At 29.2% G+C, this 57,671-nt stretch carries 35 protein-coding genes and 1 riboswitch (1 of these 36 running past the window's edge); of the genes, 19 read left to right on the top strand and 16 right to left on the bottom strand.

Annotated features, from left to right (window positions below; genetic code table 4):
- From MOSC01_RS0102130 to mip, 16 genes are all read left to right on the top strand, one after another.
- Positions 1–1,760, top strand: partial view of an OppA family ABC transporter substrate-binding lipoprotein gene (locus tag MOSC01_RS0102130; RefSeq protein ID WP_010321167.1) — the 3' portion only. Its footprint begins 1,054 nt before the window's first position; only the last 1,760 of its 2,814 coding nucleotides appear in the window; its start codon lies beyond the left edge, outside the window; the stop codon is at positions 1,758–1,760.
- 2 nt (positions 1,761–1,762) lie between these two features.
- Positions 1,763–2,809, top strand: a complete 1,047-nt coding sequence (locus MOSC01_RS0102125; RefSeq protein WP_010321166.1) for an ABC transporter permease — start codon at positions 1,763–1,765, stop codon at positions 2,807–2,809.
- Positions 2,796–3,953: an ABC transporter permease gene (locus MOSC01_RS0102120; protein ID WP_010321165.1), complete on the top strand. Its 1,158-nt coding sequence runs from the start codon at positions 2,796–2,798 to the stop codon at positions 3,951–3,953. The genes MOSC01_RS0102125 and MOSC01_RS0102120 overlap by 14 nt, the downstream gene beginning before the upstream one ends.
- On the top strand, positions 3,953–4,993 hold the full coding sequence (locus MOSC01_RS0102115; RefSeq protein ID WP_010321164.1) for an ABC transporter ATP-binding protein: 1,041 nt from the start codon (positions 3,953–3,955) through the stop codon (positions 4,991–4,993). The genes MOSC01_RS0102120 and MOSC01_RS0102115 overlap by 1 nt, the downstream gene beginning before the upstream one ends.
- Positions 4,993–7,329, top strand: a complete 2,337-nt coding sequence (locus MOSC01_RS04965) for an ATP-binding cassette domain-containing protein (RefSeq protein WP_010321163.1) — start codon at positions 4,993–4,995, stop codon at positions 7,327–7,329. The genes MOSC01_RS0102115 and MOSC01_RS04965 overlap by 1 nt, the downstream gene beginning before the upstream one ends.
- A gap of 868 nt (positions 7,330–8,197) precedes the next feature.
- Positions 8,198–9,127 carry a 2-oxo acid dehydrogenase subunit E2 gene (locus tag MOSC01_RS0102105; RefSeq protein WP_010321162.1) on the top strand — a complete coding sequence of 310 codons (930 nt, stop codon included), beginning with the start codon at positions 8,198–8,200 and terminating at the stop codon, positions 9,125–9,127.
- Positions 9,127–10,962: a dihydrolipoyl dehydrogenase gene (gene lpdA, locus MOSC01_RS0102100; RefSeq protein WP_010321161.1), complete on the top strand. Its 1,836-nt coding sequence runs from the start codon at positions 9,127–9,129 to the stop codon at positions 10,960–10,962. The genes MOSC01_RS0102105 and lpdA overlap by 1 nt, the downstream gene beginning before the upstream one ends.
- Positions 10,963–11,469: 507 nt before the next feature.
- Positions 11,470–17,430: an SGNH/GDSL hydrolase family protein gene (locus MOSC01_RS0102090; protein ID WP_010321160.1), complete on the top strand. Its 5,961-nt coding sequence runs from the start codon at positions 11,470–11,472 to the stop codon at positions 17,428–17,430.
- A gap of 322 nt (positions 17,431–17,752) precedes the next feature.
- Positions 17,753–18,673, top strand: coding sequence for a Cof-type HAD-IIB family hydrolase (locus MOSC01_RS0102085; protein WP_010321159.1), 921 nt, complete (start codon positions 17,753–17,755; stop codon positions 18,671–18,673).
- A gap of 2 nt (positions 18,674–18,675) precedes the next feature.
- Positions 18,676–19,761, top strand: coding sequence for a nicotinate-nucleotide adenylyltransferase (locus tag MOSC01_RS0102080; protein WP_010321158.1), 1,086 nt, complete (start codon positions 18,676–18,678; stop codon positions 19,759–19,761).
- Positions 19,742–20,401, top strand: coding sequence for a 5'-methylthioadenosine/S-adenosylhomocysteine nucleosidase (locus tag MOSC01_RS0102075; RefSeq protein WP_010321157.1), 660 nt, complete (start codon positions 19,742–19,744; stop codon positions 20,399–20,401). Before MOSC01_RS0102080 ends, MOSC01_RS0102075 begins: the two co-directional genes overlap by 20 nt.
- Before the next feature lie 484 nt (positions 20,402–20,885).
- Positions 20,886–23,267, top strand: a complete 2,382-nt coding sequence (locus MOSC01_RS0102070; protein ID WP_157997852.1) for a S8 family serine peptidase — start codon at positions 20,886–20,888, stop codon at positions 23,265–23,267.
- Positions 23,248–24,630: a hypothetical protein gene (locus tag MOSC01_RS04435; RefSeq protein WP_010321155.1), complete on the top strand. Its 1,383-nt coding sequence runs from the start codon at positions 23,248–23,250 to the stop codon at positions 24,628–24,630. Before MOSC01_RS0102070 ends, MOSC01_RS04435 begins: the two co-directional genes overlap by 20 nt.
- 2 nt (positions 24,631–24,632) lie before the next feature.
- Positions 24,633–26,093, top strand: coding sequence for a hypothetical protein (locus tag MOSC01_RS0102060; protein ID WP_010321154.1), 1,461 nt, complete (start codon positions 24,633–24,635; stop codon positions 26,091–26,093).
- Positions 26,094–27,170: 1,077 nt separating this feature from the next.
- Entirely contained in the window at positions 27,171–29,273 is a 2,103-nt protein-coding gene (locus MOSC01_RS04175) for a putative immunoglobulin-blocking virulence protein (protein WP_010321153.1), read from the top strand.
- Between the two features lies 1 nt (position 29,274).
- Positions 29,275–31,668 carry an Ig-specific serine endopeptidase MIP gene (gene mip / locus MOSC01_RS0102050; protein WP_010321152.1) on the top strand — a complete coding sequence of 798 codons (2,394 nt, stop codon included), beginning with the start codon at positions 29,275–29,277 and terminating at the stop codon, positions 31,666–31,668.
- Positions 31,669–32,602: 934 nt separating this feature from the next.
- Here the strand turns inward: mip and MOSC01_RS04755 are convergent.
- From MOSC01_RS04755 to MOSC01_RS04750, 16 genes are all read right to left on the bottom strand, one after another.
- The gene (locus tag MOSC01_RS04755; RefSeq protein WP_010321151.1) at positions 32,603–32,770 is read right to left on the bottom strand and encodes a hypothetical protein; all 168 of its coding nucleotides are present in this window, start codon (positions 32,768–32,770) and stop codon (positions 32,603–32,605) included.
- A 3-nt stretch (positions 32,771–32,773) separates the two neighbouring features.
- Positions 32,774–33,739: a carbohydrate ABC transporter permease gene (locus tag MOSC01_RS0102040; RefSeq protein ID WP_010321150.1), complete on the bottom strand. Its 966-nt coding sequence runs from the start codon at positions 33,737–33,739 to the stop codon at positions 32,774–32,776.
- On the bottom strand, positions 33,702–34,712 hold the full coding sequence (locus tag MOSC01_RS0102035) for a carbohydrate ABC transporter permease (RefSeq protein ID WP_010321149.1): 1,011 nt from the start codon (positions 34,710–34,712) through the stop codon (positions 33,702–33,704). The genes MOSC01_RS0102040 and MOSC01_RS0102035 overlap by 38 nt, the downstream gene beginning before the upstream one ends.
- A complete protein-coding gene (locus MOSC01_RS04960; protein WP_010321148.1) occupies positions 34,703–36,889 on the bottom strand; it encodes an ATP-binding cassette domain-containing protein in 2,187 nt (728 codons plus the stop codon). The genes MOSC01_RS0102035 and MOSC01_RS04960 overlap by 10 nt, the downstream gene beginning before the upstream one ends.
- Position 36,890: 1 nt before the next feature.
- A complete protein-coding gene (locus MOSC01_RS0102025; protein WP_010321147.1) occupies positions 36,891–37,838 on the bottom strand; it encodes a thermonuclease family protein in 948 nt (315 codons plus the stop codon).
- A 17-nt stretch (positions 37,839–37,855) separates the two neighbouring features.
- A complete protein-coding gene (locus MOSC01_RS0102020) occupies positions 37,856–39,976 on the bottom strand; it encodes a P68 family surface lipoprotein (RefSeq protein ID WP_010321146.1) in 2,121 nt (706 codons plus the stop codon).
- 18 nt (positions 39,977–39,994) lie between these two features.
- Entirely contained in the window at positions 39,995–42,187 is a 2,193-nt protein-coding gene (locus MOSC01_RS0102015; RefSeq protein WP_010321145.1) for a P68 family surface lipoprotein, read from the bottom strand.
- Between the two features lie 348 nt (positions 42,188–42,535).
- Positions 42,536–44,686, bottom strand: a complete 2,151-nt coding sequence (locus MOSC01_RS0102010) for a P68 family surface lipoprotein (protein ID WP_010321144.1) — start codon at positions 44,684–44,686, stop codon at positions 42,536–42,538.
- A 253-nt stretch (positions 44,687–44,939) separates the two neighbouring features.
- Positions 44,940–45,872 carry a DNA polymerase III subunit delta gene (gene holA / locus MOSC01_RS0102005; RefSeq protein ID WP_010321143.1) on the bottom strand — a complete coding sequence of 311 codons (933 nt, stop codon included), beginning with the start codon at positions 45,870–45,872 and terminating at the stop codon, positions 44,940–44,942.
- Positions 45,791–46,927, bottom strand: coding sequence for a ComEC/Rec2 family competence protein (locus MOSC01_RS0102000; protein WP_237700256.1), 1,137 nt, complete (start codon positions 46,925–46,927; stop codon positions 45,791–45,793). The genes holA and MOSC01_RS0102000 overlap by 82 nt, the downstream gene beginning before the upstream one ends.
- A 167-nt stretch (positions 46,928–47,094) precedes the next feature.
- Positions 47,095–47,571, bottom strand: a complete 477-nt coding sequence (locus tag MOSC01_RS0101995) for an MAG0490 family ComEA-like DNA-binding protein (protein WP_010321141.1) — start codon at positions 47,569–47,571, stop codon at positions 47,095–47,097.
- Between the two features lie 119 nt (positions 47,572–47,690).
- Positions 47,691–49,400 carry an ABC transporter permease subunit gene (locus MOSC01_RS0101990; protein WP_044881135.1) on the bottom strand — a complete coding sequence of 570 codons (1,710 nt, stop codon included), beginning with the start codon at positions 49,398–49,400 and terminating at the stop codon, positions 47,691–47,693.
- A complete protein-coding gene (locus tag MOSC01_RS0101985; protein ID WP_010321139.1) occupies positions 49,381–50,166 on the bottom strand; it encodes an ATP-binding cassette domain-containing protein in 786 nt (261 codons plus the stop codon). Before MOSC01_RS0101985 ends, MOSC01_RS0101990 begins: the two co-directional genes overlap by 20 nt.
- On the bottom strand, positions 50,144–51,412 hold the full coding sequence (gene cypl / locus MOSC01_RS0101980; RefSeq protein WP_010321138.1) for an ABC transporter thiamine pyrophosphate-binding lipoprotein p37/Cypl: 1,269 nt from the start codon (positions 51,410–51,412) through the stop codon (positions 50,144–50,146). Before cypl ends, MOSC01_RS0101985 begins: the two co-directional genes overlap by 23 nt.
- Positions 51,413–51,479: 67 nt before the next feature.
- Positions 51,480–51,571, bottom strand: a riboswitch (TPP riboswitch).
- Positions 51,572–51,695: 124 nt separating this feature from the next.
- Positions 51,696–52,082 carry a restriction endonuclease subunit S gene (locus MOSC01_RS04170; RefSeq protein WP_237700258.1) on the bottom strand — a complete coding sequence of 129 codons (387 nt, stop codon included), beginning with the start codon at positions 52,080–52,082 and terminating at the stop codon, positions 51,696–51,698.
- Positions 52,006–52,860, bottom strand: a complete 855-nt coding sequence (locus MOSC01_RS04750; RefSeq protein ID WP_010321136.1) for a restriction endonuclease subunit S — start codon at positions 52,858–52,860, stop codon at positions 52,006–52,008. Before MOSC01_RS04750 ends, MOSC01_RS04170 begins: the two co-directional genes overlap by 77 nt.
- Before the next feature lie 315 nt (positions 52,861–53,175).
- Here MOSC01_RS04750 and glpK point away from each other — a divergent pair, with 315 nt between their 5' ends.
- The 3 genes from glpK (at position 53,176) to MOSC01_RS0101955 (ending at position 57,571) form a co-directional block, all read left to right on the top strand.
- Positions 53,176–54,708, top strand: a complete 1,533-nt coding sequence (gene glpK / locus MOSC01_RS0101965) for a glycerol kinase GlpK (protein WP_010321135.1) — start codon at positions 53,176–53,178, stop codon at positions 54,706–54,708.
- Between the two features lie 13 nt (positions 54,709–54,721).
- Positions 54,722–55,459: an MIP/aquaporin family protein gene (locus MOSC01_RS0101960; RefSeq protein ID WP_010321134.1), complete on the top strand. Its 738-nt coding sequence runs from the start codon at positions 54,722–54,724 to the stop codon at positions 55,457–55,459.
- A gap of 93 nt (positions 55,460–55,552) precedes the next feature.
- Positions 55,553–57,571: a leucine-rich repeat protein gene (locus tag MOSC01_RS0101955; RefSeq protein WP_080562784.1), complete on the top strand. Its 2,019-nt coding sequence runs from the start codon at positions 55,553–55,555 to the stop codon at positions 57,569–57,571.
- The last annotated feature ends 100 nt before the right edge of the window (positions 57,572–57,671 follow it).

Raw genomic sequence — 57,671 nt, 5'->3', positions numbered from 1 at the left:
GGTATGGCGAAGATTTTAAAAAAGATCAACTTTTTGTCTCACCATATACCCAACTTAGTCAGGAAACTAATCGTGAAACTTGAAAAATTAATAAATATTACCCACGAACTGGCTGAAAAGATCAATTACCTTATGTTTTTAACAAAATTACTACTCTTTATTCTCAATATGCTAGTGCTTCTGCTTTTGAAAATGCCAAATTCAATTCTTATCGTGAACAGACAATATTGGCTATCGGTTTTGATTCGCTAAATGATTCAATTAAAAATTTAGTCTCAAGTGATCAAGAAAGATACGGTTGAAGACTCAAAAAAGCCGAGGATAAAGACCAATTACACAAATGGTATTACTCTGCACTTGTCCCAGGTTCGCTAAAACAAAATTTTAGGGCCGAAGTTGGGGTGACTTTTGATGAAAAATACTATGGATTTAACGATAATTTTGCAAAATTAAATTTTGGCGCTTCGCTTGCTGATATTGCAAAAGGAAATGCCAAAGTTGTCGAAAATCTTGTCTCAGGTCCAAGTCTTGAATTTCGACTAATAATTGCAAATGCCTGAAATTTATACACAACAGCCCAATCAATTTCTAACTCAAGTTTACCTTGATACAATTTTGTTGCTCCTGATAACAAAATCACTTCAAAACCTGATTCAAAAACACCGCGCGATTTTTACCAAGAAGCAAACACAATTAAACTTGTTGACCAAACCGGCGAAATCTATTACACCAAAAACCCTGAAGATGAAAAGAAAAAAAATTTTGAAAATGTCAGTGATGCAACTAAACAATTCCAGGCGCCTCAATTTGAGATGTTAAAAGCGCGAATGAAAGCTCTACTTGATGATTTTTATGCCAAAAATAACATTCCTGCTGACCAAAAAGTTGAATGAACAAACCACAGTTTTTTTGTAAATGCTGGAAACAAAGAAATTGCCGCAATTACTAACGGTGCAAAAGCGATAATGGATCTTGATCCACGACTAAAAATTAACGTAATTTGGCCAATAACAGACAGAACTCGCCGGGCAAATTATTTACTAACTCGAACTGGTGGGGTTGATTTTGGTGGTTGAGGCTATGATTATGACGGAATTGGATCGGTTTTAGATGGTAAAATTCAGCGAAATGGGGTGGGTTATGCAATGCTTTCAGCTATTTATGCCCTAGGCCCTGAGTCAAAAATAGCAAAATCTTATCCGCACGTGTATCGTTATGCTCTTGGAGTTAAAGATTTTTTTGATAAATTTGCCAAAAAAGGTTATATAAGAGAGTTCAAAGATTGAAAAGATGGCACAAATTCACCTGATTTTGGCGCCCATGACCAACACTTGGCTCCAGATCTTACTCATTTTTTTACAGGTGAAGTCAAAGAAGTTCCTGATCCAAATGATGCAACTAAAAAAATTATGGCATACAAAACTTTTGTCGATACAATTAATGAAAACCAAAAAAGTGACCAAGAAAAGGCGTCTTTTGACTTTCACGCCCAGTCAGCAATTTTCAATTTAACTTATCAAGAAGAACATACTGATGAAGAACTAATTAAATTAAGTGCCGAACTAAGTTCACTTTTAGGTTTTGGACTTAATGATCTTTTGAATGTGCCATCTTCAACTCCTTATGCATTTTTAGAAAATACAAATATTTCAATTCCATATGCAAACAACACTTATTCAGGTTATGTTCCGCCTGACATGATTTCGATTATTCCACTAAAAGAAAAACACCAAAACTTGACTAAAAAAGGAACAAATTAGCAATGATTTTAAAATATACTCTTAAACGTCTAGCGCTTGCGCTTTTAACTTTTGTGGCAATTTATATTTTAGTTTTTGTTTTACTTGCTAATTTTTCGCCTGATCCTTTTGGCGATGTTATCGACAGAGGGGGACAAGGATCAGACCAGGCCAAAAAAATCGCTGATTTACACGCAAAATATTATTTTGACCAGCCAACTTTGACAAGACTAGCTTATTATACAGCCGATATTTTTCAAGGAAATTTTGGCGCACGGTTCAAAACCGGTGAAGATGGTAAAATTCCTGAATTATTTTTCATGCCTTTGCGCTATACAATTTTAGTTTCTTTGCCTTCTTTTTTGATAAGTAGCACTTTAGGATTAGTTCTTGGAACAATTGCTGCTTATCGGCGTGATCGACTTGAAGATGCAGCAATTTCGGGGATTTCAACTTTTTTTGTTGCAATTCCATCGTTTGTCCTAGCGCCTTTTGTTGTTTTAATTGCAATTCAAATTGGACTTCCTTTTGAGTTTAAAGATGCCGAAACTTACGGTAGTCTAACTTCTTTTGCCTCACTTTTACCACCAATTTTTGTCTTTAGTATTACTTCGGTAGCTGGTTATGTTTTTTTAGTTCGAAACCAAGTTATTAGTGTTTTGTCGTCTGAATACATTTTGATCGCAAAAGCAAAAGGGCTTTCAAAGTTAGATATTTTTGTCAAATATGTCTTAAAAAACGCCGCAATTCCGCTTGTAAGATCCTTGATTTTTTCTTATATTATTCTCCTTTCAGGTTCAATTGTGCTTGAGCAATTTTTCAGAATTCCCGGTTCTTCAACCGTTTTAGTTAATGCTGCCTTTGATGGTGAAATTAATATTTCAATGTTTTCAATTATTTTCTTTACTTCACTGTCATTAGTTGTTGATATTATCGGTGATTTAAGTTATGTTTTTATGGATCCGCGAATTTCTTTTGGTCAAGACTCACCAATAAGTTACTGAGCGCGAATTAAAAATTGAAAAGCACGTAATTATCGCGCTACGGAGGGAAAAAATGCTCGATCCTAAAGAATTTAACCAAAAATATAATCTCAAAGAAAACCAAACAAAACTGTTAAAATTAGCTAGTTTTTCCGAAAAAAACTACCAAGTAACGGGAAAAATTGTTGAACTCTGAAAAGATACAGTCCAAAAATTTTTCAAGTCAAAAATCTCACTTATTTCCACGCTTTTATTTCTTAGTGTTTTAATTATTGCGATTTTTACAATAATTTTTAGTCCATATAGTGTCGATAAACCAATTTCAAACGCTGATCCTTCGCTTGTCTATGAACAGCTTCCGAGCACTTTAGGGACAATAAAAACAACAATTTCAACCGATATTCTTGAAAAAATCCGGGCAATTGAGGTTGAAAAAAACATTAGCCTAATTCAAGGTTCAACAAAAGAATTATTCCCAAACCGTTGAGAAATTAACGTCAATCCTTATCAAGTCATGAGTGCACTTGAAAATGGTAAGAATTTTATTTCGCTAGTTGGAACTGACCAATTTGGCCGTGATATTTGACTCAGAACTTGACAAGGGACTCTAAATGCACTTGGAATTTCTGTGCTTATTGCTTTAATTCAATTTTTAATTGGAATTACGCTCGGAACTTATCTTGGTTATCATATTGGAAGCTGAATTGACAATATTGTTCTTAGAATTATTGACATTTTTGGTTCAATTCCTTGAATTATAATCTTTATTATTTTTATTGCAATTTGAGGACCTCATACAATCACAATTATTATTCTTTTATCTCTTACAGGCTGAACAGTGCCAACTTATCAAGCCCGATCTTATACTGTTATTGTCAAAGATGAAGAATATATTTATGCAGCAAAAGTAATTGGGGCTTCAAAATTCAGACAAATTTATTCACACATTTTGCCAAATATTCTCGGAAAATTACTCTCAACTTTTATTGCAAGTATTTTTTCATCAATTTCAACAATAGCCTCACTCGCTTTTCTTGGATTTTTAAAAGAAGGTCCTGATTCAGCAGCAAATTTAGGGCTAATTATTAATTCATCAGTTCCTTTGGCAGACAAAAATCCAATTGCGCTACTTTTACCTTCAATGATTTTAGTTGCCTTAGCTGTTACAAGTCGATTTATTGCCAACGGAATTCATGATGCGCTTGATCCTCGTGTTGGAGGCAGAAAATAATGGAAAAAAAACGAATTTTAGACGTAAAAAATCTTCGTGTTAGTTTCAAAACCGGCAAAAAAGAATATCTTGAAGTTATAAGAGGCATTGATCTTAGTGTTTATTCTGGCCAAATTGTTGCTTTTGTTGGCGAGTCAGGTTCGGGAAAATCTGTCTGTTCAAGATCACTTTTAGGAATCAATAATTTTGCAAAAACAAGTTCAACAAAAATGGAAATTGACGGCATTGATGTCTCAAATTTCAAAAAAGACTATCAGTGACGACAAATCCGTGGTCAAAAAATTGGCTATATTCCTCAAGACCCTTTGGTTGCCCTAAATCCAACCCGGACAATTGGCAAACAATTGCTCGATGGTCTCAAAAACGATAAACGCTTTAAGTCAAAACAAGAAAAAATTGACTTTTTAGTCAAGTTGCTTGAGTCTTTTGGACTTGAAAATGCCAAAAATCGCTTTTATTCTTATCCACATACTTTATCTGGCGGAATGAAACAACGGGTAGTAATTGCAATGGTAGTAGCCGCTCAACCTTCAATTATTATTGCCGATGAGCCAACCACGGCACTTGATCCGACAGTTCAGTCTTCTGTTTTGGCACTTTTAGATAAAATTCGCCATCAATATAAAGTTTCAATTATTTTTATTTCCCATAATATTTCAATAGTTGCTAAATTTTGTGACTATATTTATGTAATGTATGCTGGGCGGGTTGTTGAAAAAGGAACTCGCCAAGATATTTTTACAAACCCAAAACACCCTTATACTTGAGCGCTAATTTCGGCAATTCCGGAGGGTTCAAAAAAAGAAGAACTCTATACAATTAGTGGTTCTCCGCCTGATTTAAGAAATCTAACAGCTGGCGATCCTTTTGCCCCAAGAAATGAATATGCTCTTGAACTTGATTTTGAAAAAGAGCCGCCACTTATTAAAATTTCGGAGACTCACTATGCTGCAACTTGACTTTTGCATCCTTCTGCGCCAAAAGTTGAACTAAATCCTGAATTAAAAATGAGAATAAAATTATTTAAAGAAGTATTATAATGGAAATTGCATTACAGACAAAAAAATTAGAAAAATATTTTATAAACAAATTTGCAACCGTCAAAGCTGTTGATGGGATTAATTTATTGCTAAAAAAAGGCCAGATTTTAGGCATTATTGGTGAGTCAGGTTCTGGAAAAACCACAATTGGTCGCTGTCTTGTTCGTCTTTATGAAAACTTTGGTGGTCAAGTTCAACTTTTGGGTCAAATTATTTCAGGTAAAAAACTCTCACGCAAGCAAAACCTATTTTTACGAAAAAACATGCAAATGATTTTTCAAGATCCTTTTTCTTCACTTAATCAGCAAAAAAATATTTACTCAATTTTAAAAGAAACACTCGTAATTAACGGCGTAATTAAAGCCAAAATCAAAGATATTTTTCTTGACTGAAATGATTTAATTTTTCATTTTAAACGCACTCTTGAAAAAAAATACCTTGAAATTGAACTTTTAATGCTTCAAGGTCAAAATCACGAACTTGAGCAATTTTTTGGCTACTGACAAGAGCAAATCAAAATAATTGAAGATGAACTTGAAAAATTTAGTCCACAAACTGGCGATCAAAATTTAAATAACGAATTTTTTGGTCAGTATTTACTTTATTTTGAGCGTAAACAAAAACTTTTTGGCAGTATTTATAATTTAGCTTATGAAAATGTGGCAAAATTACACGATTATTTTTACGAAATTCAAAAAATTTACCGTAAAAAAGAGCAGGCAAAAGTTGAGGCCGAATATCGCCAGGCACTAAAAGATGTTGAAGATCTAAGATCGCTAATTAAAGCACAAAAATCATTTTTCAAAAAAACACTCAATGAATCAGGGATTAATTTAAAAAAACAAGCAAGTCAAGAACTGTCTAAATTCACAAATCAAAACAATTTAGTTTCATCTTATATTGCTGAATTTTTTTACGAGTACAAAATTGCAAATAATAATGCTCTAACTTCAACTGATCTTGAAAAATATTCCTTTTTTAAAAAACAGGCAATAATAAATTGCCAAATTAGTAAATTTTTGCGCTATCACAGTCGAAAAATCTGAGAAAAAAATCTATTTTCCTTTTTGGAAATTAGTCAAATTGAACAAATCATCGAAACTTTAAATAATTTCAAAAAAACAATGTCAGAAAATTATAAAGACGTAATTTTTGACAAAACTAATGCCAAAAATTACCTCAGCACAAAGGATTTTCGTGCTAAAATTTCTAGTCATCTTTTGAAAATTGAATTAAATACTTATCTTGAGACTGCAAAGAAAAATAAGCAAATTTTTGCTCAAAAAGTCAACTTTAAAACAAAATATCTCCAATTTAAACATATTTATACTATTAATAAAGAAAGAGGAAATTCCAACGCTGACAATATTAAAAAACTTGCGAAATTAGAAGAAATTTTGGCAAAAAAACAAGCTGAATATGATATAATTAAAAACGAATTTATTCAAAATTACAACAATTGACATAGCGAGCAAATGAAAGAAATTAGTTTTCAAAGACAAGCCCAAACTGATTTTTTCAACAAAATTTCGCTCTTAGAGAAAAAAGTTCATGCAATTCACCAAAAATTTATTGCAAAAATTAAATCTGTCGGCCAATTTAGCGACCAAATTGGCAATATAAACACCCGTTTTAGTGAAAAAATCGCAATAATTAAGACGCTTAATGTTGAAAAAGTCAACATTAAAAATGTTTATAAAAACATTCAACTTTTTTATGGAATCAAAAAAGCGCCTTCATTTTTCTTACTAAAACGTTCAATTAAGAAATTTATTCTCAGCGAACTAATTTACGAAGCACTTGAAAATGTTGGACTTTTGCGCTCATTTGCCTACCGTTATCCTCACGAGTTTTCTGGTGGTCAGCGTCAACGGATTGCTATTGCCCGAGCTTTAATCGTTGAGCCAAAAGTTATAATTGCTGATGAGCCAATTGCTTCGCTTGATATTTCAATTCAGGCACAAATTATTAACTTGTTAAAAAAATTAGTTAAAGAAAAAAATCTTTCCTTAATTTTTATAGCCCACGATCTTTCTGTTGTTGAATATCTTGCTGATGAAGTTTTAATTATGCATGCTGGCAAAATTGTCGAAAAAGGTAAAACTGACGAAATTTTCCAAAATCCAACTCATCCTTATACAATTAATTTATTAAATTCAATCCCGAAAATTTCAAATGCTCACATTCCTTTTAGTCCAATTTTATTTAATAATGTTTATCTTGAAGAGCAAAAATTTCCTAATGTTATTGAAGAATTAAAATTAACCCAAAACCATTTTGTCTATGGTACTAAAAAACAACTTGATAGCTGAACTTTAAATAAAAGTCAAAACTAACAAAAATAGATAATTTTTAGTCTAAAAATTTGAAATACTAAACTTTTTTGTTGATAAAAAACTTTTATGCAGGAAAATTTAAGAAAATTCCCCTTTTTTGAGATTTAATTCAAACCTGAGTTTGTCAGTTTGACGGCAAAATTGACTTTTTAGGGAATATAAATATGAAAAAATACCCGTAAATCCGGGTTTTTTTACGCTAAAATCTTAATTTTTATTATTTTAAAATTAACCGTTTGCAAAAAAAAAAAAAAAAAAATGCTTGGCCTAAAATAAAATTCTGTTATAATAAAGTCACTAAGAATAAATTAATAAATTTTGATATTGAATTAGGGAGGAATCAATTATGTTTTTTTGTCTAAAAAAATCAGAAAATGCGAATTTTCCGTTATATTTTTAAATATGATGGAATGCCATAAATTTGACCGTTTAGAAATCTACAAATTTATGGCTTTTAGTTATTGTTCTTTCAAAACTTCATATATTTTTTTTAGGCTCAATTTAAATAAAAACGAGTTTTCTATTTACATTGAGTTTAAATAGTAGTTGTATTTTTTTATGATTTTTGTTATTTTATCCATAAATTGATTTTTGCCAGTGTTTTAAACTAAGAAAGTTGTTTAAATATTTTATAATTTTGCTTTTTAAGTTAAAACTAACCAAAAGTAAATAATTTTTAGTCTAAAAATTTGAAATACTAAACTTTTTTGTTGATAAAAAACCTTTATGCAGGAAAAATTTAGAAAATTCTTTTTTTTGACGATTTTTAATGTATAATTAGTTGTTGTATTTTTAATTAAGTATCTTTATTTTTTTATCTAAACAACCCGAAAATCTTTATATTTTAAATTATTAGTTTGGAAATTATATGTCAAAAATTTTAGCAACCCCAAAAGCAAGAGCGATGGCTAAGCAAGCAAATATCGATCTTGCTGATCTTAAAATTGAAGGACGAAAAATTGAGTCATCCGATGTTGAGAAATATCTAAATTCTCTAAAATCTTCGCCTGCTCCTGCAGTCGAAGCTCCAAAAGTTGAGGCTCCTACTCCAAAAACCCAACCAGCCTCAACAACCACAGTAAGTCCAACATCAAAACTAGATGGAAGACGTGAAAAAATTGCTCCAATCCGAAAAGCGATTGCAAGAGCAATGACAAATTCATGAAATTCTGTGGCTTACGTTAATTTAGTAAACCAAATTGACGTAACAGATCTTTGAAAACTTCGTAAATCTGTTTTAGAATCAGTGCAAAAAACAACTGGAATAAAACTAACATTTTTAGCTTTTATTGCAAAAGCAATTTTAATTGCACTTAGTGAATTCCCAATTATCGCTGCAAAATACGACGAAGCTGCAAATGAAATTGTCTATCCTGAGACTATAAACTTAGGTTTGGCTGTTGATACTGAAGCTGGTCTTATGGTTCCAGTAATAAAAAATGCCCAAACTCTTTCAATCGTTGAAATTGCTAGTGAAATTGTTCGACTAGCCAAAGCAGCTCGTGAGCGTAAAATCAAACCAAGTGAAATGCAAGGTGGATCATTCACTATTACTAATTATGGATCTGTTGGTTCTCTTTATGGTGTTCCGGTAATTAATTATCCAGAACTAGCAATTGCTGGTGTTGGTGCAATTATTGATTCAGCCGAAGTTAAAGACGGACAAATTGTTGCAGCCAAAATTATGCATCTAACAGTTGCAGCCGATCACCGTTGAATTGACGGAGCTACAATTGGTCGTTTTGCCGCAAGAGTTAAAGAATTATTAGAAAAACCAGAAATTTTAGGAATTTTATAATGTATAAATTTAAATTTGCTGACATTGGTGAAGGGCTCCATGAAGGAGTTGTCGCCCAAATTTACAAAAAAGAAGGCGACCAAGTTAATGAAGGTGATTCGTTATTTTCAGTTGAAACTGACAAAATTACCGCTGACATACCTTCGCCAAAATCCGGAAAAATTGTTAAAGTTTTAATGTCTGAAGGTGATACAATTCACGTTGGTCAAGAAATTTATTATATTGATGATGGATCAGGTGATAGCGATGTTGCCGAAGTTAAAACTGAAGAGAAAAAGGAAGAAGAAGCAAGTGGAGCAAGTGTTGTTGGTGAAGTAAAAGTAAGCAATGATCTTTTAAGTTTTGATTTTGGTCCAAAAAAATCAATAGCAAAACCAGCCAAAACTCCTGCGCCAAAAGCTGAAAAAGCACCTGAAAAACTTACCTCTTCTGTAAATACCGGTAAAGTTTACCAAGGTAAAATTGACCAAGAATTTGATGTAATTGTTATTGGTTCAGGACCTGGTGGTTACCTCGCAGCTGCTGAGGCTGGTAAAAATGGTTTATCAACCTTAATTGTTGAAAAAGAATATTGAGGTGGTGTTTGTTTAAATGTTGGCTGCATTCCAACAAAAGCAATGTTAAAAACTGCCGAAGTTCTTGATTATGTAACTCACTTTAGTGACTATGGTCTTGAAGGAAAAATTGATGTAAAAATTTCCTGAGAAAAAATGCACCAACGAAAAACTGAAGTTGTTAACAAATTAGTTGGTGGAGTTAAGGCGATTGTAAAATCAGCAAGAGCTACAAGCATTTTTGGTGAGGCCAAATTCCTTGGAGCACACGAAATTTCAGTTGAAGATAAAGTTTATCGTGGAAAAAACATTATTCTTGCAACTGGATCACGTGACCGTAAATTGAATTTACCTGGTTTTGAACAAGGTTACCAATCTGGAAAAATTTTAACTTCAAAAGAAGCAATTAATCTTGAAGAAAAAGTTAGTTCAATTGTAATAATTGGTGGCGGTGTTATTGGTGTTGAATTTGCCCAAATTTTTGTCGCTGCTGGTGTTAAGGTAACAATTTTACAAAATCTTCCAAGACTTTTGGCAAATCTTGATAGCGAAATTTCACAAATTATTACAAAAAATTTAACTGACCGTGGTGTTAATGTTGTCCTAAATTCTAATATTATTAGCTATGAAAACGATAATATTATTTACGAACTTGACGGAAAAAGACAACAAATTAGCGCTGATAAAATTTTAGTAAGCATCGGTCGTGAGCCAAATTCTGAAGGTCTTAGCGAAGTTGGAGTTGAACTTGACGCCCGCAAAAGTGTTATCGTTGATGATCAATGCAGAACAAATGTAAACGGAGTTTATGCAATTGGTGATCTTTGTGCAAAAGCAATGTTAGCCCATGTTGCCTACCGTCATGCTGTTGTTGCAGTAAGTACAATAACCGGAAAAGGTGAAAAATATAACGATAAAACTGTTCCAGCTTGCGTTTATACTCACCCTGAAATTGCTTCAGTTGGTCTAACTGAAGAACAAGCAAAAGAACAAGGTTATGATTTTGTTGTTGGAAAAGCTAGTTTTGCTCACATTGGTAAAGCAATTGCTGCTGGAGATGCACACGGATTTGCTAAATTAATTGTTGATAAAAAATATGGCGAAATTCTTGGTGCTCACTTTATTGGCCCGGTAGCTACTGATATGATTTCAGAAATTGTCGTTTCAATGGATGCAGAAGTAACAATTCATGAACTTGCAGCGGCAATTCACCCACATCCTACTTATAGCGAAGTAATTTGAGAAGCGGCTCGTGCTGCACAAGCAAAACTAAAAAGATAAAATCAAAAAATTAACTAAGTTAATTGATTTTTTCAAAGCATCAAAAAAAAGGGAATTATTTATTTAATTTCCTTTTTTTAATTTAATGCAAAAAAACCACAGATAAATTTACTTACCAACATTCAAATTTACTACCAGAAAAATTAGTTCAAAATCAAACCCAAAAAAACTAAAAAAATAACCCAAAAAAGACACCTAAATTCAAAATTAGGATGTAAAAAGCAAAAAAATAAGGAACGTTGACACTTAATTGGCACGATTTCAGCCTAGTTTTTGATTAGGTTTTGGAATTTATACTGCCAAAGTTAGCCAAATAAACAAAACAAAAGCTTTTATTTCTAAGTATCAAAATAAATAATCAGAAAAAAATAATTATCTGAGTTTTTTAAACTTATTTAGTGTATAATTTAAATTTTATTTTCTAGTTTGCTCCTTAACTAATTGGAACAATCTAATCGATTTTTATCAAAAAAAATCTGGAATAACAAAAAGAAGCGGGGTAAAATAATGAAAAAAAATATCTCAAAACCTGATTTTTCTAAAGCATTCAAAATATTTTTAGGTTTTAGCACCTTATCTTTAACAATTTCTGGAATTACTTTGATTGGTATAAAAAATCGTGATGAAAGAGATCAAATTAACATACCAATTACCCACTCGGTCCAAGAAACTGAAGAGCTTTTGGATAAAATTAATTATTTATCATTAGGTGATTCGATTTCTGCTGGTTTTAACTGGGATTATTCTTTTGATGTTAGAGGTATGCTTGATGAAAATAATCAAGTAAAAGGACTTTCGTATCCTGCCTTTTTTGCTAATTTTATTCAGAAAGTTAATCCAAATGCCCTTAAATCGTTCGATAATTTGGCCCTTTCCTGAACAACAATCACAGATTGACTATATTTACTTAATCCCGAAAATGAAAAATACAAAAATTTAGACAAAACACATTTTCGTTTCAATTATCATCTAGACAAAAAATTAAATTCGCCATATGGACAACAAATTCGTGATGTTTTTGATGACTTTTCGGCAACAAGTTTTCCTAAACTCCACAAAAAAATTCAAGAATCAAATTTAATAACACTTTCATTAGGGGCAAATGATTTAATTGAATCTATTGATTTTCGTGTAATTGCAAAACCATTGCAAAAACTTGCTACAAAAGCTGAAGCAAGTTTTGAATTTATGCAAAATATTGAACTAACCTACCAAAAAATTTATCGAAATTTGCTAACTTTAGTTGAAAGTTTGCGCAAAATCAATCCTAATGTTCGAATTGTTTTAGTCGGATATAATTCTTTGACATCAAATATTGTTAAATTTTTTGAAAAATTACTAACAAATGAAATAGGTTTGCCCGAAAACTACGCTAATTTAGCAATAAAACGTTTAAATACAACGATTAGAGAAGTTGCCAGAATTCAAAAAGTTCAGTATGTTGACTTGTATAATGAAAAAATTTGACAAGAAAATCCAAGCGAATTTGCAACAAAAGAATTAGATATTCACCCTTCAACAAAAGGTTATAAAAAAATGGCCCAAGACCTCTTGTTCAAACTTGCTTTTGAACAAGACATTCCATTTAGAAATGAAGCAGACCAAAAATTAGGTTGAGATAAAGATTATATCGAAAAAGATTTAAATAATTATCGTCGTATTTTAAATATAGCACCAAATTCACAAATTCTTGTGGCCTTAAGTCTTGAAGGCTCAACTGATAAGTTTATTTCTGAGACCTCTCAAATCGAAACAAGAACGACTGCAGATATTCAAAAAACTGAAAAATCACCGCTTGAAAATTTTGTGAATGTTATATTAAATAATAATTTTGGTGATTTTTTAAGCCGTTTTGTCCAGTTAGGGCTCCAAAATAATCCAGGTGTGCAAAAAACTTTAACTGATTTTTGAAAGGAAAACCAAAAAGCTGGTGCTTCTTTTGCTCAAATTTTGCAAAAAATTTTCTCAAGTGGCTTTTTTAGTCAAATAATTGCGCGTTTTCAGACTTATGTTCAAAATATTATTAACACTCAAAACTGAGAAAAGGCGACAATTTCTGATTTAGTTAATCAAATTTTTGCTGACTTTGATGAAAAACAGATAATTGATGTTTTAAATACTGTTGTAACTTCTGAATTTGCCAGTGAAAATCCTGAAAAAACTAAAGAACTAATTTTTGCTTCTATTTTTGGTCAAAGTTTAGTTCAGGATCTTATAATTAACAATATTATCCAAGTTGATGTTGCATATAAAGATAATTTGAAGGTAGTTTTTACTTTTGATTCTATTAGAAAACTATTTACAAAAATAATTACTGATTTTCAGCTTCGCACAAAAGACTATGAAAATTCTGCAACTTTTCAGCAAATAATCCAAACTTACCTTGAAAATCCAGAAAATGACGCTGATAATGTTAGTTTTATCCGCAATTTTATTTCTGAAACGCTAAAGCATCATGACTCTGTTCAGGTTCTAGTTGGAATTATTAACGATAATTTTAATTTTAATTTGCCAAAAGATGATCAAGATTCGCTCACTGATCTTTTAGTTTCGCTCGCTGATGTTATTGTGCGAACAAATGTTTGGACCAAATTGAATAATCTTGCCGCTAAAAACTTTTTAAATGTTATTAAGCAGAGCGATTATAAAGATGTTACTGAGAACATTTCATCAATTTTTTCTGACCAAATTTATACAAATTACACAACTTTCTTTAAAGATTCCAAAAATTTAATTGATTTATTTCATGAACTTTTAAGTTTTGACTTAAGTAATAATCAAATTGAATCACTTAAAAAATTACTTAATAAATTTTACCCAATTTTAACAAAATTTGATCTAAGCAACTTTATTGATAGTTCTTCACCAAATTTTGCTAGTTTTTCCTTCCTTTTTGATTCGGTTAAAGATTTTTTAGTTTCAAATTCATTCAAACCTTTATCAGATATCGTAAATTCTGCAATTAATGATTTTTTAGTAAATAAAAGCACATATCAGCGAATTGATGATTTAAACCGTTTTGGTTTTCAGTTTTTAGCTAATAATTTACCAAAACTTGAAGAAAATATTTACGCTTTTATTGCAAAAAATGTTCAAGACCAAAAGTTCTTAACTAGCCTAATTAACTTAATTAGCAATTCACTGACTGACCAAGGTCTAACACCTAAGTCAATCGAAACTTTTTCGCAAATTATTAGACTAATTTTTGAAGACTTTTACACTAAATATCAAATTTGAAAAAATGATAAAACAAGTCCAACTAACAATTTAATTTTTGATTTTGTTAAAGGCGCAATAAATACTTTCGAAACTTTTACAAAATTAAATTTTGCCGAGTATGATTCTCTCAAAAATAACCTTGAAGCAGCCAAAAAAGCAAATAATCAACCAGAAATTCAAGAATATTCAGCAAAAATCACGCTTTTGGATCAACAACTTTCATTTCAAAATTTTTCTAGTTATTTTCTAAATAATTTTTTTAGCCAAGAACAAATTTATGCACTTTTAAAAAGTCTTGCTAGTCTTGATTTTCAAAGCAAAATTTCCAATCAAGATTTGGTTTTATTTTTCAAAAACCTTTTTGATCAATCTTTTTTACATAAGCAATTAATCGAAAAATTAGACAAAAATAGTTTTTTTAACAATCCAAAAATTCAAGAACCGCTTTTAAATATTTTATCTAACTTTTTTGAATCTTCAGAAGTTGAAAAATTACTTTCAAAACTTATTGAATATTTTTTTGACAATAAAAAGTTTGAACAGCACCCTGATTTCAATTCGTTAATTGAGAATTTCCTTAAAGAAAATTCTCAATTAATTGAAGAAGTTTTTACACTTTTTTTAGGCAACACAACAACTTGAGACTCAATTTCGCAATTTTTACAGGCAATTTTGGATGCATATAAGCTTAATTTATCACAAGATTCTGTTAATACAATTTTAGAACTTGTTCGTGATATTTTGACAAAACTAAGGGATTCAATTCTAAGTATTCAAAGTGAGACAACAATTCAACCGCCTTTAATAATAAAATCATTAATTACCATTATTTTTGATGCAATTTCTAATAATCCAACCCCTAAAAAGTCGGTTATTGAGACTTTATTTGATAGTTTTAGTGTTGATATTGCAAATAATTACTATTCTTCAGCGGCAACAAGTACCCAAGATCCAAGTAAAATTACTCCAGATAAAATTTCTTCATTAATTGCAGAAGTAATGAAAACTGAGCCTATTTCTGAGCAAATTCGATCAAGCTTATCAAGTATTCCAGAAGAATATCGTGAAGATATTGTTCCAATTTTTGATTCATTTTTAAAATCTGATGGACTTAAAGATTTATTTAATTCCTATTTTAAAATAGTTGCAAAAGCAAATATTAATAACCCGTTGGATAATTTTTCATTAATTAAGTCTTTATTTGAAAAGCAACATTTTAATAAAATTATTGGTGAATTTATTGTTAAATTAGACGAAAAAGAGAAAAATCTAACAGGCAATTTTGCAAAACTATCACAAAAAATTTTTAATACTCAATTTGAAGAAGCAGAATTTGAATCTTTTTTCAAACTAATTAAGAAAATAATTAAGAATAATATTGATAGTTATTACACCGATGAGCCAGAGTCAATAAATATTTTTTCAGACCAACCTGAACAAATAAATGTGAGTCAAGATATTGCTGATTTTCAAATTAAAGCCCAACCATTTAGCGATTCTAGTTCTGAAGAACAATCTCCAAGTTCATCTTCAACAGAAACACAAAATCAAATTTTGAACAAAAAGGTCCCAAATTATTCAAAAGAAAACGCTTTTTTAACAAAAATTATTACTGTTTTGACTAAATTAACTAGCGGTCAGTTTTCTACTTCAAATTTGAACTCATTATTAGAAACCGAGATCGGAAATGAAGAGTTTATCGTTGAACTAATCAAACAAATTGGAACAGTTTATAATCAAATTGATCAATCAGAAAAAGATAATATTTGAAATATATTGACAAAAATTTTTAAATCTGATTTTTTCAAAGAAAAAATTAACCTATTAAGCGTTGGAAATATTGCTAGTTTTTCAATCTTTAGCGGCCTGTCAGAAGAAACCAAGAAAAAAATTGAGCCAACATTTAAAAGTTTGTTGTTAGAATTTTTGCCAAATTCTGCAAACAAACTTTTTATTTTTCGAATTTTAGATCATATAAATAAAAATCAAGAATCATTTAAAGATGTAAAAACATTTTCATCAATTTTAACTAATTTTTTAACTAATGATAATACTAATAAAACTACCGATCAAAGCCAGAGTTCGCAAACCCAAACTAATAGCCAATTTTTGAAGGCCTATTTGTGACATGTGCTTGATTTTTTAGTAAAACATAATGGATTTTTAGATATAGCCGTTGATATAGCTGCCTCATATTTAAAATTAAATTTAGACAACAACCCAACTCTGACTAAATTTAATGTTCAAAATCCAAGAGAGATTCCTAAAACTTTTTTAAAAGAATTTGTCGGTCTAGGGTTTGATAATCCTTTAATTTCTGACATTTTAGATCAAATGTTAAAAGCAATTAAAACTTTAGATTCTAGCAAAGAAGCATCTAGTTTTTTCAGCGCCATTTTTAGTAAGTTAGATTTTGCAAAATTAATTAATCTTGATTTAGTTGTTAAAATTGAACCAAAAATTAGTGAAAATGACTCAACAAGTCAAACACCAAGCAGACAACAAGGTCTAATTGATGAACAAAATTTAACATTAAATACACCAACTGGACAAAAAATATCACCTAAATCACTTGCTGATTTCTTTGATTTATTATTTTTAGCTTCGCCAAACTGAGATAATAAAAAGGAAAATGAAGGTTCGCCAATTTTAAAAGAATTAAATCATATAACTTATACTGGAATTTCACTAGATACAATTTTTAAATCAAAACAAAAAGACCCTCAGCTTGAAGCTATTTCAAAATTATTTCATAGAATTTGACACTCAGAGAATGCAGGTTCTAGCAAAATATCAATCGATAATTTCAAAAAAACATCAAAAGGAAGACTCCTTTATAGATTAACGCTAATCCTTCTTTTTTATACTTATGAATCAAGAATTTCTAAGCTTTTAGAAGTAGCTCGAAAATGGGCATTTTACGGTGGTATTTTTTCTTCTTCAACTGCATCTGAAATAATCCGTGCATCATTACACAGTGGTGAACAATCAAATAAAAGTAAAAAAACTGATCCTAATTATAAAACCTTTATTAACAAAATAATTGGTAATCCTGTAAAAAAAGAAGGCTGGTTTTCAAACACTTATTATACACCTTCTGACGTAATGCTAAACGACATGATTACAATGATTTATTATAATTCTGACAAAAATCGGTTTTTCAATGTCACAAAGCAACCTAAATTAAGAGACCAAATTTTGCAGCAAATCCATGACGGAACTTATCCTGAAAATTATAAAAAACCCTAAAAATTAATATACTACTTGAGTAAAACTCTTTTTAACGAAGTTTTTCTATCAAAAGTTTAGCGCATATTTTTATATCTTCAAGTCATTTTTCACTATAATCATGAGGAAATTTACTGCTTGAATTTTTTTACCAAAATCTTGCCAAAATTAGAAGAATCCTTCCAAAATTGATTGCTTTACTCACTAAGTTTATAATTTTTGGAAAAAATTTAGTTTTGAAATCAAAATATTTAATATTCCCAAAAAAATCACTTTGATATTTTAAAAATTGTATCGGTATAAAATAATAATATCGAGTAAATTTATGGTATAATTTCACAAAATGAAAACCTCAAAAAATCGCTATCTTTTTGTTCTTGATCTTGATGGTACAGTGCTTTCTGATAGTGCAAATTCTGAAATTCATCCCGATACTGAATCAGAAATTAAGCGCGCTGTTGAATTAGGGCATGTTGTTTGCATTCTGACAGGAAGACCTTGAAGATCAACAAAACCAATATACGAAAAATTAGGTCTAAATACAATTGTTGCCAATTTTAATGGCGCTTATATTCACAACCCAACTGACTCTGAATTTATTCCAACAATTAATTATATAAATTTGAACGACATTTTATATATAATGGGTGACAAACGAGTAAAAGCCGAAACCTCAAATTTTGCAATTGAAGGACCTGGATGGGCTAAAATCAAAAAACGCGATAAACAATTAGAGCAAGTTTTTGGATTTGACCATATTAAAAATCTAAAGCCGGGTCTAAATTTCCATAAAATACCTTTAAAACCGACTTGTTTAATTCTTGATACAAAACCAACTACAAACATTAACGATTTTAAATCATATTTAGAGCGACGCTATGGTGATCTAGGTGAATTTTCGGCTTGATCAAAAGGAGAAAATCACACATACGTTTTTGACATGACCGCAATTGGGGTTAATAAATCTAAGGCAGTTTCAATGCTTTCGCGCTATTATAAAATTGACTTAGAAAATATAATTTCAATTGGTGATAGTTACAATGATATTGGTATGTTTGAAATTTCAACAATTTCTGTTGCAATGGCAAATTCGCCTCAGCAAGTAAAAAAGCATGCAACCGTTATTCTTAAAAAAACAAACAAAGAAGGCGGAGTTGGTGATTATATTCGCCGTTTTTTAAAAAATCCTGTAAAAGAAGTTGAAAAATCAAAAAAAGTTAAATTTATGCGTTCAGCAGTTACAATTGAAGCAACCGAGTATTAAAAATGAAATTAGAAAAAATTGCAATTTATGGCGGTTCATTTAATCCCGTTCATAAAGCTCATATACAAATTGCAAAAAAAGCAATCGATTTTTTAAATTTAGATATGCTTTTTTTTGTGCCAAATTACATAAATCCGTTAAAAAACAATAAAGAAAACAATATTGACCCCGCATTTCGTTTTGAAATGCTAAAATTAGTTCAAATTGAAAAAACACAAGTTTGTAATTATGAAATTAAAGCAAAAAAAATTAGCTATACAATTGAAACAGTAAATTATTTCAGACAAAAATATCCTAATGCAAAACTTTTTTTAATAATAGGTTCTGATAATCTTGCCAGTTTTAAAAAGTGGAAAAATTACAAAGAAATTCTTCAAAAAGTCCAACTTGTTGTTTTTAATCGTAAAAATTATCCTGATTTAGGAAATATTAAACGTTATAATGCCTTAATTTTGCCAACCCAGCTGCCCAATTTTAGCTCTTCACAAATAAGAAATGGAAACTTTTTTGGCCTTGATCCAAAAGTAAATGCTTTTATTGGCGCTAATTTTTTATATGCTAATTCAATTCTTAAAGGTTTTCTTGGTAATTCTGACCGATTTATCCATTCAAAAAATACCGCTGAACTCTCAAACGAGTATGCTAAAATTTACGGACTAGATTCAAAACAAGCTTATTATGCTGGCTTATTTCATGATTTAACCAAAAAATGAACCAGACAAGAACATATTGATTTTCTTAAATCCCAAAAAATTGATGACAGAGATCTTCAAGACTATGAACTTCACCAACTTACGGCTTCAATTTGACTAAAAAATGTTTATTTACTACCTTTTGAGCAAATAATCCGCGCTATTTCTTGTCATACAACCCTTTGTTTTGAAATGTCAATGTTTGACAAAGCAATTTATGTCGCTGATAAATTAGCTCGTGGCCGTCGGTTTTCAGGTATTCAAAAATTACGTGTCTTAGCAAAACAAGATTTAAATAAAGCCTTTAGCCAACTTGTAAGAATGTCCAAAATTAAGCATGAAAATATGATAAACTCAGCCAATCAAATGAAACTATATGAAAAACATCAAAATTAAAACCGCTATTTTTTATGCTGATAAGCAAGAACAAGTAAATTTAGAATTGCTTGGGGCGAAATTTATAAAAAATGTTAGTGTTTTAGACCTAAATTTTCCTGTTTATGAATATAAAAATATTTATTTTTTTTATATTCATTCGCAAATTGGCCTAATTAATTCGGCAATTTTTGCCCAAACAGTTGCAGTTAAATTTTTAATTACTAATATAATAAATTATGGCGCTTGTGGCGGAAGTTCATCAATTGATTTTTCAAAAATGAAAAATCAATTGATATTTCCCAAACGTTTTTATCTACTTGATGCAAAAACACCTTGATATCAGCCAGGCCAACTACCATTTGAACCTAAATTTTACGAGAATAATTTAATTGCTGCTCAAAATTTTAATTTAGGTTCATCAAATAGTTTTATTTTTGAAGAAAATCAAGTAAAAGATTTTCAATTTGTTGATTTTTTTGATATGGAAGCATTTTCCTTTGCTCAAATAAGTGCCAAAAATAGCTTGAATTTTTATTGCATTAAATATCTGAGCGATAAAATTGGCCAAAATCTTGACATTTCCCAAGTTAATTTGAACATAAAACAAGGCGCTCAAAATGCCGCTAGATATGCCTTAGCTCTTCTTGAGAAAATATAAAAAATATTTGTTCACTATTATAAATTTGTAAAAACAGTTTGAAAATTAAATTGTATTTTTCAAACTGTTTTTTTTTGTTTTAAAGTGTGGTTTAAAAACTGACAAATACTCCCGTTTTTTAGTGTGTATTAGATTAAATGTTCAAGGTTTAAGGCTTTATTTTAGATTCTGCTATTTTTCTTTAACACCTATAATCAACGTTTTAATGCGAAAAGTATTATAGTTTTTTGTTGAATATATTAAATTTTTTTATATTTTAATATTAAAATTTACAATTATTTATAAAAAATAAAGTCCAAAAAAATGCCTTGTTTTGTAATGTTTTATTTTATTATATTGTAATATTGAAATTATTATATTTCACTTTTATGATTTTTTCTGGTAAAACCTGAATTAAAATATAAATATTGATTATTTTTGATTTTCGTTGATCAAAATATGTATAATGTTTATATAAGGATAATTAGGAGGATGCGCTATGAAAATGTCAAAAAATAAACTATTTAAGTTATTCCCTTTACTATCGTTTTTAGCAGTACCAATTTTTTCAGGCCTTATTTCGTCCACACTTTCACCAGAATCTAACAAAACTAGTAATTTTACAAATACTTTTGCTAATAAAATTAATTACGACAACAAATTATCAAAATCACAAGAAGAACTTGTTGGTTTTAAGCAAAAAAATAAAAAAATATTTAGTAGACAGTCTAATCAAAAATTAACAGCTTTTTCATTACTAAAATCTAGTGATGTTCAAAATGTTGTAAAAGCTGAAAATGTAGATATTAAAATATTTTTAGATTTAATTGATACCAACAATAATTCCTTAAGTGAGAATGTTGAATATTATCAAACTAAAAACAATGAATATTTAAAACAAATAACTTCGCTCTTTGAAGAAAATAATATAAAAATAAATAGTAGCTATATAAGCAAATTGTCGCCAATAATATGAATTAATATTAATTCACTCGCTGAAAAAAAATCCCTCGAATTATTAGAAAAACTAGATTTTGTTTCATTAGTAATTAATAATATAGAAAATACGACAAACTCGGATTCACTCCCGACTTATTCCGCTAAATCTTTAAACCAAGAAGCTAAACCCAAAATATTTTACAACAACTTAGAACATGCCGCCTACTATTATTCATATTTAAGTAATACCAAAGATTATTTTACAAAAGAACAGGAAATAGTTGATTATAAGTATTCAGAACCTTATACGCGCGAAAAAGTCGGAGTAGTTGAAGTAGGTATGAGCGGCACCTATGATGAAAGCGATTGACTCAAAGCCCAAATTCCCAAATACTTGGTTAATTACTATAATATAGGTCGCGCTGATTCAAAAAAAACTAATGAAAATCAAAATGATCACGCCAGTTTGGTTTCTGGAATAATAGTAGGAAAGAGCGGATTTGCATTTAATACTGATTTGCATCTCGCAAATTTGGGTAAAGAAGTAACGTTTGATTCCCCTGTTTGAATGTCAATTTTTGAAAAACTAATAATTGAAAAAGGGGTTAGAGTAATAAACCATAGCTATGGATTTAATTTCATAGGTAAAAAAGACGTTGATGCTGAATTCAAAGATATTTATGGTAATAATTCTATATTAAAAAACTCTGTCTCTCGATATATTGATCATCTTTATTATTTGGATTTTCTATCAAGAAAATATGGTGTTATAAATATTTTTGCTGCCGGAAATGAATATGATGATAAATGAAAAAATGATATTAAGAATTCTGAAGAAAAATATGGTTACATATCTGGGTATGCTAATGCAATAAATTCTATTGTTGTTGGCTCTAGTTTTGGTACAAAAGAAAATTTCTACGCAAGCAATTTTAGTAATAGATTATTACCAAAGGGTCTAAAAGGCTTGCCTAAACCGCTCATAGTTGCTCCAGGCGAGAATATAGTTGGCTTATCTGATCAAGAATCACCAAAATCAGGAACTAGTTTTTCTGCGCCAATTGTAACTGGTATAGTCTCAACCATAATTGGTTCAAATCGTCATTCATTTGATAAAAAAAATATTATTCCAGCAATAAAGAGTGTGTTGTCTTCATCCGCGGTAGATAGCAAATTAGACTATCAAGGTATAAAGAATTTTGTTGAATCTACAAAAAAAGAAAATGAAAAGCGAAACACATGGTCTTCGATTGATAATTACCTTGATAATCTCAGCAAATGGCGATATTTGCTAAATTATGAAAATGAGCACGAATCTAAGTCAAGTGGTTTTGATACAGCGGTTGGGGCTGGACAAATTAATTTCGCCAATATACAAAAGGCAATAAAAAATTTAAAAACTTTTTCTGTATCATTTCAAAACACTGATGAATATGTTTATGTATCACCAGAAATAAAATTAAACCAAGGAAACAAAATAAAAGCTTCACTTGCTTGAGCTTTTAACGCAGGACTAACAAAACCCGTAACATGAAATGATTCTCGTTTTTATTCGTGGTACGCTAATTTACTTAAATATGGTGCAGGATATATTTTCGATAATAACCCAGGAGCAATGTATGGTGAATATCATCCACAATCAAGTATTGAAGATGAATATGATCCTAAATATCTTTATGAGTGGTTAAATAAAAAAGCACTTTTTGAAAAACAGAAAAATACATTATTTAGCGATTATGATTTAAAATTGCAAAAAAAGGTGGGGGACAATTGGCAAAGCATCTATTTAAATTCTGGTTCTTCAGGAAATTCGAACGTTGAGTTAATAAGATATTCAGCAGAAGAATCAGGGACATACCGAATCCTGGTAAAGAAATTTAGTTCTTCTCTTTTTGAAGAATCGGTAGATGATAATTTGGCGGTTTCATATGTTATACAAGAAAAATAAAATATTTTTTATAGCAACTATGTTAGTACCTCCTTGGTTACTTCCTATAATTATTTTTGCAGTTCAAAATTTTTCTTTTGGGCATAAAGCAGATTTTTCTAGTCAACATCCATTTTCATATTATGATTTACTAAGTATTGACAGCAAAAAAGCACCATGAATTAAAAACTCTAAATGGAAAATGACTTTTCTACAAAATCCTGAAGAAATTCAAGAAATAGTAAAAAAATATTTATATTTTCAAGAACAAAATTTTGTCAATAATTTAAATGATAAAACAACTAAAAATTTAATAACTTTTTTTGCTAATCAATATAATAATAAAAAGGCCGAATTTAGTTTTAAAGAATTAAAATTAGCAGAGTTTTCTATTATATTTCCAAGTTTATTTTCTAATAATTTTTTAATTATCGAAGATTTTGACGATTATTTGGATTTTTTTAAAAAATTTGAAGACAAGCAAGAATTTGAAAGAAAAAATTTAAATAAAGATTTCTTTGATAATAACCTATTTCTAGTTTATGTAAAAGAAGACGAGTTAAATGTTGCTCCTATTTTTAACAAAACAAGTCTAGAAACTAATTTATCACCAATAGATCTAATTACCTATAAAAATCAGAACTTAATTATTTCAATAGATCAAAAATTTTCAAATTATTTAAAAGAAAATTCTTCTTCTACTAGTAGAACAGGTGAAAGGTTCCAAATTTTCTATAAATCAATTACTAAAAATTCTTATAATAAATCATATCCGCTATCTTCAATAAAAATTACCGATATAGAAGATTTAGTTTTGTATAATTCACTAGACAAAACATCAGCAGAGTTTAGTAATTTTTTGGATTTTATTAATAAAAAAAACACAATTTTGTCAAGAAAAAATTTGAAAAAGAATAGATTTTATGCATCACAAATTGATAAGAACATATCTAATTTAAGTGAAAATAAAATATTTTCAAACTTTAGCGAAGTAAAAGACTTGATAAATAACAAAAATTTATTGAAAAATGAGTACTGAAAAAGCGCATTTCACCTATCAAATTTATTTATCCCCATAAAAACAGAGGACAAAACACATAAATTTAATAGCTTCATCTTGCAAAAACAACAATTAAAAGAGATTTTCCAAGATGAAATTATTTATTGAGAATTTGATAAAAATTCCAAAAAAGTTTTAATTTATACTTTAAATTACAAAGACATTTTCCATCAATTTGCAAAACACTCCGAAAACTTTAATTTTGATAACTTGTTACAATTTGAAAAAATTGATATTGGTGATATTGATGTTCAAGAAATTGAAATAAAAAAATTAAATTCCATCGAAGATTTTAATAATTTATACAATAAAACAGTGGTGTAAGTATGAAACAAAAAGCAAAAAAAATTTTTTATAGTTCTTTGTTATTAACAAACTTTGTAGCTGCTGGGGTTGTTTCTACAATTTTGATCATTAATCGTAAAAGTTCTAAAAAATCAGAAATACTTAGTTTTCAGGATGTGTCCGATGCTGAAAATAAATTTTTTACTAACAACACTAAGCCTGAGGGTTTTGCTAATTTGGCAGATAATCATTGATTTACTTCGCAATATTGATCAGATTTGCTTCAAAAAAATCCAGAAAGAGCTAACCAATTACGGCAAAAATATCCATCTTTTGAAAACAACTTGTTCAAAAACGCCGATAACGATTTACCGCTTTTTGAATTAAGTAGCTTTTTTCGCTCTGAATTTACGAAAAATAATGACACATTAGAATTTAGCCAAATAAATGATCAAGGTGTATGAAAGGATAAAAAAATTATTAATAATTTTGTGATTTTGAAAAACTATAATGACTTTTTCTCATTTTTTTCAAAGATAAAAAACGATAAATTTTACCAAAGAGTACTACAAACACTTGATTTTTTTGAAAAAAAGTCAATTATTGCTTATGTTCGACCGTTCTTAAATTATCAAGATTTAGCTTTTACATCGAAAGCTAAAAAACCATTTTTGAATCCAAATTATACTTTTTTTGATCCAAATAATCCCGATAATGTTGGGATTATGTCATTTGATTCAAAATTCGAAGATTTTTTTACTCCCGGTCTTAAATATAACGAAATTATTTATCGTCGAAAGCCAACTTATCCTCCGTTTGTTTCGATTAATTCACATCTTATTATTGAAAAATTTAATATTTATTACAAAATTATAGACAAATCTATTGAAAATAGTTTTAGTCCTAAATTTGACATTCATATTAGTAGAATCGAAGATTTTGTTCTTTATAATAACATTGTTCGTGATAATGATTCTTCAAAATTCAAAGAATTTCTTTTAAAAAAACAGGAAATTTTAGATAAAAATAACCTAAAAAGCACAAGATTATATGCAAAAACAAATAAAAATCAACTAGAAAACCTAAAATTTTTTTCAACCTTAGAAGAAACAAAAAACCTAATTGTATCAATGAAAGATTCGATAAATTCAGAATGAGGTGGTGCATTTGTTCCTTCAAAACTTTTTATTCCAACAGAAGATAATTCCGAAGTTTTTAATAAATTTATTTTAAAAAAACAAGATGCAAAAAAAATTTTTGATGACGAAATTTTGTATTGAAAAGTTGACGAACAAACTAAAAAAATAAAAATTTACACTTTTAATTATAAGGATTTATTCCCTAATTTTGCAACAGAACCTCAAAATTTTAAAATTGAAAATTTAGAAAAACTTGAAAAAATTGATATTGGAAATACAACAATAACGCAAATTGAATTTTCTAAAATTGAAACACTAGAGCAATTCAATAATTTATATAATCAAATAATAACTATGAAATAATATTAAAACCTTAATAATTAGAAAAAATTCAGACAACTAGTTTCTAGCTATGATTTTGATTTTGCTTTTGTTAATTTTTTCTAACATTTTATTTTGAAAAATCTGAAAAGATAATTTATCTTAAATAAAAACTTGGTTTTTTTAGCAAGTAATAGTTACATTTTCAAAATTTTGACCTTCTAAGTTTGCCAGTTTGATGGCAAAAATTCACTTTTCAGTCAATATAAATATGCAAAAATATCGCTAAATCCGTGTTGTTTGACGGTAAAACCTTAATTTTTATTATTTTAAAATTAACCCTTTGCAAAAAAAAAAAAAAATGCTTGGTCTAAAATAAAATTATGTTATAATAAGTCTCAATTAAGAATAATTAATAAATTTGGATTTTAGAATTAAGGGGGAATTAATTATGTTTTTTGTCGTATTAAAATAAGATAATGCGAATTTTCCATTATATTTTTTAAATTTAAATATGATGGGATGCCTTAAATTTAACCGTTTAGAAATCTATAAATTTATGGCTTTTAATTATGGCTCTTTCAAAACTTCACATATTTTTTTAGACTCAATGTAAATAAAAATGAGTTTTCTATTTACATTGAGTTTAAATAGTAGTTGTATTTTTTTATGATTTTTGTTGTTTATTCATCAATTGATTTTTGGCAGTGTTTTTAAGCTAAAAAAGTAGTTTAAATATTTTATAATTTTGCTTTTTAAGTCAAAATTTTAGCTTGTTTAGTTTGCTTTATTGTATTAATAAGTAGATTTTTCTTTCGTAATGGTCAGATTTAAAATTTAGTGTTTTTTCTTGATAGTTATTTTTCCAGGGTTTACCAAAAAGTTAAAAAAGTCCCTAAAACCCGACACTTTTTTAAGATTATCTCATCAAACTGGTAAACTCGCGATTTATTTTTGTCTTCAATTGTGAATTTGTATTGTTTCATTTTGACACATTTTTAGAACAACCTAAAACTAACATACTAATTTATAATTTATCTAATTTTACATTTTTTTGCATTGTCTCATTTTTTATAGTAAAATTTATCTCATGAACAATTAGAAAGGGTGACCCTGATTATGAGATTGAGTATTTTACCAAGAGTTTCAAAACGAAAACAAACAATTTTATTAGTAACAACCCCTGCCTTAATTGCAACTTTAGCTATTGGATTTACCCAACAATTAAATCCTTATACAGGTGAAATTCCTAGACCTCAAATAGTTTTTTCTCCCCAAGACAGAAATGAAGTTCTGAAAGAACCAGAAAAACCAGCACAAACTGAAATCGCAAAACCGGAAGTTACTAAAATAGATGTTCCCAAACCAGTTCAACCAGCAGAAGTAGAAACACCAAAACCAGAACCAAAACCAGTCACATCAACCCCTAAAAAAGCAATAATAGCACCGATAAATCAACCTAGGGTCGAACCTAGACCAATCCCTCGTGAGGAGCCAAAAGTAATTAGCCCATCACAAACGCAAGTAAATTCCAATCTTGAAAGATTAAAAGCAATTGCACTAGCGCGATATAGTCAAGCAATCGATAATTCAATCAAAGAAGCAAAAGCAAAAATTGCTGGATTTCAACAAGAAATTGACGAAATTAATCGTATTTATGATAACCATTTTGACGATCCACGCTACAATCGCGATCTTAGGTCAACTAAAGTCGAGTGAGAAAATTTTCGTATCCAAAAATTACGAACTTTTATTGGTTCAAATGCGCCTGCATATCAACTCGAGCGTACCCAAAGCGATCTAAAAATACTTGAAGAGCTAAAACAAACAAAAAAATCATTTAATCAAGAAGAAATTAAAATGCTTTTGCGCGGAATGCTGCCTTCGGTTGATTCACCCTATGTTTGAGGTTATGAAAATGAATCTGATAATCCTGTGCTAAATCGACTAAAAGAAGCAAATAAAAAACGGCTAATAAATATTCCTTCATGAGCTTCACGAACTCCGGGAACAATTTCTGACCTTAGTTATGAAGGTTGAGACCGAAGTGATATTTCTAGTCAATTTAGCGGAATTGATAATTCACTAGGAAATTCAGTAAAAATTTATAATTATACCCCTAATGATAAAAACGAGGACAGAGCTAATCGCCAACCACTCAAAGTTATTGTCCTTGATGCTAATGACAATGATGCATTTAAAAAATTTCAGGAAATTTTAACAAAAGTAATTCAAAAAGATAATAAAATTCAAGCTATTGTTCTTAAAAATGTCGGTGATAAAAATTCAAACCAAAATGTTGAAAATATTTTAAGTTCAATTCCATCTTCAATTAAAAAGTTAACGCTTTTCCTTGATAATTATAATGCAACAGCTAATTTACGTCCTTTAGAAAAAATTAAACTTGATGAACTTGAACTCTATTCAAATATTGATGCATTATCAGATAACTGGTCAATTAATCCAAATGCACTAAAAAACATTGATTATATTAGTTTTGATTATAATAATGCCGCAACTTTTCATAAAAATCATCCTAGTGAAAAAATACCTGGATCAATTGTTTTTAGCACTTTATCCTGAGATGCTCATGACACAATTGAAACTGTTGACGAAGGTCTTTCAATTGTTTTTGACTCAAAAGTTTATCAACGAATTTTCCAAGGATCTCACGGAGGCAAAGGCGGTCGTCCGGTTAATCTTGATTTTTCACGAGCAAAGAACATCAAATCACTCAAAGGTTTAAGTCTTGAAAAATATGATAAAATCTGAAATGACCATGTTAAAAATTGAAAAGAAGATCCTTATGCAAACGATGATTTTACCGGATTTCGTCCGATAAAATTTAAAAAATTAATTTTTGGCCTTGATCAAACTAACAATTTTGTTGCAAAATGAGACGATTTTAACGGTGGACAATTAAGTTCGCGACTAACCTTTGACGAACCAGGTGGAGCTCAAATTGAGTTTCGTGATAATAGTGGTGCCCAAACTTCAAGTCCAATAGCCATCTTTTTATCTGGAACACCAAGCGGAGATGCAATAACTGAAATTAGCGCTTTTATTAGAGCAGCAAATTCGCGTAATTTATTAGTAAATCATGTTTATGTTGAAAATGAGTCAGTTTTAAATCAGGTTGGTTCACGAATTGGTTTTGTTCAAGTTTCAGTTAAAAATGCTGGACAAAACAGTGTTCAAGACGGATTCTTAGGAGAAGTATAAAATGAAAATTAAATTTTTATTTCCACTTTTATCTGTTCCATTTTTTGCAATCGCTTGTGGTAGCAACCAACAGCAAAAACTACCTTCAGAACAAAATCAACAAAGTCAAAAAGGCACTCAGCCTGGTGGAAGTTTTTCGAGTTCGCCCGAAACTGAGTTAGTTTTACAAAAAATTGATGCAAATTTTGAATCACTTTTTGGTCAAAAATCAGAAAATGAGTTTAAAAAATTCATTTCCGAATCACAAAAGTCAGTTTTTCAACTTCTTGATAATAATGTTAAAGATTTAAGTAAAAAACAGGAAAAAATCAGCCAAATTAACAATGTTTTTAGCGCTCTAGAAAAAATTGCAAAACAAACTCAATACGACCTTGAGGTTCAAAGATCCACAGCAACACTAACCTTAGGTGCGCTTAAAGATATTTTTAAAGAAGAAAAACCTGTCCATCACCAGCCGCCTCATAGGCCCCAAAATCCTCAATCATCAGAAGAACGTGATAAAAAAATCGCTGAATTAATTAGTAATTCGCGTCCTTCTGGTCAAAATTTTAGTCGTTTTTCCAGCGATGGTAAGCGGACAATTTTGGATCAATACGAAAATGATTTTCCCGAAAAAGAATGAGATTGGTATCGTATAAATTCAACTTTTAGCGGCGGTGGAATTGGTTTTGGATCTACAAGCGAACTTGAAAAAAGGCCCGAAAATTTTCCAAAACAAAAGGCTGAAACTATTGCAAAATTAAATCAAAAAGCAAAAGAATCAAACCAACCTTTATTTGAAAACGCACAATTTCGCCTTTTTTCCTTACCGGTTTTTGACGATAATGGAAATATAAATAAAATAAAATTCAATACTTACGAGTCAGGATTTAAAACGCCGGCTTGATGAAAATCTAGCGAAAATTCTGACTATACTTTTGGAGGTCCAAATCGACTTGGTTTGCCAAGAAAAATTGTTTCTGAGGATTATAGGAAATTAATTCCAAATGTTGTTTCAATAAAAATCGAAAATTTAGTCGCACATGAAGCCCACCCAAACCATAATAACAATCCATTAACGCGTACACAATTTTTCTTTGGAACCTTAGGAATTTTAGACTACCAAATTCCACAAAATTCCTCCTATCCACTAAAATGATTCTTTTTAACTAACGCTCACGTTGCAAATAATTTGCAAATTGCTAATGATTTTCATGAAGGTAAACATTATGGCCGTGATTTTTCAAATTATAATGATTCTGATTTACGTTTAAATACACAAAGTATAACTCTTACAAAATTAAAACAAAGTGTTCCTTTAAATACAATTTTGCCAACCTCAAGAAATGCCTCAACTGGAGATGAATTTTATAACACAGTTAAACTTGATATCAAGGAAAACAATGGTAGAATTTACAATACCGGCTGAGAAGCTCCAGAATCAGTGGGACCTACCGACCAAACAAAAGTCCGCCAAAAACCAACCCAAAGTATGAATGTTAGAACTATTTTAATGGGTTCTGATGTTTTTAAATTCAAACCTAGCGATTTTACTGACCAACAAGATCTCCAGAATGTTGATGAATTTCTTGACTTTGCAATAATTGAAATAAATTTTAAAAACGAGTGAGATGCTAAGCAAATTACTGAAGAATTTTATAATAATCACAAGTCAAATTCACTAAAAATTTCTGAATTTAATCCTTTTAATTCAGATCAATATTCAAATCTAGAAAAAACTCCTTTTTATAGTTTAGGTTACCCAGGTTCGAAAGGTGACCCTACTATTTCTCAAAACGATTATCCGGCCGATTTTGCCCTAAGAGATTACAGCGTTTCGCCTTGGATTAATAAAAATTTTCGTCTTTTTAATTCTAGAAACCAACAAGACCCTTTAATCAATGGCGGTTCTGAATTTGCTTGGTCAAGATCCTACCGTAGTTTTGTAAATATTCCCGGAATTAGCGATTATTTTATAAGTGCGCCAGTAATGGCTAATTCTTTTACAAAACTTGATTATTTTGACCAAACTGATAAAAAACGTAAATCCAAGAAATATTTAAATGGCGGCCTTGGAACTGTCATTGATAATTATACTGCAAGCGGTGGTTTATCTGGTAGCCCTGTTTTCTTTAAAGATGGTCAACTTTATTCTGTTGTTTATGCCTCAGACTCACAAGCTTCTGCAAATTTAACATTAAATTTGCGTTCTTATGGTTATGATTATAAAGGTTATTATGGCAAATATAATCTTCCAAGATATGATTTAATTTATGGCGATTCTTCTAGTGATGCTCAACAAGAAAAATCTTATTGAAAAGCCTTATCTGAACTTTATAAAAATCAAAGCAATTTTAAAACTAATTTATTCCCTGAAGGTCTAGGCACACAAAAAGATGTTTTTGCAAAAAAATAGCTTCTAAATAAAGCTATTTTTTTGACTCTAAGGCAAAAAATGCTCAGTCAAAATTTAGCAAATTAGCCATCTTAATTGTTTTAGTTTTAACAATTTTGCTTAAGTATTTTGGTTTAATTTAGAAAAAATTAACAAAAGTGAAAAAATAAGAATCATAGATAAAAACTAGTTGTTTGAATTTTTTCTGCTAATTTAAATAAAATGACCTTTGAGTTCCAACTAAAGGGCCTTTTATTATTTTAAATTTAACCTTTTGCAAAAAAAAAAAAAAAAAATGCTTGGTTTAAAAAAATTTTGAGTTATAATAAAACTCACACTAAGAATAAAAGAATAAATTTTTGATATTGAATTAAGGGGGAATTGGTTATGTTTTTGTCACAATAAATTTAGATAATGCCATTTTTTCCATTATGGCATTAAATATAATGGAATGTCTTAAATTTAACCGTTTAGAAATCTACAAATTTATGGCTTTTAATTATTGTTCTTTCAAAACTTCATATATTTTTTAGGCTCAATGTAAGTAAAAACGAGTTTTCTATTTACATTGAGTTTAAATAGTGGTTGTATTTTTTTATGATTTTTGTTATTTTATCCTTGAATTGATTTTTGCCAGTGTTTTTAAGCTAAAAAAGCAGTTTAAATATTTTATAATTTTGCTTTTAAGTCAAAATTTTAGCTTTTTTAGTTTGCTTTATTTTATTAATAAGTAGATTTTTCTTTCGTAATGGTCAGATTTAAAATTTAGTGTTTTTGTCTTGATAGTTATTTTTCCTGAGTTTGTAGGCACTTTTTTAGATCCTATAAAATTAAATATTTATAGTTTTTATAAAATCCTGAATAATAAGGCTAAATTTTACTATTTAATAAAAGTAAAAATAAAAAAAATTCCAAACAATTAAATGTTTGGAATTGTTGTTTAAATTGTACTTTTTTACAAAAAGCCGTCTAAAAATGCTTGCTGGAAAAAATAGATAATTGCTCAAAAAGTTAAAGCAGTAAAACCCAAACCAACAATAACTGATACCCAAATAAATGATGATTGTAATTTAAGTCCGATTTTTTCTTTATTTTTTTTAAAAAAACTTGTTAATTTAGTCATATTTTATCCTTTTACCGTTGATCCTTGGCGTGAGACTGCGTTCATTATTCGTTTACGAAAGACAAAATAAGCAATGAACATTGGTAAAATTGTTAAAATCGCACCAGCCATTCTGATGTTTTTAAAGTAGCCTCCGGGAATTTGGGCTGTTTCATCAGCAACCCCAACTTTTTGTAATAATCAAGTATTTAAAGTTGTTAAATCAGCCGAATTAGACTGTAATATTAAAAGTGGTCAAAGGGTTGAATTTCAAGCTGAAAAAGCAGTTAGTATTCCTACAGTTCAAATTGTTGGCGATATCATTGGTGTTGCAACGCGGAAGAAATATCTAATACCAGAACAACCATCAACCATTGAGGCTTCTTTAATTCGATCAGGAATTTCTTCAAAAGCATTTCGGAACATAAATCCGGAAAAAACTGAGGCTACAAATGGACTTGTTAGGGCAAAAATTGATTGAAAACCGTCATTTCAACCAAGCATTACCATAATTCGGTATTGCCCAATCAAAAGTGCAGTTTCGGGAAGAACTAAAATTGAAAGGAAAACAACTCAAGAAGCATGTTTAAATTTTCACTTTCTTAGCGAAAAAGCATAACCAAAAGTCATTGAGAAAAAAACTTTTGCAACCACAGAAATTAAAGTAACTAAAACCGTGATTCCTAAAGCGGCAAAATAACCAGATTGGGCAGCTTTGACAAAATTATCCCAAGCAAAATGATTAGGCCAATAAACCGGAATACGCGTGTCAAGAATTTGCTCTTCAGGTGAAAGTGAATAAACTAACATAAAATAAAAAGGAAAAACTATTAAAATTCCAAAAAAGAAAAGCACGATGAACTTGAGCAAAAAGCTTGAAATTGCACTTGTAATATTTCTGTTGCGAACTTGAGAATTAATTGACTCAGTTACTCTAGCGGTTTTTTTATCGCTAATATATTTTAGAATTTTTAATTTTATAATGAACATTTTTCTCCGTAATTTTGTCAGCTACTAAAAATATTGTGCTTAAAAACTTTTTGACAACAACTGAAAGTGCAATTCCAAAAACAAAAAGATAAATAGTCAGTGCACCTGCTTGGGCAAAGTTAGGTGTTCCGCGCACATTTTTGTAAATATATATTAATAAAGTTGCGCCCCCGTTACTAATTGCTTCAGTTTCGTTGGCAAAAATACCGATTGGAAAAACTTTAATTCCGCCGATAATTCCGATTGTAATTAAAAAGTTAATCGTTCTTGAAACTGAAGGCAAAGTAATTTTGAAAAATTGACGAACCGGACTAGCTCCATCAATTGCCGCTGCTTTATAAAGTGTTGGATTAACTGAAAGCATTGCGGTTGTTAAAATTAAAACTTCAAAAGCAAGACTTCTTCAAACTCCAGACATTAAAACAACTAAAAGTGCATTAAAAGATGAGGGATTTCCGGAATTTAGTCACCTTGTTGAAATACCAAAAAGACGGTTAATAAAACCAGTTTCACTATCAAAAATATAGGCAAAAGCAACTGAAACGGCAATACCTGAGGTTACATAAGGTAAAAAAAAGACAGTCTGTCAAAATCCACGGGCATATTTTCGGTGTAGCGAGGCAATTGTTGAGGCAATAATTAAACTAATTATTAAGCCAAGTGGTAGCGCTGCTATTGAATAAATGACAGAATTTCGAATTGCAATATGAAAATTAGTATCAAGGGTAATTAAATCAACAAAATTATCAAAACCAAGTCGAGTATTACCGGCAATATTAGGATTAATTTCGATACTTAAAGACTTAGAAATTGAGTATAAAAATGGTAAAAAAGTAAAAATAAAAATAACTAAAATTGAAGGTAGCAATATTAAAAAAGGCTTTCAAAATGGTTGTTTTTGGTCCAAAATTCCCAGTTCAAGATTAGTTTTTTTAATTCGCTGTTTTAGGAAATATCTATTAATTAAATTCATTGGATTCGCTCCCTTGTTTGATAATCAAATAGATGTAATTTTCCTGATTTAATATTAAATTTGACAATTTCATCGATTTCATAGGCCGGTTTTTTACGTAAGATTATTGAAATTTGACCGATATTTTCAACATCAATTTTGGCAAGAATATCTTTTCCCAAATATTCAATCACGCTAATTTTGCCTTGAAAATTACCAGCTTCATTTTCAACTAAATCTTCAGCCCTAATTCCAACTCTTATTTTTTCATGCTCATAATCTTTTAGTAATTCAAAAATTATTTGATTATCAACAATGACGCTTTTAGTTTCTTTGTCATAAAAACCATCAAAAATATTCATTTCAGGAACACCTAAAAATGAGGCAACAAATTCATTTTTAGGATTATGATACAACTCAGTTGGAGTTCCAATTTGCTGAACATATCCAGTTGACATACAAATAATTCGATCCGAAATTGACATTGCCTCTTCTTGGTCGTGAGTAACAAAAACAGTTGTTATTCCGATTTCAGTTTGAATTTTTCGAATTCACTGACGAGTTTGGACTCTTAGTTTTGCATCTAAATTTGAAAGTGGTTCGTCCATTAACAAAATATCAGGGTGTCGAACAATTCCACGGGCAATTGCAACTCTTTGTTGTTGTCCACCAGAAAGTTTTGTTGGTTTTTTAGCTAAATTTTTAGTTATTTCAACCTTCTCGGCTGTTCGTAAAACAGCACGATTTATTGCTTCTTTTATTGAAATATTATCATTTTGATACTCTTGATATTGCTTTAATTCTTGTTCGTTTAACTTTGAAGTATTAAGCGAAAACTTATTAATCAAGTTTCTTTCATAGTCTAAAAACAGTTTTAAAGTTTCCTTTTTGTAAGTTTTTGATTTAGTTTTAAGCGATTTTAAAAGCAACAAATTCGGTGAATGACGAGTATTTGTTTCAAGAAATTTCTTTTTTGTCTCAAGGTAAGTTTGCTCAAGATTTGCAAGTTTTCCTGAATTTTTGATTTGATTTTTTTCGTTTTCAATTTCAGTTTTAAATCAAAGCTCTTTTTCTTTTTTTCGTTGATTGAAAGCTTCTTTTTGTTCTTGATAATCTAATTTGATTGACTCAGCATCTTTTAGACTTGTTTTATTAGAAAAATTTTTAAAACCTTGTTGAATTTTAGCAAATTCTATTTTTGAATTACTAAGAAATTGTGCTTGCAATTTCTCAAGTTTTTCTAATTTTTCATATAAAAGCGCTTTTTGTTCCAAAAAGTTTTGCCTGGCGCGAACTAGTTCAGGAGCATTTTTTATTGCGTATTTTTCATCCTGAATTTTGTTTTTATGAGCTTTTTTGTCAAGTTTTGCTTGTTTTTTAATTTTGTCAACTTTTAATTTATAAGCTTTTCGAAAAGTAATTGCCTGTTGAATTGGACAAATTTCCCCTTCTTTTTTACCAAAAATTTTCTTCCAAAAAGCTCAAAAAATTGACGCAGACTTGCCTAATTTTAAGAAATCAATAGTTAAATTTTTTATTTCAGCCTGTTTGTGTGCTTCTATTAAAAAATAATCTGTTTGAAGTTGATTTAAATTATGATAAATTTGTGTTTTAAGTTCGTTATAATCATGTTCTAATTGGCGGTAAATATCAAAATAATCAAATAGTTTATTTTTGTAAATTTCTAGATCTTCAAGTGAAGCGCCATTTTTAGCCAAAACAATTGAATTAGCATTTACGCGCGCAAGCATCGATTTTTCAATTGCTTTTTGCTTTCATCTTGGGTCATTATGTAAAGCAAAAGCAATGTTTCCAAAAACATTTAAATGCGGATAGAGTGCATAATTTTGAAAAACAAGACCAATTTTACGTTGTTGCGGTGACTTTCGGGTTACATCATCGCCATTAAAAATAATTTGACCTGAAGTTGGATTCAAAAGACCAGCAATTGCATTTAAAATTGTAGTTTTTCCTGAACCTGAAGGTCCTAAAAGTGTAACAAGTTCACCTTTGTAAATTTTAATATTTGCACTGTCAACAGCAAGTGTTTCACCAAAGTCAATTGTTAGGTCTTTAATTTCAATTGCAGGTATTGAAAATTTCGATTTATAACGACTATTTGAAGCCTGCCGAATTTTTTTTAACTCGGCCTCAAAATTATTTTTTTCGATTTTTTTATTATCATCTGTTTTTTTCATGTTAGTTATTATTTCCACTTTTTGTATCTTTTGAACTTTCTAACCTAAATTTATACCAGTCAACAACATTTCTATCTTTATTTCCTTCACCCAGAACTAAAAAATCAGAAATTTTTGCAAGACCACGTGTTTTATAGATAGATTCAAGATTTTCATTAAGCGAAGATATATTTGAATCTTTTATTTTTTCATAAATTCCGAACTTTTTATTAATGGAATTCTCAACTGCTGCTGCTTGTTTGATTGAATTATAATAATAAATTGTAGTCTGGTTAGTTATTCCTGAAAATCCTGATTGCAAAGTTGGAACCGCAAGTCCTGCTTTTGTTATTTCAACTCCATAAGATTTATAAAATCCATTATGACCAAAAAATAAACTCCCAACATAACGATTAAAAGAACGCGCTGGACCTGTTTTTGGATAAACAAAATAAACTTCAGTGCCTACTGGCAACATTTTTTCGGCAAATTGAGTTGCTCGTGCGGCATATTCGGCCTCAAGTCCTTCGGTTTTTTTATAAGATCCAGATATGGACGTACCTACCTCTGGAGTGTCAATACTTTCAATTCTGACATTAAAAACAGGCTCAATTAGGACTTCGCCAACAGATTTTAAGGTTGCAGTATCGCCATCAGTCCATTTTTGAATTTGAACTTTTTGTTGGTTAAAAAATTTTGAATCAGGCAAAATATCATCTTTAAATTTGAGTTTATCTTCTTCAGTTCAAGAATAATTTGGATTAAGAAATTTTGTAATGTCTTTGGCATATTGACTATCTTGGTTTTGCAAATCAAGCTCAGGATTTTGCGAAAAATCCTCTATTTTATAGTATTTTTGAGCCTGAAAGTAACCTTGGGGGCCTTGATTTGTTGTACAAGAAGCAATAAAAAAAGGGATAAAAGTAAAATTTATACTAGCAAAAAACAGCTTTAAAAGATTTCTTTTCATAAGACAAATTTATCAGTTTATTTTTTTTCTCTAGCAAATTCAGGTCCTAAATTTTGACTCAAAGTATTTAAAAAACTGTTAAAATCAGGAACAGTGCCATTGGCCGCCTTAAGTGATTGCATTTGTGCAACGGTCGAGTCTAAATTTGAACGAAATACAGAGGATCTAGCATCATCATTATCATAAACAAGTGAATATTTAGCTTTAGCTTGTTCATTATTAAAGCGGCTAAATTGCTCGAGTGCTAACTTTTGACCTTTGTTTTTTGGCTTAGAAACATCGGTACTTAGCGTTGATTTTAGTGGCAATAAATATGAAGTTGCTTTTGAAAAATACTCAACAGGAGTTATTTTTCCGTATTGTCCGCCAAAGTCAACTTCTTCAGTTAGGATTCAATTTACAAAAGCCTTAACAGCACGGTCTTCTTTTTCATTTGCGTGAATAAAAATCAAATCAGGACCTTGGGCAGTAACAGCGGTAATTTTTGAATTATTGTCAAATTTGTGTGGCGCTGCTAAGATATCCATTTCCTCTTCGTTAAGTGAGCTAGAAGCCGATGCCTCTTCAATTCCATTATATCCGGTAATTACAATTGGCTTAAATTGTTCTGTTGCATCAAGAACTTTGTATGATCCTTCAATAATTCCAGAAGGAGTCTCATCCCGTGAAGTAAAATAAAACAACTCTTTTTTCGGGTTTTGTTCTAAAATACTTTTAATTTCAGCTAAAATTGGTTGCTTAATTTTAACGTTGGCTTTACCATCAATCGCCTTAACTGTAATTTCTTTTGAGATGTCTGCTAAATCTGATTCTTTAATTACTGCAGCAAATCTTGGTGAAGTTGGGGAGTAAATATGTCCAGCATTTTTAAAAGTAAAACTTACTTTGTAATTTTTAGAGTTTGCTTTTATATAATTGTGGTGAAATCCAGCTGTTGATCCAATTGAAAAAAGTTGTTGATGATTACGGAAATAAGTTGAATTATATTCACCAGGAGCTGTAAAATAAATTGACTTATCAGCCATTCCTTTGGAAAGTAGATCATAAATTTGCTTTAAATTTTTGTATCTATCTGTCTCAGGTTTGTTGAAAAAAGATGTATAACTAATAAGATTTTCTTTTCGATTTAAAACGGTAACTTCTTTAGATTTATCATTTTCTGACAAAGAACGTGAAAGCCCATAAATTAAAGTAGCTGCATTGTCAATCCCTAAAACTGATTTTGCCGCAGTTAGACTTGAACCTTCAAGTGCTTTTGGAAATGCTTTAACAATTCTTGAAGATAATTTCTGCAAATCACTAAAGTTTTCAATATCAGATTTTTTAAATTCATAACCAGAAAGGCCATCTATGCTTGGCGCGTATTCTTTTCAAAGTTTTTTAATTTCAGCAACATCTTCAGTTTTTTGCGCCGCTAATTTGGTAAATTCTTCAAAAAAAGCTTTGTCTTCAGCTTTGATTTTTGCTGGATTTGAGTCATTCATTGCCTGCTGAATAATTCAGCCAAATAAAACTTTATTTACATATAAACCTTCAGAGGATTTTCCAAACGGAAGAGTATAGACTCCTTTTTCATCAAGAAACGGAATTTCTGAGTTAATTTGTAAAAAGTCCTTAATTCCTTGCTCTTTTAGGAAATTTTTGGTATTTTTTTCATTTTCATCAGTTGGATCTTGATCTGATTTTAAATCAGAAACAATCGGAATTGCCATTCTATATTTATTTACAATTGCTAATAAAGATGAATAATTTGTAACAATATTAGGTAATTTAAGTCGATCTTTTGTTTCTAAAAAAGTGTTAATTGAATTAGATGCTCCTGAATATCCTCCTTGAAAGGATTGTTCTTTCATTTTTATAAAATCAGGTTTATCTTTTGCAGTTGTATTTCAAAGTTCAATAATTTTATTTAATGCTTTAATTTCATTTCCACTTGAGGAAAAATTGTGACCAAAAACTAACTCACCATCATCTTCAGTGTCAAATCTAGCTCCATCTGAACCGGAAAAAACACCACAAGAAGCAATAAGTCCAACTGGTGCTAAAACTGATAAAGAAGATAAGAAAATTCGACTAATTTTCTTTGATATGTTATTTTTATGCCTTAATTTTGTACCTTTTTTACTATGTGTGTTCATTTTTTTCTCCTTAGAATTTTATTTTTGTGTATTTTTTTCTGTTTTTTCTGTTTTTAATTTAACTGATGCGCCGATATTCTGCTTTAAAATTTTAAGAAAAGTATCAAACTCAAGATTTAAATTCGGGTTGGCTAAAAACTGATTGTAAAGTTGAGAAATACTTCCTAAAGTTGCTTTTCGGAAAACATTTGAGTCAATTCCTGCAGGTTCAGTAAAAACTCTATATTTTTCAGGGTTTTTTAACTGATTTTGGAATTGTTCATAAGCAACTTTGAAAGCATTATTCGCTGCAAACGCTGGATTTTCATCAAAATTTGATTCCAAATTTGCCTTAGTTGGATTTATGTTTGAAGCTGAAAATGCTAAAAAATCGCTCGGAGTTACAACCATTTTTTTGTTATTTGGTCCGTTAAATTCAATTTTTTCCGAAATAAATCATTTAACAAAGTTAAGTGTGGCTTCATTTTCGGTTGGATTATTGTAAAATCCAATCAAAGATGGGCCTTGGGATGTAACGATATTAAATTTATTTGATTCTTGTGTTTTTGAAGGTTCGTTGAGAAATTCTAACTCGTCTTCATTAAGTTTTTTAGGTGAACCTGAAAAAATAAAAGCATTTTCAGGTTGATTAATGAGTTTAACTTTGTTTTTTTCTGATTGAACATAAAGTGAAGAGGTATTTGATTCCTCTTTGACTCTATCATTAATTCACTTGTCAAAATCAGAATCAATTGCTAAAAAATTAAAACGGTTTAAATTAGGTTTTGATTTTATAGCGTCTTTTATTTTCTGAATTAAATCTGCATCATCAGTTTTGCTTAAAAAAATCTCATTTCCTGTTACAGAAAATGAATTTCCTTCATAAACATAACCGGTTGAATTATCTAAAATTTGGTGAACTTTTGCAATTGCATTTGCAGGCATATTTTCTTCGCTTACTATTTTTCAAATTTTAGATTTTGAGCCAACCGGGTAGTCAAAAGTTTTTGTATTAACTTTTAGACGTAAAAAATTTTGTCCTTGTTTTTCAAAGTTACGCGAATAATCGCTTGTTGAAGTAATTGCAAAAACTAATTGGTGATTTTTTAAAAATTCACTAGCCTTAGTTGTGCCGCTTGTTGGACCAAGTAATTTATTTTTTACTAAATCTACTAATATTTCATAGGCTTTTTTTGCATTTTGGTGATTTGTGCTTGTCTCATCAAAAAGATTTGCATAGTTTAGTGAGCTACCATCAAGATTTTTAAAATAACTTGAATTTTCATATTCACCATCTGCTTGGGCAAATGCTACAAAAAAGAACAATGCGGCTGTGTCATTTAGTCCGAGTAAAAAGTTAACTTTTTCGGTTTGACTGCCTTTTTCGGCATCAGGGAATGATTTTCTAACTCGACTTAAAAAATCAATAAGGTCTTTATAATTATTGAATTTTTCAAAACTAAAAGTATAACCGTCAAAACCGCCTTGATCTGAAGGAAAACTTTTGTATTGACCTCAGACTTTTTTGATGTATTCAAGATCAGTTTTTTTTGGATCTAAATTTTCAACTCGTGTTTTATCAGATTCGCTAATTTTAAAATTAGGACTTGTTTTTGCCGATTCTAGTATGTATGATAAAACCGGTTTGTCAAGCAAAAGTGCCTTTGAAGTTTTTAGTATTGGTAAAAAAGGTAGTGTATTTTGGTCAATTTCCGGTAAATTTTTTGTTTCAGCCAGAAATCTTTCATCATAACTATTTTTAATTGTTTGGGCTAAATCACTTTGGGAATTTAGATCCAAAATCATACCGTGTTTATTCAAATTAGCCGCCAGAGCTGGGTAATTTAGTGTTAAATTTGGTAGTTTTTTTGTATCTTTAACTTCTAAAAGTGTTATTAAATTAGTTTGATCATTGATGTAATTTGCCGCGATATTTTCTAATTTTACCGGTAAAAATCCTGCCTGTTTGTCTTTAACTTCGGATTTTTCGTTTCATTTTTCAAAAATTGCTTTTAGAGCTTGAGTTCGGGGATCTTTATCACCAAAAATTACGCGAAAATCGATTGTATTGTCATTTTCGGTTTCAAAATGAAGTGGATTGTCTTTTTGTGATTTTAATTCAGTGTGATTTGCATTTGAAAAACAGGACGTTAAAATAGCCAAAGAAGAAACCGGTCCTAAGCTAATTGCTGTTTTTAAAAATATTGACTTAAATTTGTTAATTTTTTTCATTGTTAAATTTCTTTTTTAATAAGAAGATTTGCAGTATCTGTAATTTATGTGCTTATGTGTTTTTTAAAAGTGATTTGAATTTTCTAATTTTATTGTTCCAAATAGCTCTCCTGTTAGTTTTTAAAATAAAAAAGCACAACGATAAATTATCTTAATTTACTTAGTCAAAAATTTAACAATTTAGACCAACTAACAATAAATAATTTCCAGTTGTGCTTAACATTTACGATTATTATATAACTTTTTAATGAAAAATTAACAAAAATTACATTTTTTTCATAAAGTTGTTGAATTTCTTCTAAATTAATTAAACTTTAATTTAAAAAGTTAAGCTTTTTTACTCGAAAATTAGCTCACGTTTGCTGAATTTAATTTTGTTTGCAATGCTGTTAAAAATTTTTCAAAACTAGCTTGATTTTGGGATCCATTAACAACAAGACGACCCATTTGGTTTAGTGTTGTTTTTACTTCTTGACGGATTAGTGCACTTCTTGAATCAACTGGATCCATATAAAATGAATTGTGCTGAGGGTCATCATTAACGGTTTTAAAATTTTTAAATGCGGTTCTAAAAGAATTATTTTGCTGAAATTTCTCAGTATTAGCCAAACTTTCACCAAAAACTTGCCTTGTTGGGGCTAGATAATTACCACGAAATGCAACATATTCGCTCGGACTACCATGATATTTTGCCTCACCGGATTGATCTTGATATGTAAAGTCTTGTTTGTGAGTTAGCATTCATTTTAGGAAATTTTTTGTTGCAATATCTTCTTCCTCATTTGAGTGAAAAGCGATTAAATCTGGCCCTTGGTAAGTAAAAATACTTTTTGGATCAGTGCTTGAATTTTTAATTGGCTCTTGGAGGAAAACAACTTCATTTTGATTTAAATGTTTGTCACCCCCTGGATTTTCAATGCTGGCATTTTTTAGTAAAAAAATGTCGTTTTTGTCATTTTTATTTGTAAGATTAATTATTTCTGAGTTAGTGTTTTTAATTTTTTCTTGATAAAACTTAGAAAAACCATCGCCAAAAACTAAATAAGATTGTGAATCTTTTGAATTAGAGTCAACAAATTCTTTTACTTTTTTAGCTTGATTGGTGTCAGCGGGATCTAAATAAACATTTGAATCAGCATAAGTTGAACTTTTAGTCTCATTTATTAAATGGCTGATTTGATTTGTTAAGACATTTTTTAACTCATAAATTGCTTTTTGGGAATCTGTTTGGCTTGGATCGAGTTCGCGAATTTGGTATGCTTGGATATTTGAAGAAAATGGAATTTTTTCACTTTTTCCGTTTACTTGGAAAACAAAATTAGATTTTGACCTTGAAAAACGGCGTTGATAATTACTTGTTGAGGAAATTGCCATGGCAAGTTGGTGATTATTCATCAAATTGTTTGCAAAACTTTCTTGTGAAAATCTTCCTGGGTAAAAAATTGCATCTGATTTAAAAAGATCTAAAATTTGTTCATAGTTTTTCTTTGTATTTTGATAACTTTGAGAATTTTTATTAAATAATTTATCAAAACTAACTCGTTCTAATTCTTTTGATTGTTCCCTTGTTACCTCAAACATAAAATTAGAATAATCCCCACCAGCTGATGCAAAAATTTTGGAAAAAGCTAAATTTTCAATGTCATCAGTTCCAAAAGGAAAATCTCCTGTACTAATGTCAGCCGGTTTTAATACAAATCCTTGTTTAATTCTTTTTGAAAAATCAAAAACTTTATCATAATATTTGAATGTCTCATGTGAAAGTTCAAAATTCTGTCAAGGATTAGGGTTTTTATCATCAAAACTTCGCGGTTTTCATAACTTTTTAATATGTTCCTTGTCTGATTCTGGCAAAGAAAACTGTTCAAAAAAGCGTTTATCTGCCGGAGAATCTGCAATTTTAGCACCATTTTTCTTTGCGTTTTCAATAATTCAAGCCATAATAGGCCCATTTACAACTAAAGTCTGCGAAGATTTTACAAATGGAATTGTATAAATTCCATTTTCATCAAGAGTTGCTATTTGAGTATTAGATTCGAGAAATTTTGGATGATAAGTATCTTTTATAGCCTGGGCTAAATCTGTGAACTTGTTTAGATCTAAAAGCATTTTATATTTAGCCGCATTTGCCGCAACAGATGGATAATTTATTACGAGATTTAGGGCTTGATTTCTGTCTTTTGCCGAGAAAATTTGAGTGATTTTACCTGTCATTTCGGTATAATCTTTGTCATAATTTGGAGTTAATTTAATTGGCAAATATTCACGATTATTTTGATCTTGCACTTCAGGTTTGCTATTTCAAAGTTTAACAACTTGATCTAAAGCCTGAAATCTTGGTTGATTTTCATTTCAACTTGTTACAAATTGAAGCTCTCCATCTTTATTTCCGTCAAATCCAAATTCCTTACCATTCGTAGTGCCTACTGTACAAGAAACTAAGGCTAATCCCGAGATAAAAAGTGGTGAGAATAAAATTGGTTTTGCTAGTTTTTTCATAGTATTTTGATCCTCTTTGTTTAGTTTTTTTTTTTTTTTTTAAAATAAAAAATCATCTCAAAAAATAAATTGTTTAAATTAAAACATGTTAATAAAAACAAACGGTAATTTTTTGAGATGATTTTAAATTTGTAATAATTATAGCACAAATTTTAGAAAAACAAAAAATTTTTAAAAATTTATTTTTAACGGCTTTTTAACTAATTATTTACTTAAAAAGCGCATCTTTTTTGCAATTTTGCTGTTAAATCAACTATCTTAGGACTTGGAGCAAGTATAATTCAAAAGCTATTTTGTTATTAATTTGCGAAGTTTTGATTTCTGTATCTAATTTTGCAAGATTAATTATTAATTTTTCAATTTTTTTAATTCCATTTTTATTATATAGTTCGACTGCTTTTCTAAGTTGGAAATCAGAAATATTAAGATTCTTAGTGATATATGAATCTTTTTTACCTGCTTTTTTATGCAAAAAAACAACAAAACTAAGCAATAATTTTGAGTTTATTTGACCTAATAATAAGCCAATTGTATGGCCTTCTAATAATTTTTGCCGATAAAATTTTAGAACTTTTCTTAAATCAAAATCAACAAATGATTCAATAAAACCTCAAGTAGAATATGATGAATAGTCGCTTATATATTGTCGAATTATCGCTGAATTTATAGGTTTATTTAGAGTTTTTAGTTTTGCAATTTCATTATAAATAATTGAACCATTTAGCGGTAAGAGTGATTCAAGTTCAAAAATTTTGGTTGATTCTAATTCAACTTTAAATTTTTTGAGCATTTGAGCAATAAATTGACCAACATTTTGTTTTGTAATTTGTGGTATTTCAATAATTTTAGTGGCCTGTGGAGTAAAATGCTTATAAATTCATGAATTTTTAAGAGCAAAATTGGTTAAATTTTCATCAAAAACATATTTAAATATGATTGTGTGTTTTGTTTTTATAATTTTAGAAGCTAATAGATTATTTAATTTTTCATTTTTTGAAAAAAGTAAAAAATTATTAAAAATTAGTACTTTTTTTTCGTCAAAAAGCGATGAACCTTCAAGGTTTTCCTGTATAACATCTAGTGAATCATTTGCAAAAAAATTTATTAATAATGAGTTTTTAATTTCTGGGAGTCTAGAAATTTTTTCTTGGACAAGGAAATTGTCGCTTCCAATGATGAAAAACATACTAATGAAATTATACATGAAATAATTAAAAAAACTAAACTGGATTGAATATTTAAAGTTAAAATTTGAAATTCTTGGATATAGCCAACACTCTGGATGAAAAACTTGCTAATTCATTCAACAATTTGCGGATTAAAAATGAATATAAGCAAACTTGTATATAAAAAAGTAAAAAAACCGGTAAAAACAATGGTATTTATCGGAGCCATAAAGTTGTAATAGGAATTTAAAAAAGTTGAAAAAATACTGCTAAAAAAATTTATAAATAAGAAATTAACAACAACTTTGTGCCAATTTTTGGGAAATTTTATCTGATTTATTATTGTTATTATAAAACTAATTGTAAATGTCAAAACAAATCCTAATGAGTAAAAAATTAAAGGATTTATAGATAAAATTAAAATTCCACTCATTGATAGAAGTTCTATTTTATTAAATTTTTTATTTAAAAATAACTTATTAATTTCAATGAGACCTCAGAATAAAAGACCTCTTAGGAATGAAATTGAAAAATTGAACAAAAATAGTTGAAAAATCAAAAAACAGAAAAACAAAGGTTTGTATATAAATTGTCGTATTTTCAACATTTTTGAAAATCAAAAAAATAATTGTTTAAAAAGGTTAATATGAAATCCTGAAATGACAAAAATTTGATAGACTCCAAGATTTACTAATATTTTTCGAAATTCACTAGCATCCACGGGAGTTTCGCCAAGGAAAATCATCGGAATTAGTTTTTTTGAATAATTTTCTTGAATTGAGAAAAATTTTCTAACTTTTGCAAAAATAGTATTGCTTTCTTCTAAAAAAGTAATTTTTGCATCTTCTAAAACTAAAAATGAACCTTTTGATTTTAAATACGAAATAAAGTCAAAATTTGATGTGTTTTTAGGTCTTGCAAGTTTGCCGCTAAGTTTTAATAGTGTTCCAATTTCGTATTGATTACCCCGGATAAAAATTTTATCATCGTCAAATTTTACAAAATTTCCAAAACTAACTTTATCGACAACCTTACTTTCAAAACTAATATTTGAATTTGGAATTTTTGGAAACATTAGTCAATAAGAAACTAAAAAAAATACCAATAATAACAGCAAAAAAATAATTTTTTTAAATTCACCAACAAAAATTAAAAATGAAACTGATAAAAATAACAATACAACTCAGGTAATTCTAAAATTATCCACTAATAAAATTGTAAAAATACAACTTAAAAAAATCGCTAATCAAGAATAAAATTTTCTTGAAGAATTTTTAAAGTTGCCGAATCAAGATGCAAAGCTCATTCGATTTCTTTTCAAGTTATTTGTTTGTTTTTTGCTTCTTTTAAAAAAGTATGTAATTTTGTTGCTATTTTTTTGTTAGTGATAATTTTTTCTAATGCTTTTAGAGTGATTTTATTTAATTTGGATTTTTTCTCTACAGGTTTTAGTGAAATTTTTTGGTCACTTGTAACTTCTAGTTCGGACTCATATTGGCTAGTGTCATACCCTCGAATTACATCAAAATCTGCAAAAATTTGCCGTCATTTTGTTCCATAATCAAAAAATTTTGTACCAGGATTGCGAACTCCATGTAAAATTGTTACAGAAATTTGTTTACTTGGCATGACATTAGATTGAAGTTTGTATGCCAAAAACGAGAATCCAGCAAGAGATCCAGCCAAAACAATTAAACTGATAACTTGTATTTTTTTCATGTACTTAGTTTAATTTTTTAACTGTTTTTTATCTAAAAAAGAAAAAAAACATGAAAAAATGTTTGTTTTTCATGTTTGTATTTATATTGATAAAAGAAATTTAATTTAAACGGTAAAAACTATAATAAATATTTTTTTGCACCAACATTAAAAATCATATTTTTCAATTTGGCCATGATCGCGAGCATTTTTTTAAAATAATTGTTTTGAATAGATATAATAACAACCTCGATAGATAAAATTAAAAACCATGTTACTCACGAAAAAGTAAAAAACGCAGTTCTATCACCGGCAATACCTGTTTGGGAAAGAGTCGAGAGCTTTTGTCCTAATAATGATCCTCCGAAAATTCCAAAAAGAAGCAAATCATGAATTGAATCTGAAATTTGAACCGATAAATATTTAAAATATTCCTTAAAAATTAAAGGGAAAATATAATGGGTTATTGTCTTAAATTTACTTCATTGCCGAAGTCTTAACAATTTGTATTTTTGCCAGTCAATCGAATTAAGAGTTTCATTTAGTTTTTTCGCCATTCCAAGGCCGTTTTTAATTCCAACAAGAAATGTTACTCATAAAATTGGTTGAACAGCAAAGCTCAAGAAAAGATAAAAAATAACAAGTGACGGGATTATTCTAAAAAAATTAAGTAAAAATTTAAAGAATGATCATTTAATTCAATGGTTTAATTTTTCATTTGCAGCCAGTAGTCATAAAATTGAAACTACCCCAATAATTCCAAGACAGACAATAACTTGAGCTAAAAGTTTTCAAACCATGTAAATTGGATTGTCTAATTTTCCTTGTAAAAAAACACTTCAGTCAATAACAAAAAGTGATCCAAAAAAACGATTAATTTGATGTTGATTAACGCTTCATGATTCAATATCTAAAACGCTAATAATGAATAAGGTCAAAATAATAAATCCAAAAAAAATCCGTAAAATTCAATTGTAATTTACTTTTAACCATAAAATATATTTGTTTTTTTGTTTTATATTAACAGATCTTTTGTGTAATATAAATTTATTAAAGAAAATTATTAAAAATTCCAAAAAAGTAGCAAAAACTAATAAAACTGCAAGTGGAATTCCAACAATTTTTCAACCTAATGCAGGATTTTGAACTCCATCATTAATTAAAATTCCAATACCAATAACTCCAGTTGCCGAAATAATCGTTGTTCAGCGAATATTTGCTTCAAAACTGAATAAAAATAATCCAAAAAATTTATTAATTACAAAAGGTAAAATTTCATTTTTAAATGCAAAAAAGCGATTTTTTCCTTTAATTATCGCTTTTTGATACCCGCTTAAATCAAGCGAATTTAAAAAAGAATAAAAATACCGATGTAACCAAATTCAAGAAAATCAAGTTACAATTAAAATTGCTGCTAATTTTGGAGCAAAAATAAGTTGTAAAGGATCAATTATAAACGGAATTGGAAAGGATTTAAGAATTATAATAATTCATCAAATTATACTTTTTAGATACTTATTTTTAATAAATTGCGAGCTAAAAAGCGCTGAAAAAAAAGCAAGAGTAGCACCGATAAAGGTACCAAGAAATGTGTATTTAATTGTGATTCATAAAAATCTCATACTTAAAGAAAAAACTGAATCACTATAATAAGGATGTTTGTTTGAAAAAGCAAACAAGTCAGTTAAATTTTTTTTAAAAAGTGTCCAACCATTATAATTAATTTCTGAAAAAATTGAATAAAAAGATACAATAAACAAGACTAAAAAAATAAATGCAAAAAAAACTTTTGTTTTTTTAAACCTTTGGTAAGGCTTGTTTTTAAATGCGCTAATGATCGTCATCTTCATTGTCATCCTTACCAAATATTGAATCTATTTGTTCTTGGTCAATATCTGAAAATGAATTAAAAAAGTTAGCATTTCCATTGTTTATTAGTAAAATTCTACCATCATATTTCTTCACTAAATTAATATTATGAGAAATAATAATTGTGATTGAATTATTTAATTTTCCAAAATTAATAATTAAATCAATAATTTTTGCAGCTGTTTTTGGATCAAGAGCTGAAGTTGGCTCATCAGCAAGAATTATTTTTGGGTGGTGTAACATGAGCTTTGCAATTTCAACTCGTTGTTGCTGGCCTCCTGATAAGTCCTGAAAAATAGAATAAATTTTTTCTTCCAAACCAAGTTGGCTCATAATTTTAATTATTTGTTCTCGTTGATTTTTGGTTGGAATCGCAAATAAACTATAAAAAATATTTTTATACTTAGGTAAATTTTTTGCTAAATTTAAATAAACACTTTGAAAATTTATTGAAGTTGGTGTTTGGGTAAGATATCCAACTGTTTTTAAAAAATTTTTTTTATTTTTTTTGTTTTGTTCTAATAAATTTTGTTCTTGCCAAATTAGCTTGCCTGAAACAAAAATATTTTGTAAAATTGACAAAAAAAACGAAGACTTACCCTGACCACTTGGGCCAATTACAAATAAAAGTTCTGTATTACATAACTTAAAATTAAGAGGATTTATTAAATTTTTTCCGTTTTTATCATGTCTAAATGAAAAATCTTCAAAAATTAGACAGTTTTTAGTTTGATTTTGATTGGTCATAAATCTTACGGAATTCAGGGTCCTGTTGATTTATTTTTCTATAACCATTGTACCCGACGTTTGGACCATATTCATCTTTTCCGTTTTTTGCCATGTTAACAAAAGCTTGAGAAATTAAATCGGCTTGAAGTTTATTAAAAGTTGGGCGGTACGAACCAATGTCGTATGAAGCAGGGTTTGTTAGCATAAAAATTTCAACTTTAGAGTCTGGTTTAGAGTCTGTTTCGCTTGAAGTATATTGTTTTGAATCTTTTTTATTTTCACTTCAAGCAAAAGAAGCCTCATCATCAAAAGCGATTCTAAACTTTGGATCTTGACCAATTGTATAGCCGCGTCCCTGAATATATCTATCTGAATGTCCTAGTCGATCTTCATTTAAACTAGCTGATCTAAAACTTGAACCAAAATGTTTTTTTAGAATAAAATTCTGCATTTTAAATTTTCCAGCAGAAGTTAGATTTCCGTGAATTATTCCATAATTTCTGAATTTAGGTCAGTCTTTATCATGTCAACTTTTTTTAATTTCAGCTCTTGTTTTTTCATCGCCATAAATCATAATCATACCACGGTAATATGAAATTATTTTTCGTGGGTTTGAATCATCATATAAAAATCGATAAGCAATTTTGTCTCATTTTTGCGCATCATTTGGGTTACTTGACCATTCATTATAAGGGGTTTTATTAAATAGTTCATTTAATTCTTTCGCACCTTTATATAATGGGTCATTTTCTGTTCCATCGGTGTAAAAAACTGCCGATTCAGGGCTATTTTTAAAAGCTCATGTTAAAGTTTGGAGACCATTATAAAGTTGTTTGTCTTGGTCATCCTCGATAGTTGTAGTTGCATCTGCAATTGCAAAATCAAGCGCATTATCTGAGTTATTTGATGATTTTAATAGCGAAAGTTTTGCTTTTGCATCATCATTTCCAACAAAATGAAAACTTACATCAGGCAAGTCTTTAGTTTGTGGATTTGCCTCTTTTAGTTTCTTAAATTCTTCTGTTAAATTGCTGAGAAATTTATTAACACGATCAGGTTCTTCTTTAGTTTTAAGTTGAAATCAACTTTGACTTAAACCAAGGTTAACTTTTGTATCTCATGTTTGAGCTAGTTGCTCTGGATTTTGATCTGAAGTATTGATGCATGCAGAAATCAGTAATGGTACTGTTAAAAAAGAAGAAAGAAAAGATAATTTTTTTAAAAAATTTCTTTTTTTAGAGTGAAATTTATTTTTTTTCGTCATTACAAACAATTTTCCTTTTGTGTTTTAGTAAACAAGGTGTTTTATGACGATTTTAGCATTCGCTTATAAAGAAAAAGGACAAACTCGTTACGCTAGTATTACCTAGATCAACTTTTAAGAGTTTTTCTCAGCCCAAAACGGACACCTCTGTTTACCTAGGTTAAATTATAGCATAATCATTTAAAAAATTTAACAAAAAATAGCATGAAAAATCAAAATTTTTTTCATAAAAATTCATTTTTTAATTAAATTTAAGGATTTTTTAACAAAAAGCAAAAAATTTTTATATAAACATTTTAGTAATAAAACTTGTTTTTAAATTTTTTAAATATCCAACTTTTTGCTCGTATGCAAGAATTAGTGAGTCAAAAGTCTCAAAAAGTTGTGAAATTTTTTGTTGTTCAGCAACATCTGGGGTGAATTTTAGCTCAATTTTTAGCACATTTGAGCTAATTAAATGCGGGATTGTCCCTTGAGAAATGAATTTTTTGGAGTTTTTTTCGAACTGAATTGCAAAAAGAGTACTTTCAGGATATTTTTTTGAAGTCAAAATTCCACAATTAGAAGTAGCAAAAAATTTTTCTTGAATAAATTTAGCCGATCCAGGATTTCCGTGAGTTGAAAAAATTATCTTTTTTTGCGCCAAATATTCGTTGTAATAACCAAATATTCCGTGATTTTTTATTTGTGATGAATAAACCGGGTAGATGTATCCGCTCTCTCTCTCTCTCTCTCTCTCTCTCTACAGGTCTAGTTTTTATTTGGTTTTTGGTTAGCGTTTGACCTCGGGAAATCTCAAATAAATTTTTTACTTGGTCAGTAATTCAGGCTGATTTGAAACCTTTAAATCTAATTGAAGGAAAATCTGAACTTAAATTAGCAAACATTTTATTATTGAAATCATTTTTAAGATTTTTCAGGAGACTTATTTTTTCTTCAAGTTTATTAGCTAAGTTTTCAAGTGTCTCAAAAAGTTGGGAAATTTTTCCCTGTTCACTGATATTAGGAGTAAATTTTAACTCAACTTGAGCCATATCCTCGTTTTTTAGAGAAGGAACAATACTTCTTGAGACTCATTTTTTGGTTTGTAATCCTATTCCAATAGCAAAAAATTCGTTTTCAGGATATTTTTTTGAAGTTAATATGCCACAATGACCAGTTGCAAAAAATTTTCCTTTTCGAAAATTAACAATTCCGGCATTCCCGTCGGCTGTATATGTTATTACATTTTCAACCAAAAATTCTTTATAATAGCCCAAAATACCGTGATTTTCTATTTGCGAAGAATAAACTGGGTAAATATATTTTCCTGAAACAAATGTCCGAAAATCTTTTTTGGTTAAATTTTCACCGCGAGTTATTAAAAATAAGTCCCCTACTTTTTTTGTTAGTCATACTGAGTCAAATTGTTTAAATCTAATTTGTGGGTAACATATTTTTTTTAACATTAGATATCCTTAAATTAAAACAAAAAAATAATTTGAATATTTTACTACAAATTCACTAAATCTAGTCTAAACAATATAAATTTAGCTATTTTTAAATAGAAGTTTATGTCTTAAGTTAAAAAATAACCTTGAATTTAAAGGTGCTATTAAGACAAAAAATATTGCAAAAAATGTAATTTTATGACCTAAATTTTAATTTTGCCAAAATCTAGTCAAAATTAAAATTTATTATTAGATTTTGCATTTTTATAAATAAAAAAATCTTATCTAAATGGTATAATTAAATTAAAAAAAATAGAAAAAAGGGGGCTAAAAATGGACAACACCATTAAACAAAAATATATAATGACACTTGATTCAGGAACAACATCATGCCGTAGTTTGGTTTTTGACAAAAATGGCGATGTAATTTCCCTTTCTCAAAAGGAATTTCAACAATATTATCCACAATCAGGTTGAGTTGAACATGATGCAAATGAAATTTGGAACACTCAACTCTATACAATGCAAAGTGCAAAAACACGCGCAAATTTAAAATCAGATGACTTTATCGCGCTTGGGGTTACAAACCAACGTGAAACTGTGGTTTTGTGAGACAAAACAACCGGTGAGCCGGTTTATAATGCGATCGTTTGGCAAGATCGCCGCACAAGTGACTTTTGTGATGAACTAATTTCACAAGGACACCAAGATTATATAAGACAAAAAACTGGACTTTTAATTAATCCGTATTTTAGTGCAACAAAAATACGTTGAATTTTAAAAAATGTCCAAAAAGCAAAAGATGTCTTAGCCCAAGGCAACCTTTTGGCCGGAACAATTGACACTTGACTTATTTGAAAATTAACCCAAGGAAAGACTCATGCAACCGATGTCTCAAATGCTTCAAGAACAATGATGTTTGACATCAAAGAGAGAAAATGAGACCAAAAAATCCTTGATTTACTAGAAATACCGGTCGAAATTTTGCCAAAAGTTTTACCTTCTGCGGCCGATTATGGAATCGTTGAACCAAGTTTGTGATCAATTAATGCAAAAGGAAAAGTGCCAATTTATGGAGTTATTGGTGACCAACAATCTGCTTTATTTGGACAACTTTGCACTGAAGTTGGAATGGTAAAAAATACCTATGGAACAGGATGTTTTACTTTAGCAAATACAGGCCAAAAAATTGTTGAATCAAAAAACAACCTTTTAACAACAATTGCCTGACAAATTGGTGATAGTCCGGTTGAGTATGCCCTTGAAGGTTCAGTTTTTATTGCTGGTGCAACAATTCAGTGACTTCGTGACGGGCTTGGAATAATCGAAAATGCCGCTGATACTGATTATTTTATTTCCAAAACTGATAAAGATGATCACCGGACAATTTTAGTTCCATCATTTACCGGACTTGGAGCTCCTTATTGAGATTCTTATTCTCGGGGTGCGATTTTTGGTCTTGAAAGAGGAACAAGAAAAGAACATATTATTAAAGCAGCCCTTGAGTCAATTGCTTTTCAGTCAAACGATTTAATTAAAGCGATGAAATCTGACTTAGGTCAGGAAATTACCTTAATGAAAGTTGATGGTGGTGTTTCTAAAAGTGACTTTTTAATGCAATTCCAATCATCAATTTCTCAACTTGAAATCTCAAGACCAAAAAACACTGAAACAACTGCAATGGGTGCGGCTTTTCTTGCAGGATTGCATTCTAAATTCTGAAAATCAATTGATGAATTAAAACAAATTTCGCAAATTGACAAAACATTTAAACCACAACTTGAGCAAAATCAGGTTGAAAAATTAGTTGCAAATTGAGATCTTGCTGTTAAAAAAACTCTAAATTGAGTAAAAGACATAAAATAAAAGGAAATTTTACATGGAAAATATCATTTTTTTATCTGAATTTCTTGGAACGGCAACACTAATTTTACTCGGAAATGGTGTTAATTATTCTGTAAGTGCAACAAAAATGTTTGCAAATCAATCAGGAAAATGGATTGTTATTGCTCTTGGTTGGGCTCTTGGTGTGCTTTTGGGAATTATTGTTGCAAATGGGGTAGCCCCTAGTACTTCTGTTGCCCATTTAAATCCGGCAGTTTCAATTTTTTTTGCTATCAGCCAAAAAAATGCCGAGCTTTTAGCACTTATTCCGTTCCAATTTTTAGGAGCAATTTTTGGCCAGATAATTCTAAATACGATTAACTGAAGTCATATTAAAGAAACAAAAGCGGAAGTTATTGCTTCATGTCACCACACCGGGCCAGCATTTAAAAAATCTTATGTAGGTAACTTTTTATACGAATTTATTGGAACTATTGTCTTAATTAGTACAATTGCATTTTTAGGTAACTCCTTTAAAACAATGGGACCAGTAATTGTTGCTCTAATTGTGCTTTCAATTGGATTATCACTTGGTTCTTCAACTGGTTATGCTATAAATCCAGCGCGTGATTTTGGTCCAAGATTTATATTTTTCCTTACTTCATTTGTCTTAAAAAAACATAATAATTTCTTAAATGTTGATAACTGAAAAGAAATTTACGGATTTGATTATTCATGAAATCCAATTATTGCCCCCAGTTTAGCTGGTGTTTTACTTGGTTTTGCGATTTAGTTTGCCCGTTTTACTAGGTTTTTTGAATTTCTTCTTGGAAATTTTTAAGTAATTTGCTATAATTTAAAGTCAATATTTTGCTTAGAGGTGTTTATGATAAGGCGTAAAAAATCGTTATTTTTCTTGTTAATAAGTTCAGGAAGTTTGCTTTTGACTTCTTGTGGGATTGCTACGTCTCGAATTGAATTACAAAATAATAGTGACAAAAATTCCCAAGTTCTGTTTGAAGATAATGATTCAGTTCAAAAAGAGACTCTTGCACCTCAGACAACTAGCGATTTGTTAGATAATTCAAAAATCCAGCCCACCGAAAAAAACACTTTTAAACAAGAAACCAATCAAAAATTGAATCAAATAACAACCACAACTACAAATAATAACAAACCAAAAACAGTCAAAAAACAAATTTTAAAAAATTTTAACCAACACCAACAACTTTCAAAGCCTACAAGTAACAAAAAAAGTGAAAAAATTACTAAGGAACAGCCAAAACCGGTTGTTTCTACAAATTTTTCACAAAAATATTGGCAATTAGAAGCCAATGTCAAAAATTTTATTAACACCGAATTAAAAGAGCTCAAGCACGAATTTTTTAGGGATAAATTAAATCAAGCAATTGACGAAGTTGAATACAAAACAATTTATGACCAAAAAAATCAAAATGAAGCCTTTTTCAAAAATAGCATTGAAAAACTAACAAAAGTTTTTAATGAAGTTAAAGTAAATTATAAAAATTCAACTAATTTTTCGCAAATAATTCAGAAAAAAATTCAAATTGAAAAACCAAAAGAAAAAGATGAAAATTCTTATCCTCTAGGGATTGAAAAATACCAAGATTATCAAGGTAATTTAAATTCCAATAATTCTGCCAAAAGTTTTATGAATTTAATTGATCCAAAAGATGTAAGAGATTTTGAATATCAAGGTTATGACGAAAAAAATCGCAAAAAAGTCGCTGATTTTACTAAAAAATTAATCGATGATGCTAAGCCAAAAACTGACGAAGAAAAAATAAAAATTATTTTTGACTGAATAGTTAAAAATGTAAAATATGCTTGAAATCTAAGTCGGACTCCCGCAGTTGAACCTTCGGTTGTTTTAGAAGAATTATACGCTGTTTGTGGTGGTTATTCTAATTTATATAAGGCGATGCTTGATTCGATTGGTGTTAAAAATTCAATTGTCATTGGTTGATCAAAATTTGGACCACACCAGTGAAATTTAGTTTTTGATTCAAAAACTAAAGATTTTTTTCACTCAGACCCAACTTGAGGGCAATTCAAAAGAGACGATAAAGAATTTGCAAAAGATCATAAAGCCTTCAAAATTCTTGACTCATATTATTCAGAAAACGACCAAACTTATGAATATAATTTAGGTGTTTCACTTGTTTCTGCTAACACTAGCGATGTTAAACCTGCCACTGAAATTAAAAATAAGTCTAAAGTAGTCGGTATTTCTAATGATTTTCTAAAAAAAGCAAGCAAATTATATATTGGTCCAAATGTTAGGCGAATTGATTATCAAAGTGGAACTTTTAACCTTAAAAGTATTGAAGTTGATCCCCAAAATCCTTATTTTGCCTCAAAAGACGGCGTTTTATATAATAAAAACTTGACAAAATTAATTATAATGCCTGAAAAATACGATTTTTCTTCGTTTGTTTTGCCAAAAACAGTACAAGAAATTGAGGATTACAAATTTTCTCTTAATGCAAAAAATTTAGAAAAAATCACTGTTGAGCCGGGAAATTACTATTTTAGAGATTATGGCGGAATTTTATACAACAACGATTTAAGCAAAATTATTGTTATACCTAAAAATTATAAAGGCAAAATTATTACTGCTAAAAATGTTAAATTAGATGCTCATACTTTTGCAAATAATCCAAAAATAACTGAAATTGAAATTAGCCAAGGCGTAAAAGAAATTCCTGATTTTACATTTAACTCTCTAAGTTCGCTTTTAATTATTAAAATACCACAAAGCCTTGAAAAATTTTCTGAAAATGCTTTTGTAGGAATGGATCCAAAAAAACTAAAAATAATTCACCCGCCAAACATTGATAAAAATGTTGCCAATGTTCTAAACAAATTAAAAAAGATGCAATAAATCATTGCATCTTCCCAAATTAAAAATATAAATGCAACACATAGATATTTTTGAAATCGCCAAACGGCGATTTTTTTAAATCTTAAATAACCAAGTTATC

This window comes from Mesomycoplasma ovipneumoniae SC01, from assembly GCF_000218525.1.
GTDB classification, from domain to species: Bacteria; Bacillota_I; Bacilli_A; order Mycoplasmatales; family Metamycoplasmataceae; genus Mesomycoplasma; species Mesomycoplasma ovipneumoniae_A.
This window is presented reverse-complemented; position numbering and strand designations above follow the sequence as displayed.